This is a genomic window from Actinacidiphila yanglinensis, from assembly GCF_900107965.1.
Classification (GTDB): domain Bacteria; phylum Actinomycetota; class Actinomycetes; order Streptomycetales; family Streptomycetaceae; genus Actinacidiphila; species Actinacidiphila yanglinensis.
The window spans coordinates 57,178-101,516 of sequence record NZ_FNVU01000030.1; the positions used below are offsets into that span (position 1 = coordinate 57,178).

General features: G+C 73.5%; 32 protein-coding genes and 1 pseudogene (1 of these 33 running past the window's edge). 22 read left to right on the forward strand and 11 right to left on the reverse strand.

All coding sequences use genetic code 11. The features are described from left to right. Nucleotides 1–80 carry the 3' portion of a Fic family protein gene (locus tag C4U44_RS38640; RefSeq protein ID WP_103890829.1) on the forward strand. It extends 778 nt beyond the left edge of the window, so only the last 80 of its 858 coding nucleotides appear in the window; its start codon lies beyond the left edge, outside the window; its stop codon occupies nucleotides 78–80. Between the two features lie 366 nt (nucleotides 81–446). Here C4U44_RS38640 and C4U44_RS38645 read toward each other — a convergent pair whose 3' ends face one another. Further along, nucleotides 447–1,292 (reverse strand): HAD family hydrolase, encoded by an 846-nt coding sequence (locus tag C4U44_RS38645; protein WP_103890805.1) that lies wholly within the window; start codon nucleotides 1,290–1,292, stop codon nucleotides 447–449. A gap of 448 nt (nucleotides 1,293–1,740) precedes the next feature. Between C4U44_RS38645 and ssd the strand changes: the two genes are divergently transcribed. From ssd to C4U44_RS38680, 7 genes and pseudogenes are all read left to right on the forward strand, one after another. Further along, the gene (gene ssd, locus C4U44_RS38650) at nucleotides 1,741–2,859 is read left to right on the forward strand and encodes a septum site-determining protein Ssd (protein ID WP_103890806.1); all 1,119 of its coding nucleotides are present in this window, start codon (nucleotides 1,741–1,743) and stop codon (nucleotides 2,857–2,859) included. Then, nucleotides 2,856–4,010, forward strand: coding sequence for a TadA family conjugal transfer-associated ATPase (locus C4U44_RS38655; protein WP_103890807.1), 1,155 nt, complete (start codon nucleotides 2,856–2,858; stop codon nucleotides 4,008–4,010). Before ssd ends, C4U44_RS38655 begins: the two co-directional genes overlap by 4 nt. 446 nt (nucleotides 4,011–4,456) lie before the next feature. After that, entirely contained in the window at nucleotides 4,457–5,221 is a 765-nt protein-coding gene (locus C4U44_RS38660) for a type II secretion system F family protein (protein ID WP_407642951.1), read from the forward strand. Then, the gene (locus tag C4U44_RS38665) at nucleotides 5,218–6,018 is read left to right on the forward strand and encodes a type II secretion system F family protein (protein ID WP_103890808.1); all 801 of its coding nucleotides are present in this window, start codon (nucleotides 5,218–5,220) and stop codon (nucleotides 6,016–6,018) included. The genes C4U44_RS38660 and C4U44_RS38665 overlap by 4 nt, the downstream gene beginning before the upstream one ends. Nucleotides 6,019–6,282: 264 nt before the next feature. Further along, complete coding sequence (locus C4U44_RS38670) at nucleotides 6,283–6,504, forward strand: DUF4244 domain-containing protein (RefSeq protein WP_103890809.1); 222 nt, start codon at nucleotides 6,283–6,285, stop codon at nucleotides 6,502–6,504. Beyond that, complete coding sequence (locus tag C4U44_RS38675; RefSeq protein ID WP_103890810.1) at nucleotides 6,491–6,883, forward strand: TadE family type IV pilus minor pilin; 393 nt, start codon at nucleotides 6,491–6,493, stop codon at nucleotides 6,881–6,883. The genes C4U44_RS38670 and C4U44_RS38675 overlap by 14 nt, the downstream gene beginning before the upstream one ends. Next, a pseudogene (locus C4U44_RS38680) lies at nucleotides 6,880–7,188 on the forward strand (Rv3654c family TadE-like protein); the annotation flags it as partial. The gene C4U44_RS38675 and the pseudogene C4U44_RS38680, both read left to right, overlap by 4 nt. Before the next feature lie 81 nt (nucleotides 7,189–7,269). Here the strand turns inward: C4U44_RS38680 and C4U44_RS38685 are convergent. Further along, nucleotides 7,270–9,765: a DEAD/DEAH box helicase gene (locus C4U44_RS38685; RefSeq protein ID WP_146088453.1), complete on the reverse strand. Its 2,496-nt coding sequence runs from the start codon at nucleotides 9,763–9,765 to the stop codon at nucleotides 7,270–7,272. Nucleotides 9,766–9,956: 191 nt separating this feature from the next. Here C4U44_RS38685 and bldG point away from each other — a divergent pair, with 191 nt between their 5' ends. The 5 genes from bldG (at nucleotide 9,957) to C4U44_RS38710 (ending at nucleotide 16,081) form a co-directional block, all read left to right on the forward strand. Continuing rightward, nucleotides 9,957–10,298, forward strand: coding sequence for an anti-sigma factor antagonist BldG (gene bldG / locus C4U44_RS38690; protein ID WP_031520166.1), 342 nt, complete (start codon nucleotides 9,957–9,959; stop codon nucleotides 10,296–10,298). A gap of 80 nt (nucleotides 10,299–10,378) precedes the next feature. Continuing rightward, the gene (locus C4U44_RS38695) at nucleotides 10,379–10,798 is read left to right on the forward strand and encodes an ATP-binding protein (protein ID WP_103890812.1); all 420 of its coding nucleotides are present in this window, start codon (nucleotides 10,379–10,381) and stop codon (nucleotides 10,796–10,798) included. Between the two features lie 327 nt (nucleotides 10,799–11,125). After that, nucleotides 11,126–13,600, forward strand: coding sequence for a sodium-translocating pyrophosphatase (locus C4U44_RS38700; protein ID WP_103890813.1), 2,475 nt, complete (start codon nucleotides 11,126–11,128; stop codon nucleotides 13,598–13,600). A gap of 212 nt (nucleotides 13,601–13,812) precedes the next feature. After that, nucleotides 13,813–14,397, forward strand: coding sequence for a small secreted protein (locus C4U44_RS38705; protein WP_235032665.1), 585 nt, complete (start codon nucleotides 13,813–13,815; stop codon nucleotides 14,395–14,397). A 49-nt stretch (nucleotides 14,398–14,446) separates the two neighbouring features. Further along, nucleotides 14,447–16,081, forward strand: coding sequence for a DUF7059 domain-containing protein (locus tag C4U44_RS38710; RefSeq protein ID WP_103890814.1), 1,635 nt, complete (start codon nucleotides 14,447–14,449; stop codon nucleotides 16,079–16,081). A gap of 40 nt (nucleotides 16,082–16,121) precedes the next feature. On the opposite strand, the gene C4U44_RS38715 is transcribed toward C4U44_RS38710, so the two are convergent. The 6 genes from C4U44_RS38715 to C4U44_RS43100 form a co-directional block, all read right to left on the reverse strand. Then, nucleotides 16,122–16,535, reverse strand: a complete 414-nt coding sequence (locus C4U44_RS38715) for a DUF2752 domain-containing protein (protein WP_103890815.1) — start codon at nucleotides 16,533–16,535, stop codon at nucleotides 16,122–16,124. After that, on the reverse strand, nucleotides 16,532–17,086 hold the full coding sequence (locus C4U44_RS41790) for a hypothetical protein (protein ID WP_160145200.1): 555 nt from the start codon (nucleotides 17,084–17,086) through the stop codon (nucleotides 16,532–16,534). The genes C4U44_RS38715 and C4U44_RS41790 overlap by 4 nt, the downstream gene beginning before the upstream one ends. Before the next feature lie 132 nt (nucleotides 17,087–17,218). After that, complete coding sequence (locus C4U44_RS38720) at nucleotides 17,219–18,454, reverse strand: ABC transporter permease (RefSeq protein ID WP_103890816.1); 1,236 nt, start codon at nucleotides 18,452–18,454, stop codon at nucleotides 17,219–17,221. Next, nucleotides 18,451–19,218 carry an ABC transporter ATP-binding protein gene (locus C4U44_RS38725; protein ID WP_103890832.1) on the reverse strand — a complete coding sequence of 256 codons (768 nt, stop codon included), beginning with the start codon at nucleotides 19,216–19,218 and terminating at the stop codon, nucleotides 18,451–18,453. Before C4U44_RS38725 ends, C4U44_RS38720 begins: the two co-directional genes overlap by 4 nt. A gap of 59 nt (nucleotides 19,219–19,277) precedes the next feature. After that, a complete protein-coding gene (locus tag C4U44_RS38730; RefSeq protein ID WP_146088454.1) occupies nucleotides 19,278–20,414 on the reverse strand; it encodes a peptidoglycan-binding protein in 1,137 nt (378 codons plus the stop codon). A 2-nt stretch (nucleotides 20,415–20,416) separates the two neighbouring features. After that, a complete protein-coding gene (locus tag C4U44_RS43100; RefSeq protein WP_146088455.1) occupies nucleotides 20,417–21,040 on the reverse strand; it encodes a hypothetical protein in 624 nt (207 codons plus the stop codon). 173 nt (nucleotides 21,041–21,213) lie between these two features. Here C4U44_RS43100 and C4U44_RS38735 point away from each other — a divergent pair, with 173 nt between their 5' ends. From C4U44_RS38735 to C4U44_RS38760, 6 genes are all read left to right on the forward strand, one after another. Beyond that, nucleotides 21,214–21,951 (forward strand): response regulator transcription factor, encoded by a 738-nt coding sequence (locus C4U44_RS38735; RefSeq protein WP_103890833.1) that lies wholly within the window; start codon nucleotides 21,214–21,216, stop codon nucleotides 21,949–21,951. Next, nucleotides 21,941–24,190: a sensor histidine kinase gene (locus C4U44_RS38740; RefSeq protein ID WP_103890818.1), complete on the forward strand. Its 2,250-nt coding sequence runs from the start codon at nucleotides 21,941–21,943 to the stop codon at nucleotides 24,188–24,190. The genes C4U44_RS38735 and C4U44_RS38740 overlap by 11 nt, the downstream gene beginning before the upstream one ends. A 222-nt stretch (nucleotides 24,191–24,412) precedes the next feature. Next, nucleotides 24,413–27,286, forward strand: a complete 2,874-nt coding sequence (gene topA, locus C4U44_RS38745; RefSeq protein WP_103890819.1) for a type I DNA topoisomerase — start codon at nucleotides 24,413–24,415, stop codon at nucleotides 27,284–27,286. Nucleotides 27,287–27,476: 190 nt separating this feature from the next. After that, the gene (tmk, locus tag C4U44_RS38750; RefSeq protein ID WP_103890820.1) at nucleotides 27,477–30,704 is read left to right on the forward strand and encodes a dTMP kinase; all 3,228 of its coding nucleotides are present in this window, start codon (nucleotides 27,477–27,479) and stop codon (nucleotides 30,702–30,704) included. Nucleotides 30,705–30,792: 88 nt separating this feature from the next. Further along, nucleotides 30,793–34,143 (forward strand): BTAD domain-containing putative transcriptional regulator, encoded by a 3,351-nt coding sequence (locus tag C4U44_RS43385; RefSeq protein WP_103890834.1) that lies wholly within the window; start codon nucleotides 30,793–30,795, stop codon nucleotides 34,141–34,143. A 132-nt stretch (nucleotides 34,144–34,275) separates the two neighbouring features. Next, nucleotides 34,276–35,004 carry a DsbA family oxidoreductase gene (locus C4U44_RS38760; protein WP_235032666.1) on the forward strand — a complete coding sequence of 243 codons (729 nt, stop codon included), beginning with the start codon at nucleotides 34,276–34,278 and terminating at the stop codon, nucleotides 35,002–35,004. A gap of 63 nt (nucleotides 35,005–35,067) precedes the next feature. Here C4U44_RS38760 and C4U44_RS38765 read toward each other — a convergent pair whose 3' ends face one another. Together C4U44_RS38765 and C4U44_RS38770 are read right to left on the reverse strand one after the other, a co-directional pair. Further along, a complete protein-coding gene (locus C4U44_RS38765) occupies nucleotides 35,068–36,918 on the reverse strand; it encodes a sigma-70 family RNA polymerase sigma factor (RefSeq protein ID WP_103890836.1) in 1,851 nt (616 codons plus the stop codon). A gap of 346 nt (nucleotides 36,919–37,264) precedes the next feature. Beyond that, the gene (locus tag C4U44_RS38770) at nucleotides 37,265–38,119 is read right to left on the reverse strand and encodes a TetR/AcrR family transcriptional regulator (protein WP_103890821.1); all 855 of its coding nucleotides are present in this window, start codon (nucleotides 38,117–38,119) and stop codon (nucleotides 37,265–37,267) included. A gap of 318 nt (nucleotides 38,120–38,437) precedes the next feature. Here C4U44_RS38770 and C4U44_RS38775 point away from each other — a divergent pair, with 318 nt between their 5' ends. Next, nucleotides 38,438–39,787, forward strand: coding sequence for an NAD(P)/FAD-dependent oxidoreductase (locus C4U44_RS38775; protein ID WP_103890822.1), 1,350 nt, complete (start codon nucleotides 38,438–38,440; stop codon nucleotides 39,785–39,787). 113 nt (nucleotides 39,788–39,900) lie between these two features. Beyond that, the gene (locus tag C4U44_RS38780; protein ID WP_103890823.1) at nucleotides 39,901–41,604 is read left to right on the forward strand and encodes an ATP-binding SpoIIE family protein phosphatase; all 1,704 of its coding nucleotides are present in this window, start codon (nucleotides 39,901–39,903) and stop codon (nucleotides 41,602–41,604) included. Between the two features lie 69 nt (nucleotides 41,605–41,673). Here the strand turns inward: C4U44_RS38780 and C4U44_RS38785 are convergent, their stop codons facing one another. Further along, a complete protein-coding gene (locus tag C4U44_RS38785; protein WP_456053393.1) occupies nucleotides 41,674–42,975 on the reverse strand; it encodes an MFS transporter in 1,302 nt (433 codons plus the stop codon). Between the two features lie 213 nt (nucleotides 42,976–43,188). Here C4U44_RS38785 and C4U44_RS38790 point away from each other — a divergent pair, with 213 nt between their 5' ends. After that, nucleotides 43,189–43,749, forward strand: a complete 561-nt coding sequence (locus C4U44_RS38790) for a MarR family winged helix-turn-helix transcriptional regulator (protein WP_103890825.1) — start codon at nucleotides 43,189–43,191, stop codon at nucleotides 43,747–43,749. The last annotated feature ends 590 nt before the right edge of the window (nucleotides 43,750–44,339 follow it).

Below are 44,339 nucleotides of genomic sequence, written 5' to 3' on the forward strand. Positions count from 1 at the left end.
GCCACTGTGGGCGGGCGCTCGAGCTCGGTGTACGGGAGAGCGTCGCGGTCTGCGAGGCGCTGCAGCGCGGCGCCGCCTGAAACGAGGACGCGGCGGCACCCGAAGGTGCCGCCGCAAGCACGTCCGCCGAGTTACCAGTGCGTGCGCGAGAGTTGCCGATCAGGGCGGGGACTTTGCCCGCTCCTGGTGGGGCTGGCCCGGTTGGCGGGTCGGCTACGCGTGGGTGCCCGGTTTTCGTGCCCGGTCCGTGGGGCCAACACCGATCTGCGGTCTTCCTCTCGGAACTCCGTGGTCTCGCGGGCCGCTAACTCTTTTCTACTCCCGACCGGCAGGTAGCGGAACCCCTCGCTGCACTTTTTACTTTTTGCCGCCAACCGGGGCATTTCGGTCGTCGCTCCGACCCCGCAGGTCCCTGGGGTCCCTCCCGCATGGTCCGTCCGGGTGGTTCAGGAGACGGGCAGGGGGCGACGGCGCCGCGAGGCCAGCCACACCAGCCCCGCGGTGGCGGCCGCGGCGCCGATCGCGGCCGCGGCCAGGACCGGGCGCGGCGGCATCGGCAGCGACTGGATGCGCTGCCTCAGGCGCACCGGGCGGCTGAAGGTGAGAATCGGCCAGTCGCGGGCGACGGCCTCCTTCCGCAGCGCCCGGTCGGGGTTCACCGCGTACGGATGTCCGACGGACTCCAGCATGGGGATGTCGGTAGCCGAATCGCTGTAGGCGAAGGACCGTTGCAAGTCGTAGCCCTCCGACTCCGCCAGCCGGGTGATGGCTTCGGCTTTCTCCGGACCGTAGACGTAGTGCTCGATCTCCCCGTTGTACGCGCCGTCGGCCACGACCATCCGGGTGGCCACGACGTGGTCGGCGCCCAGCATCTCCCCGATCGGCTCCACGACTTCGGACCCGGACGCGCTGACGATCACCACGTCGCGGCCGGCGGCGTGGTGCTCCTCGATCAGCGAGGCGGCCTCGTCGTAGATGATCGGGTCGATCAGCTCGTGCAGCGTCTCCGCGACGATCTCGCGGACCTGCTGCACATTCCAGCCGCGGCACAGATCGGAGAGGTATTTGCGCATACCTTCCATCTGATCGTGATCCGCGCCGCCGAGGAGGTACACGAACTGGGCATATGCGGTACGCAATACCGCTCGCCTGTTGATGAGCCCGCCGTGGTAGAAGGACCGCCCGAAGGCGAGGGTGCTCGACTTGGCGATCACGGTCTTGTCGAGATCGAAGAACGCTGCGGTGCGCGGTGGCAGGTGGTTTTCCACGGGACGAGCATAGGCAACCACCATTCGGCGTAAGGGTTCGGCGCGTGGGTTTGCCTGAGAGGGCCGTCGGGTACACCATGGAAGTCACGGATCGTTCGCGACCGTGCTAACCCGGTCTGGCTCCTCCCCCCCGAGTCGGACCGTGGGGACGACCCCCGCTCTCCCCCCCGGCGGGGGTCGTCGCATGTCCGGATGTATGTGGGCGCTTCGGCCCGGGGTTGCTGCAACGCCCTGCATGTCCATGTCGCTCCCGCTCCTTCGCATGTGTGTACGTTTCGACGCGTACAACGCGTCACGTTCGGTAATCGACTCCCGGCTCCGTGGAACTCACCCTTCCGGGTGGTGGAGTTATCCACAATCGCCGAGTTATCCACAGATTCCGACCAAGATCATCTCAATTCCACTTCCTGTCCCAAGCTGATCGCAGGCGAAGCACGCCGTGCTCGCACGACCAGCCACAGGGGACAGGGAAATGACGCGAACCAACGCAACCGACCGAGCGCTCGCCGCTGCCGAAGGCACGCGCGGACCGCTGATTGTCACCGAGGACGAAAGCCTCCTCGATGATCTGCTCAGACTGTGCGCCGCGGCCGGCGCGGAACCGGAAGTCGTTTTCACCGCACCCCCGCGCGCGGAGAGTTGGGACAGCGCCCCACTGGTCCTGCTCGGGGCGGAGGCGTGCGAGAGGGTCCGCGGCGCCGGCCGTCGCAAGGGCGTGCTGCTGATCAGCCGCGGTAGCCCCGACTCGACGGATTCCGAGGCGTGGCGCCAGGCCGTCGCGGTCGGAGCCGACCACGTCCTCTTCCTGCCGACGGCCGAGAGCTGGCTGGTGGACCGCCTCGCCGACGTGGCCGAGGGCGGCGACGGGCCCGCACTGACCATCGGCGTGGTCGGCGGTCGCGGCGGAGCCGGCGCCAGCACCCTGGCCTGCGGTCTCGCGGTCACCGCGGCCCGAACTGGGCTGCGCGCCATGCTCGTTGACGGTGATCCGCTCGGTGGCGGCCTGGACATCCTGCTCGGTGCGGAGCGCACCGGCGGGCTGCGCTGGCCCGATCTCGCCGATTCCCGCGGCAGGGTCAACAGCGGTGTGCTGGAGGAGTCGCTGCCCCGGCTGGGCTCGCTCAGCGTGCTGAGCTGGGACCGGGGGACGTCCGTGCTCATCCCGCCCCGGGCCATGCGGTCGGTGCTGGGTGCGGCCAGGCGGCGCGGCGGCGTGGTCGTCGTCGACCTGCCGCGCCGGGTGGACGACACCGTCGCCGAGACACTCGCCCAGGTCGACGTAGGGCTGCTGGTGGTGCCCGCCGAACTCCGCGCGGTGGCCGCGGGATGCCGGGTGGCGGCGGCCTTCGACCTGGAGCTCGAGGATCTGCGGGTGGTCGCCCGCGGCCCGTTCGGCACCGGTCTGGACGGCCGCGAGATCGCCCGGCTGATCGGCCTGCCGCTTGCCGGTGAGCTGCCGCCCGAGCCCGCCCTCGCCGATCCGCTGTCCGGCGGCGCGCCACCGGGCTCGGTGGCGCGCGGCCCCCTCGCCCGATTCAGCAGCGCGTTCCTCGGACAGGCGCTGGCGGCCACCGGGTGCGTGGCGGCATGAGCGCCGAACTCCTCGACGCGGTCCGGCTTCACCTGGCCGAGCACGGCGGAGAACCCACCCCGGCCCGCGTCGCCGCCGCATTGCGCGCGCAGGGACGCCTGATCGGGGATTCCGAAGTGCTCGATGTGGTCGCCGTCTTGCGCTCCGAACTGGTCGGCGCGGGCCCCCTCGAGCCCCTGCTGGCCGACCCCGATGTCACCGACATCCTCGTCAACGCCCCTGACCAGGTCTGGGTCGACCGGGGCCGCGGACTTGAGCGCAGCCCGATCGGGTTCGCCGACACCACCGCGGTGCGCCGCCTCGCCCAGCGACTGGCCACGACCGCCGGACGCCGCCTCGACGACGCCAGGCCCTGGGTCGACGCACGGCTCCCGGACGGAACCCGGCTGCATGCGGTGCTGCCACCCGTCGTCGTCGGCTCGCCCTGCCTCTCCCTGCGCGTCGTCCGGGCCCGCGCCTTCACCCTCGCCGAGCTCGTCGCGGCCGGCACGCTGGACGAGGAGACGGCGGCGCTGCTGCGGGCGATGCTCCACGCACGGCTGTCGTTCATGATCAGCGGGGGCACCGGATCGGGGAAGACCACCTTGCTGAGCTGCCTGCTCGGCCTGGTCGATCCCGCGGCGCGCATCGTCCTCGCCGAGGACTCCGCGGAGCTGCGCCCGGACCACCCGCACGTCGTGCGATTGGAGACCCGGCCCGCCAACCAGGAGGGCGCCGGTCAGGTCACCTTGCGGGACCTGGTCCGGCAGGCGCTGCGTATGCGGCCGGACCGGCTCGTGGTCGGGGAGGTGCGCGGCGCCGAGGTGCTGGATCTGCTGGGTGCGCTCAACACCGGCCATGAGGGCGGCTGCGGGACCGTTCACGCGAATGCCGCGGCAGACGTCCCCGCTCGTCTGGAAGCGCTCGGCTCGACCGCGGGCCTGGACCGGGCGGCGCTGCACAGCCAGCTGTCGGCCGCTCTGTCGGCCGTCGTCCACCTGGTGCGGGACGTGGCCGGCCGTCGCAGGGTGGCCGAGATCCACGTGCTGAGCCGCCGCCCCGACGGCCTGGTCGGCACCGTTCCGGCGCTCCTGCGGGATGCGGAGGGCCGACTCGAACGCGGCGCGGGCTGGCAGCGCCTGATGGATCTGTGCGCGGTGGGTGCGTCATGAGCGCGACGACGTACGGGGCCCTGACGCCCGTCGCCTCGGTGTGGGCGGCTCCGGCCGTGACCCCCGCGGTTGTCCTGTGGGCCGCGCTTCTGGTGGCCTGCGTGCCCGCCTGGGCGGCTCTGCAGCGGCATGGGCGCCGCCGCCGCGTGTGCGGCCTGCTGAAGGGCTCTCACGCCCCTCCTGGCCCTGTTTCAGGCCGAGTTGAGGGGTGGAGAGCGTGGTGGGACCACATGGCGCGACGCGGGTGGAAACGCATGAGCGGTTGGTGGCCGGGCCGGTGGGGGAGATCGCGCGGGGCAGTTGCCGGTGCTCGCCACTCCCGGCGGCCGGGCGGACGGGGGCGCGAAGGCGGCGCTGCCGGGCACCGGGTAGGCGGGTGGACCGGTGTGTCGCAGGGACGGCGCGGTCCGGAGTGGTTGTGCCTTCCCGCCGGAGCAGTGCTGGCGATGGTGACGTGGTCGGCGGTGCCGTTGGTCGCGGGAGCGGCCGGAGTGCCCTTGGTGCGGGGCGCGTTGCGCACCCGAGCCGAGAGAGCGGCGGCCGAGCGGACGTCGGCCGCGGTGAGCGCGCTCTGCGGCACCGTGGCGGGCGATCTGCGGGCCGGGCGGCCGCCGCATGCGGCGCTGACGGAGGCGGTGCAGTCGGCCGGCTGGCCGGCCTCGCCCGAACTGAGCCGGATCGCGGGTCTGTTGCTGTCCGCGGCCCGGTTCGGTGGGGACGTGCCGGGAGCGCTGCGGAGCGCTGCGCGCGGCGGTCCCGGCGCTCACGGGCTCGGAGCGGTGGCTGCGTGCTGGCAGGTCGCGGTGGACGGCGGCGCCGGTCTGGCCGCGGCCCTGGACAGGGTCGCCGCCGCGCTGCGGGCCGAGGAGGACCAACGCGACGATCTCCGGGCTCAGTTGGCCGGACCGCGCTCGACGGCGGTGCTGCTGGCGCTGCTCCCGGTGTTCGGACTGGTGCTCGGCACGGCGTTGGGGGCACATCCGGCGCTGGTGCTCCTGCACACACCCGCCGGAATGGCCTGCCTGGCCTCGGGCGTGCTCCTGGAGTGGGCCGGGCTGGCATGGACGGCGCGGATCATCCGGGCGGCGGAGGGCGGTCCGCCGCCTGGCTCGGAGGGCGGTCCGGGCTGCGCGAACGGTCGGCCGGACGGGACGGCTTCGTCGTCCACCCGGTCGGTGCCGGAGCCGGTCGGGGAGGGGAGGCGGTCATGAGCGGCGCGAGTGTCCACAGCCTGGGGATGACCGCGTCCGTGCTGGCGGCCCTGTGTGCGGGAGTGATGGTGCGGAAGGAGCCGAGGGGCGGCGGCGTACGCAGGTTGCGGGGCGTGTTGGAGGGGCCGAGGCCGGCGAGGGCGAAGCGGGAGTGGCGGGGGAGAGCGCGCGGTGCCGGGCGGACCTGGCTGCCGGTGGTCGCTGCCGCGCTCGGTGCTGCCGTCCTCGTGGGTGGGCTGCCTGGCGGAGCGGTCGGGATCCTCGCGGGCGTCGGGATGCGGATGGCGCTCGCCCGTCGCCGTGCTGCCGCGGCGGGACGCGCGGTCGAGGCAGGGCCGGACCTCGGCCAACTGCCGCTGTGCGCAGACCTGATGGCCGCCTGCCTGGCGGCGGGAGCCACGCCGGGGGAAGCAGCCGGGGCGGTGGGGCGGTGCCTGGACGGGCCGTTGGGCGTCGCGCTGCTGCGGGCGGAGGCGGAGTTGCGGCTCGGCGGAGATCCCTCGGAGACCTGGGGCAGGTTCGGCCGGCTGCCGGCGGCGCGCGCGATGGGCCGCTGCCTGGCCCGAGCGTCCACGACGGGCAGCGCGCCGGTCGCGGAGATGGCCCGGCTGGCCGTGGACTACCGCGCCGCGCATGCCCGTTCGGCGCTCGCCCGGGCGCGTCGGGCGGCCGTGCTGGCCACTGCACCCCTGGGCGTGTGCTTCCTGCCCGCCTTCCTGCTGATCGGAGTCGCCCCCGTGGTGATGGGGCTGGCAGGGGCGGTCCTGGGAGGCCCGATGGGCGCAGGAGGTGGGTGAGACCGGCCGCGGGACAGCGGACGGACGCCCGCTTCGGCGGGCCGCACCGGGAGAACCACCGCGGAGGAACCGGGAGTTGGGCGGGGAGACACACCACCCCACGTACCGGCCCGCGACAGGGCAAACAGCAATGGATCTCGCAAAAGTGCATGAACGGTGAGTGCGCGAGGGCGCGGACGAGCCATGACAGATGAGCAGGACAGCAGTCGACAGCACCGACGCCGCCAGGAGCGCCGTCGGTCACGGAACCAGAAGGAGAAGGCAATGGCGAAGCAGAAGAGGGCGGTACGGGTGGCGTCGTGGTGGGCCGCGCGGGTCCGACGGTGCCGGGCGGTGGCCGACGCGGGGATGAGCACGGCGGAGTACGCGGTGGGCACGATCGCGGCCTGCGGGTTCGCGGCGGTGCTGTACAAGATCGTGACGAGCGGGCCGGTGCGGACGGCGATGACCTCGGTGATCGAGAAGGCACTCCATGCGCCGTTCTGAGCGGTCGATGCGACCCCGGCGCGCCGGACCGGTCGGCCGTGGGGACCGGGGGTACGTCACGGCGGAGGCGGCCGTGGTGATCCCGACCCTGGTGGCGTTGGCCGGGCTGCTGGTGTGGGGATTGATGGCGGCGGCCGCGCAGATCCGCTGTGTGGACGCCGCGAGGGCCGGGGCGCGCGCCGCTGCTCGGTCGGAGAGCGGGGCGGATGTCGTGCGGGTCACCCGAGCGGCGGCGCCCGAGGGAGCGGAGGTGCGGGTGACCCGGGGCGGGGGGTTGGTGCGGGTGCGGGTGACCGTTGCCCGGCCGCGGTTCCCGGTCACCTTGACGGCGGAGGCGGCCGCGCTGGACGAGGCGACGGTGGGCGGTGGTGGGCGGTGAGACGGGACCGGGGATCGGCCACTGTGTGGTCGCTGGGGCTGATGGCGGTGTTGCTGGCTGTCTTCGCGGTGGTGGCGCTGATGGGTCGGGCGGTGGTGGCGAGGCATCGTGCGGGCGGTGCCGCGGATCTGGCGGCTCTCGCTGCCGCCGACCACGCCCTTGAGGGTGAGCAGGCGGCGTGCGGGCTGGCCCGGCGGGTGGCGGCCGCGCAGGGTGCGGTGCTGCGCGCGTGCGCGGTGGCGGGTGAGGTGTCCGACGTCGTCGCCGAGGTCGGGGGAGCGCGGGTGAGGTCGCGGGCCGGGCAGGCGTCGGAGCCGGTGCCGGGTGCGCCGGGGGATGCGTTGCCGTCGCTCGGCTTGGCGGAGCGACGGCACCCGGGCAGCGGGCTACGGCTGCGGTTGCGGGTCTTCGCCGGCGGCGAGCAGGCAGTCGAGGAGGCGGACGGCGGCGGCTTTGTCGAGCGGGTCGTTGCCGTTGCCGCACTTGGGCGACTGCACGCAGGAGGGACAGCCGTGGTCGCACTCGCAGGAGGCGATGGCCTCGCGGGTGGCGGCGAGCCAGCCGCGGGCGGTGCGGAAGGCGCGTTCGGCGAAGCCCGCACCGCCGGGGTGGCCGTCGTAGACGAAGACGGTGGGCAGACCGGTGTCGGCGTGCAGCGGTATGGACACCCCGCCGATGTCCCAGCGATCGCAGGTGGCGAAGAGCGGAAGGAGACCGATGGAGGCGTGCTCGGCGGCGTGCAGGGCGCCCGGCAGTTCCTCGGGGTGGATGTCCGCGGCGTCGAGTTGGGCGTCGGTGACCGTCCACCAGACGGCGCGGGTGCGCAGGGTGCGCGGAGGGAGGTCGAGTTTGGACTCGCCGAGGATCTCGCCGGTCAGCAGCCGGCGGCGCAGGTAGGACACCACCTGGTGGGTGACCTCGACGGAGCCGAAGTGGATGCGGGCCTCGCCCCAGGGCTCCTCGATGTCCGTGGACAGCACGCGGACGTCGGTGGTGTCGCGGGCCATCGTGGCGTACGAGGGATCCGCGCGCTCGACCAGGGCGACGGAGTCGCCGAGGTCCAGGTGCCGCACCAGGTAGGTGCGGCCCTGGTGGAGGTGGACGGCGCCCTCGTGGACGGTGGTGTGGGCCGAGGAGGCGTCCACGGTGCCCAGCAGCCGCCCCGTGCCCTCCTCGACGACCTGGATCGGGGTGCCGCCCTCCCCGCGGATGTCGGTGAGGTCCGCGGCCCGCTCCCGGCGGGTCCAGTACCAGCCGGTGGCCCGGCGGCGCAGCAGCCCGCGCTTCTCCAGCTGCGGCACCAGGTCGGCGGCCTCGGGCCCGAAGAGTTCGAGGTCGGCGTCGGTGAGGGGCAGCTCGGCAGCGGCCGCGCAGAGGTGCGGTGCGAGGACGTACGGGTTGTCCGGGTCGAGGACCGTGGACTCGACGGGCCGTTCGAAGATCGCCTCGGGGTGGTGGACGAGATACGTGTCGAGCGGGTCGTCGCGGCCGACCATGATCGCGAGGGCGCCCTGGGCCGCGCGTCCGGCCCGCCCGGCCTGCTGCCACAGCGAGGCCCTGGTGCCCGGATAGCCGCCCAGCAGGACCGCGTCGAGGCCGGAGACGTCCACCCCGAGTTCGAGTGCGGAGGTGGACGCCAAGCCGAGCAGGCGGCCGGAGTGCAGGTCGCGTTCCAGGGCACGGCGCTCCTCGGGGAGGTAGCCGCCGCGGTAGGCGGCGACGCGCTGCGGGAGTGAGGCGTCGACCTCGGCGAGGCGTTCCTGGGCGATGACCGCGACGAGTTCCGCGGCGCGCCGGGAGCGGACGAACGCGACGGTCCGTACGCCTTGGAGGACCAGGTCGGTGAGGAGTTCGGCGCACTCCGCGGTGGCGGTGCGCCGGACGGGGGCGCCGCGCTCGCCGGACAGTTCGGTCAGCGGCGGCTCCCACAGCGCGAAGGCGACTTCGCCGCGGGGCGAGGTGTCCTCGGTGACCTCGGCGACGGGCAGGCCGGTCAGGCGGGTGGCCGCCTGGGAGGGCTCGGCCGCGGTCGCGGAGGCGAGCAGGAAGACCGGCTCGGCGCCGTAGCGGGCGCAGATCCGGCGCAGGCGGCGCAGCACCTGGGCGACGTGGGAGCCGAAGACGCCGCGGTAGGTGTGGCACTCGTCGATGACGACGTAGCGCAGGCCGCGCAGGAAGGAGGCCCAGCGCGCGTGTCCGGGCAGGATGCCGCGATGCAGCATGTCCGGGTTGGTCAGGACGTAGGTGCCGTGCCGGCGGACCCATTCGCGTTCCTCGAACGGGGTGTCCCCGTCGTAGACCGCCGGCCGTACCGCCGTGCCGAGCGGGGCGGCGAGCGCGCTGACCGCGCGGCGCTGGTCGGCCGCGAGGGCCTTGGTGGGGGCGAGGTAGAGCGCGGTGGGCCCCCGGGCACCGGCCGCCCCGGCCCCGGCGCGCCCGGCCGCGGCGGTCCCGCCACGCCCGGCCCCCGCGGCCGCCCGCCCGCCCTGTGCCGGTACCTGACGGCGCCCGGCGCCGGACACGCCCGGTTCACCCGGTTCGCCGCCCTGTTCCGGCAGCAGTGCGCTCAGCACCGGCGCCAGGTACGCCAGCGACTTGCCGGAGGCGGTGCCGGTGGCCACGACCACCGACTCGCCGCGCAGCGCGTGCGCCGCTGCGATCGCCTGGTGTTCCCACGGACGGTCGATTCCCGCGGCGCGAATCGCGTCGATGACCTCCGGTCGGATGCCCTCCGGCCAGGATGCATGACGTCCGACCCGCGGGGGCAGGTGCTCCGTATGGGTGATGCGTACGGCGCGGTCCGCCCCCTCGGCGAGCCGCTCCAAAGCGGTCCGTGGGGACGGGCGGCCGTGCGCCGACTGCGGAAGTTGATCCTGGGCCATCGGCACTCAGTGTGTCACCGGCATGACTGACAATCGCAGTAAGGCGTCGTGCGGGCCCACCGCGAAGTGATTGAATGCCATCGCGGCGCAACTCCTTCCCCCACCTGTCGGTGGAGGAGTCGCCCCTACCGATAACGTTTCGGTGGAGGCCCCAGGGGGGCGCCGCGTCGATGCAAGGTGCTGGAGGATCAGTGGACCTGTCCCTGTCGACCCGAACCGTCGGCGATCGCACGATCGTCGAGGTCGGCGGCGAGATTGATGTGTACACCGCCCCCAAGCTGCGTGAGCAGCTCGTGGAGCTCGTGAACGACGGGAGTTACCACCTCGTCGTGGACATGGAGGGAGTCGACTTCCTCGACTCGACCGGCCTGGGTGTGCTCGTCGGCGGGCTCAAGCGGGTACGTGCGCACGAAGGATCGTTGCGCCTGGTCTGCAACCAGGAGCGGATTCTGAAGATTTTCCGAATCACCGGTCTGACCAAGGTGTTCCCCATTCACACCTCGGTCGACGAGGCAGTCGCGGCGACCGACTGACGCTCGTCGAGAGGGGCTCCGGACGGATCACCGTCCGGGCCCCTGTGATGCCCAACCACAGGACCGGAGGGGGAAGCCCCATGCCCACCGTAGAACTGCTCTTCAGCGCCCAGCCCGAGCACGTGCGCACCGCACGTCTCGTGGCCGCACAGGTGGCGCGCCGGGCGGGGGTGGACGAGGCGTCCTTGGACGAGGTCCGGCTGGCGGTCGGCGAGGCCTGCAGCCGGGCCGTCGGACTGCACCGCAACAACGGCGTCGAAGAGCCGGTGCGCGTGCTGCTCAACGAGGACGAGAAGAAGTTCTCCATCGAGGTCGTCGACGAGGTCCCGGGCAACGCGACCGGCGGTGGCGCCACCGGCGGGCCGCCCACCGACGACGCCGCCGAGGACGAGGGCGAGATGGGCCTGGCCGTGATCAGCGGCCTGGTCGACGACGTCGAGGTGATCGACGGCGACCGCGGCGGCGTGATCCGGATGACCTGGCCGACCGTCTCCGTGTAGAGCCCCGCGGATCCCCGCGGATCCCTGCGGATCTCCGCTGATTCCGTCAGCTCCCGGCACGCTCCCGGCAGGTCCAAGCAGACCCCGGAAGATCCCTGCCGACCCCCTGCGGGTCCTTGGAGATCCATAAAGCGGCCCGCAGCCCGCCTCTTTTTTTGCCGCGCGCCATCGCGTGGCCTCCTTTAGCGTGGGAATTCCCTGCGAGCACCCTTTTGTGATCTTTCGCTGCTCCCTACAATCCGTCCATCTTGCTCAGCTCGCCTGAGCGTTGCGGCTTGATCAGCCGTAGGAGCCGCACGCCCATGCGCCAAACGTCAAGGAGGACGAATGGCGGGGCCACTCACCCCTCACGCGGGGGCGCTCAACTCTCCACACCCTCTTGCGGCGGCACCGGTCCTGACCAGCGGGAACCGTACCCTGGTCTGGATCATCGTGGTCGTCGCACTCGCTGCACTCGCGCTCGCCTGGGTGCTGGTGCGCCAAGTGCTCGTGTCGGACGAGGGGTCCGACACGATGAAAAGGATCGCCGCTGCCGTGCAGGAAGGCGCCAACGCCTACCTCGCACGGCAGTTCCGTACCCTGGGGATCTTCGCGGTCGCGGCGTTCTTCCTGCTCATGCTGCTGCCCGCCGACAATACGTCGCAGCGAATCGGCCGATCGATCTTCTTTCTGATCGGCGCGATCTTCTCCGCGACGACCGGTTATATCGGAATGTGGCTCGCGGTCCGCAGCAACGTGCGGGTGGCCGCCGCGGCGAGGTCGGCGACCCCCGAGCCGGGTGAGCCGGCCGCGGACCTGAGTACCGTCTCGCACCGGGCGATGCGGATCGCGTTCAGGACCGGCGGCGTGGTCGGCATGTTCACCGTCGGCCTGGGCCTGCTCGGCGCGTGCGCGGTGGTGCTGATCTACAAGGCCGACGCGCCCAAGGTGCTGGAGGGCTTCGGCTTCGGCGCTGCGCTGCTGGCGATGTTCATGAGGGTCGGCGGCGGCATCTTCACCAAGGCGGCCGACGTGGGCGCCGACCTGGTCGGCAAGGTCGAGCAGGGCATCCCCGAGGACGACCCGCGCAACGCCGCCACCATCGCGGACAACGTGGGCGACAACGTCGGGGACTGCGCCGGCATGGCCGCCGACCTGTTCGAGTCCTACGCCGTCACCCTGGTGGCCGCGCTCATCCTCGGCAAGGTCGCCTTCGGCGACTCCGGGCTGGCCTTCCCGCTGCTCATCCCCGCGATCGGCGTGCTCACCGCGATGGTCGGCATCTTCGCGGTCTCCCCGCGCCGCGGCGACCGCAGCGGCATGACCGCCATCACCCGCGGCTTCTTCGTCTCCGCGGCGATCTCCCTGGTCGGCGTGGCGATCGCCAGCTACGCCTACCTGCCCTCCTCCTACGCCGACCTCAAGGGCGTCGGCGCCGACATCACCGGCCACGGCGGCGACCCGCGGGTGCTCGCCCTGGTCGCGGTGGCCATCGGCATCGTGCTGGCCGCGCTGATCCAGCAGCTCACCGGCTACTTCACCGAGACCACCCGGCGCCCGGTCAGCGACGTCGGCAAGACCTCGCTGACCGGGCCGGCGACCGTGATCCTCTCCGGGATCTCGCTCGGCCTGGAGTCCGCCGTGTACTCGGCGGTGCTGATCGCGCTCGCCGTGTACGGCGCGTTCCTGCTCGGCGGCACCTCGGTGTGGCTGGCGCTGTTCGCGGTGGCACTGGCCGGCACCGGACTGCTGACCACGGTCGGCGTGATCGTCGCCATGGACACCTTCGGGCCGGTCTCGGACAACGCGCAGGGCATCGCCGAGATGTCCGGTGACGTCCACGGCGAGGGCGCCCAGGTGCTCACCGACCTCGACGCGGTCGGCAACACCACCAAGGCCATCACCAAGGGCATCGCGATCGCCACCGCGGTGCTCGCCGCGACCGCGCTGTTCGGGTCGTTCAAGGAGGCGGTCGACACCGCCGTCGGCACGGCGCACCCGCCCGCGTCCGACGCGCGCTGGCTGAGCCTGGACATCTCGCAGCCGAACAACCTGGTCGGGCTGCTGCTCGGCGCGGCCGTGGTGTTCCTCTTCTCGGGGCTGGCGATCAACGCGGTGTCCCGTTCGGCCGGTTCGGTGGTCTTCGAGGTGCGCCGGCAGTTCCGCGAGCACCCCGGCATCATGAGCGGGACCGAACTGCCCGAGTACGGGCGGGTGGTGGACATCTGCACCAAGGACGCGCTGCGCGAACTGGCCACTCCGGGCCTGCTCGCGGTCCTCGCCCCGATCGCGGTCGGCTTCTCGCTCGGCATCGGCTCGCTCGCCTCCTACCTGGCCGGCGCGATCGGCGCGGGCACCTTGATGGCCGTCTTCCTCGCCAACTCCGGCGGCGCGTGGGACAACGCCAAGAAGCTGGTCGAGGACGGCCACCACGGCGGCAAGGGCAGCGACGCCCACGAGGCCACGGTGATCGGCGACACCGTCGGCGACCCGTTCAAGGACACCGCGGGACCGGCGATCAACCCGCTGCTGAAGGTGATGAACCTGGTGGCGCTGCTCATCGCGCCCGCCGTGGTGAAGTTCAGCTACGGCGTGCACGCCAACCTCGCGGTGCGGGTACCGGTCGCGGTCGCGGCGGTGGTGATCATCGTGGTCGCGGTGTACGTGTCCAAACGGCGCGGCATCGCGGTCGGCGACGACAGCGCGGACAGCGGGGCCGGCGGCGCCGGAGGAGGCAGCGGCGGCGGCTCCGGGGACGCGGCCACGAGCGGCGGGAGCGCGCACGAGGGAGGTTCCGGCGGCGGCTCCACGGTCGCGGCCTGACGCCGTGTGAAATGTCACACCGCCGGTGAGGCGGCGGGGGCGCGGGCAGACCCGTACGTGGCCCGCGCACCCGCCGCCCACCTGCGGTTCAGCAGGTGCGACGAATGGCTCGAATAGCAGATAAAAGCGGTCAACCGAGGTCAGGTCCGCGGAGACGGTGTCGCCGGGCCGTGTATGTTCCGGGGCCGTAAGGCCACGGAAGGGATCACCCGGTGAAGGTGAAGAAGAAGCTCTTGGCCGCGCTGTCCGGCAGCGCGGCCGTTCTGCTCGCGGTGTCCGCGTGCGGCGGTGACGACACCGCGAAGAAGCAGGACGACTGGGCGAAGGGCGTCTGCGACCAGGCCGAGGTCCAGCTCAACAAGATCGACACCGCGAACGCGTCGTTCGGCAAGGTCGACAGCGGCGGCAAGCCGCAGGAGGTGAAGACCGCCGACTCGGCCGCCTTCCAGTCGATCTCCGACGCGTACAAGGCGCTGGCCGGGATCTTCAGCAAGGCCGGCGCCGCCCCCGGCGATGACGGCGCGAAGTTCCAGCAGAACGCGGTGAGCGTGTTCAACCAGCAGTCCGCGCAGTACGCGGCGCTGAAGAAGCAGGTCGACGGGCTGGACGCCAGCGACCAGGCCAAGTTCGCGACCGGCCTCGGCGGCGTCTCCACCGCGCTCACGCAGACCACCACCAACGGGCAGAAGTCGCTCGACACGCTCCGCCAGGGCGACGTGGGCAAGGCCCTCGCCCAGCAGCCCGGCTGCCACGGCGTGTCCGGCGGTTCGGCGGGTGCCACCTCGACGGCCTCGTAGCGGTACCGGGCGTTCCGCGGTACGGCGCCCCCTCGCGGATTCCGGGACAATGAGCGGCGTGAGCGATCCGAGCTACCCGCACCAGACGACCGGCGGTCCGCACGCCCCGCACTCCCCGGGCGCCTCCGGTCGCCCGCTGCCCGATCCCGGCGCCGCGCCCGCGCTGCGCGCCGACCTGCTGGCCGCCGACTTCACCGCGGACGGCTGCCTCGAACTGCTCGGAGCGGTCGCCTACGCGGCCCTGTCGCGCGCCGAGACCGTCCCCGCGCTGCGCGCCACCCGCGGCGGCAGCCCACTGGAGACCCTGGTCCGGCTCTTCCTGCTCCAGCAGCCGGTCCCGCTCGCCCGTGCCCGGGCGGCCCTCGGCAACGCAGGCACCAGCTCCGGAACCGGAACCGGCACCGGAACCGGCTCCGGTCTCGACACGTACGAGGCGGCCGGCTGGCTGCTGCGTGACGGGGACGACGTACGCGCGACCGTCGACGTACGCCCTTACGCGGGCGATGCCGGCGCCGACTGGTGGATCGTCTCGGACCTGGGCTGCGCGGTCGGTGGCGCGGGCGGCATCGGCAGCGCGCCCGGCGTGGACCGGGCCGACCTGGTGCTGGGCGTGGGCGGCGCGTCCACCACGCTCGCCGGGCTGACCGTGCGCGAGCCGGTCGGCAGGGCGCTCGACCTCGGCACGGGATCGGGCGTCCAGGCGCTGCACGCGTCCCGGCACGCCACGCAGGTGACCGCCACGGACGTCAACCCGCGCGCCCTGCACTTCGCCCGGCTCACCCTCGCGCTGTCCGGCGCCGCGGAGCCCGAACTGCGGCAGGGCAGCCTCTTCGAGCCGGTCGGGGACGCGCGGTACGACCTGATCGTCTCGAACCCGCCGTTCGTCATCTCGCCCCGCGGGCGCTTCACCTACCGCGACGGCGGCATGGCGGGGGACGACCTGTGCCGTGAACTGGTCCGGCAGTCCGCCGACCACCTCACCGAGGGCGGCTACTGCCAGCTCCTCGCCAACTGGCAGCACGCCGAGGGCCAGGACTGGCGGGAGCGCGTCACGTCCTGGCTGCCCGCCGGGTGCGACGCGTGGATCGTGCAGCGCGAGGTCCAGGACGTGGCGCAGTACGCCGAGTTGTGGCTGCGCGACGGCGGCGACCACCACGCCGACCCCGCCGCGTACGCCGCGCGCTACGACGCGTGGCTCGACGACTTCGAGCGGCACAAGGTCAGCGGGATCGGCTTCGGCTGGATCACCCTGCGCCGCTCCGGCGCCGAGCAGCCCTCGGTCACCGCGGAGGAGTGGCCGCACCCGGTGGAGCAGCCGCTCGGGCCGCACATCGCGGACTGGTTCGCCCGGCAGGACTTCCTGCGGCGGTACGACGACGCGGCGCTGCTCGCCGCCCGGTTCACCCTCGCGCCCGACGTGGTGCAGGAGCAGGTCGGGCTGCCCGGCGCGGAGGACCCCGAGCACGTCGTGCTGCGTTCGGCGCGGGGCATGCGCAGGGCGACGAAGGTCGACACCGTCGGCGCCGGGTTCGCCGGGGTCTGCGACGGCACGCTGCCGGCCGGCCGCATCATCGACGCGATCGCCCAACTGCTCAACGAGGACCCGGTGGTGCTGCGCGACCGCACTCCCGCGTCGATCCGTCTCCTGGTCGAACAGGGCTTCCTGGCACCGCATCCGGAGTAGCGGCACGTTGCACGGCCGGCGCCTGGCGGTCGCGGCAGGCTCAGTTCACGTTGCGGAAGATCGTCCATACCACCGCCACCACGAGCAACGTGTACTGCGTGCGCGGCCGGAGGATCGGCTGCCAGCGGCGGCCGCGCAGGCCCTCGACGACCCAGCGGCCGAACATCCAGGCCAGCGCGGGGGAGAGGGCCAGGACCAGGGCGTTCTCGTGGAAGGCGCGGACCGGGTCGCCGTGCAGCAGGTCGTAGGCGAGGCGGGTGGCGCCGCAGGCCGGGCAGAGCAGCCCGGTGAGCCAGTTGAAGGGGCAGCGCGGCAGGAAGTGCCCGCTCTGGTGCGGGTCGGTGCGGTAGAGGTAGGCGGCCGCCGCCACCCCGGCGGCGAGCGTGGCCAGCGGCACCACCGCCGGGTGCGGGAGCCGCCGCGCGGAGCGGGGTGCGACGGCCTGCTGGCTCACGCGCACATCGCACGCGCGTTGTTGACCAGCTGGTTGATCGCGAACACGTCGTTCGGGCTGCGGGCCGGGATCATCGTGGCGTGGTAGCGGCCGCCGCTGTGCACCGTGACCTGGATGAACCCGGTGGTCTTGTGCTCCTTGATGAGCATGAACAGCAGGCCCAGCAGGCACGCGAAGAAGAAGATCACCGCGAGCACGATCGCGTAGGCCGGGGTGCTCTCCTCGGTGCGGCTCATGTCGGAGACCGTCCACACCGCGCCGCGCAGCGGCAGGGAGCCGGCCGGGGTCACGATGCTGTCCCCCGTCACCGCGATGTCGCCGATGGTCAGCAGCGTCGCCGAACCCGCCCCGCCGTACACGGCCGGCGCGTTGTGCTGCCAGCCACTGTCGCCGCTCATCATCGTCGGCGGGTGCTGCGGGTAGCCGTAGCCCGCCGGGTCGCCGTAGCCGAGGGTCTCGCCGTACGCCGTGGGCCGTTCCGAGTACTCCGGCCGGCTCTCGTACGGGTTGTCGCCGTACGGCTTGCCCGCGTACGGATTCTGGTCGGACATGACGCGTCCCCCTGCCCTGCGTTCCCGCCGTCACGCGGATCGGTCATCCGCCCGCGCGCACCCATTTTTGCAGCACCCGACCCGCCGCGTCCCGTTCCGCCCTTGACACAAACCGGCTACAGAACCGCGCACTCAGGTCGCGGCCAGCGCCTCCGTGGGGGTGAGGCGGGCGGCGCGGACCGAGGGGTAGACGCCCGCGACCACTCCGACCAGCAGCGCCCCGCCGATGCCCTCGGCGACGGACGCGGCCGGGATGACCGGTGGCCAGCCCTGGGAGGTGGCGTACCCGAGGACGCCGAGCGCGCCGATCGCCGCGCCGACCAGACCGCCGAGGCCGGACAGCAGCACCGCCTCGGTGAGGAACTGGCCGCGGATCTGGCCCCGGGCCGCGCCGAGCGCGCGGCGCAGCCCGATCTCGCGGCGCCGCTCCAGCACCGAGATGATCATCGTGTTGGCGACCCCGATGCCGCCGACGAGCAGCGCCACTCCCGCCAGCCCCAGGAACAGCCCGGAGAAGGTCTGCTCGGAGGCGCGCTTCGCGGCCAGCGCGTCGGAGGGGCGGCTGACCTGGATCAGCCCGGGCAACTGCGGGTAGAGCGTGGCGGGCAGCACCGCGCGGACGTCCTCGAGCGCGTCCTCTCGGGCCTTGAGGTAGACCACCGTCGGATGGCCGTCGAAGTGCAGGTAGCGGGTCGCGGCGGGCCAGCCCACCATCACGGACTGCTCCAGGTCCGGGGTGAGCGGCATCGGATCGAGGATGCCGATCACGGTGAACAGGCGCTGACCGATGAGTACTTGGGGCTGTGGCTGCCCGGGCGGGAGTTGGCGGAAGCCCAGCCAGGTCGCGGCCTGGTAGCCGAGCACCACCGTCGGGAAGCGGTCGGTGGCCGGGGTGAGGAAACGGCCCGCGTGCACCGAGCCGTTGATCGCGGACAGCAGCCCGTCGCGCGCGGCCAGCACGCTGATCCCGACGCTGTCGCTGGGGTCGGAGCGGTCGGTGCGCCGCACGCGCTGATGGGTGTTGGCCACCGCGCTCGCCGTGCGGACCGGGCCGATCCTGCGGGCCATCGCGTCGGCGCTCTCCGGCAGTTGGACCGGCGGGTCCTGGTGCGGCTGCGGCTGCGCCTGGAGCATGTTGGTGCCCAGCGCGGTCAGTTGCTCCAGCAGCGACTTCTGGCTGGAGGCGGGGATGCCGGTCACCACGATCATCGTCGCGATCCCGATCGAGATGCCCAGCGCGGAAAGGGCCGCGCGCAACTTGCGGATGCGGACGCCGATCAGGCCGAGGCGCAGTACGTCACCGGGTGACAGCCGGACGGGCCGGCGGTCGTCGGGCCGCGCCCGGCGGTGCGATGAAGGGGCGCTCATCCGTCGCCCTCCCGTGCGGCCGGGCCCGGGACGCCCGCGACGACCCGGCCGTCGCGCGGTTCGGCGCCCCGGGTGTCCGCGACGATCCGGCCGTCGCGCAGCTCGATCCGGCGTGGCAGCCGTGCCGCGATGTCCCGGTCGTGGGTGATGACGGCGATGGTCGTCCCCTCCTCGTTGAGGTCGGTGAGCAGATCGAGTACGGCCTGCCCGTTGGCGCTGTCGAGGGCGCCGGTCGGCTCGTCGGCCAGCACCAGCGCGGGGGAGTTGACCAGCGCGCGGGCGATCGCCACCCGTTGCCGCTCGCCGCCGGACAACTGGTGCGGGAGGTGGCCGGCGCGGTGCGCCATGCCGACCCGGCCCAGGGCCTCGTGGGCCAGCGGCAGCCGGCGGCGCCGCGGCACGCCCGCGTAGAGCAGGCCGGTGGCGACGTTCTCGGCCGCGCTCAGGCCGTCGGTGAGGTGGAAGTGCTGGAAGACGAAGCCGAGCCAGCGTCCGCGCAGCACCGACAGGCGCCGGTCGGACAGCCCCGCCACGTCCTGCCCGGCGACCTCCACGGTGCCGCCGGTCGGCAGGTCGAGGGTGCCCATGATGTTCAGCAGCGTGGACTTGCCCGAGCCGGACGGGCCCAGGATCGCCAGCAGTTCGCCCGCCTCGACGGTCAACGAGACGTGGTCGAGCGCGACGACGCCGCCCGGGTAGGACTTGGTGGCATCGCGGACGCGGAGAACGGCGGTGCCCGGTGCGGCACTTCGCGGCGCGCCCACCCGCCCGGACCCGGTCGCGGCCTCGTCGGGCACGGTGCTCCCACCGGCCGTCCCCGCCCTCACGACGCCGTCTCCACGCGCATCCCCGCGCTGACCCCGGCGCCGCCGACCTCGACCCGCCCGTCGGCGAAGAGCCCGGTCGTCACGGCGACGAGGGTCCCGTCCGGCCGCTGGAGCGCGTAGCCGCCCTGCTTCACGGCGACGAGCGCGGTGACCGGCACGGTCAGCACGCCGTGCCGGGTGCTCGTGGTGAAGCGCACCTGGACCGGCGCCGAGGTCAGCGCGGCCACGTCGGAGGAACGCAGCGGGGTGACCGCGACATCGAGGGTCGGCGGGCTGTCCTGCCCGTCCTGGTCGCCCTCCCCGGGGGCCCCGGACTGCACGGACTGGCCGACGGACGCCACCTTCCCGGGCACGCTCCGGTCGTCGGGCAGCGTGATGGTGACCTTCGCGCCGGCCGTGATGCCGTTCGCGTCGTCCGCCTCGACCGGCACGGTGACGGTCTTGGTGGTGGAGGTGACCGACATCAGCGTCTCCTGCACCGGATCGCCCGGCCTGGCCTGCACCGTACCGACCCGCACCGGGCCGGGCAGCACCACGATCCGGCCCACCCCGAGCGTGCCGGTGGGCGTCATACCGACGTGCTGCTGCCAGCGCTTGACCGCGGCGGCCAGCGAGGAGGTGTAGGTGGCGCCGAGACCGTCGGAGTCCGGCGGGCGGTGGCCGATGTCGTACCCGAGGGCCTGGAGGTTGTCCGCGACGACCGTGACGTCCCGGCCGCGAACCGGCTTGGCCGCCGCCGACTTGGGGGCAACGAGGGTGCGGAAGAGCGGGGTGGCGCCGTAGAAGAGGACGACGGGCTGGTCGTCGACGCGGTAGAGCGTGCGGCCACGCTTGACGGTGGAGCCGGTGGCGGACAGGGCAGTGACCACGCCGGTGCCGCGGCCGGCGACCGGGGTGGGGGTGCCGTAGCCGAGGGTGCCGGGCAGGCTGCGGCTGTCGGACAGGTCCGCCCGGGTCACCGTCGCGGTGGCGACCTTCGGGGCGCTGGTGGGGACGCCCGCGGGGGCGTGGGAGTGGGCGTGGAGGGCGATGCCCCCCGCGGTGGCGGCGCCAATGACGACGAGGGCGGTCGCCAGGACGGCGAACCGCCTGCCGTACCGCCCGGCGGGGCGCTCGGCGCTGTGACCTGACACCGTCACTTCCCCTTTCCGCCGCCGAACGCCTGCTGCTCGCACTGGTCCTCCAACTGGCCCTCGTTGGCGGGGATCTCGGGGCTGCCGTCGTCGAAGGTCCAGGACAGGCCGCCCGGATCGACGCTGGTGTCCGCGACGAGGTGGACCATCACGCCGTGCTTGCGGAGGCACTTGATCTCGGCGAGCGTGTCGTCGCGGTAGTGCGCGTTGAGGGCGGGGTTCAGCTCGGGCGGCTCCAGCGGGAGCTTGTTCTCGCAGGCCGCCGCCGCCGTCTTGGGGATCGGGTCGGCCACGGTCTTGGGGGAGCCGGCGATCCCGGGCCGGGTGGTCGTCCATTTGGCGCCGTGGTCGACGAGGCACTGGTCCCAGGCGTGGATGAGGGCCTCGCGCTCCGCGGGGGTGTCGTCCAGGCGCTCCTGCGGGCGCCCTGCGGTTGAGCCGCTGCTCGGGGGGACCACGGCGCCGGAGACCGGTGTACCGGATTCCGGCGTACCGCCTCCGCCGGTGGTCCCGGCGGTTGCGGAGGAGGAAGCGGTCGACGGCAGCGAGGCCACGCCGGGGTGCGACGCGCCCCCGCCGCCCCCGCAGGCGGTCAGCGCGAGCAGGCAGGCAGCGGTGGCGGGCACGGTCGGCCACGGTGCTCGGTGCCGCCGCGGCCGTAGGAAGTTTCGAGGCATGCCCGGGACGCTAGGCAGCACTTGTCAGGAGATTGTCAGGAAGCCGTAGCCATCCGATGGTCCCGGGCGGTGAGCGCCGTCCGGCCCGGTCCGGCGGCCTCCGGCCTTCCTACACTCGCGACATGGGCGCACATGTCGTGGTGGCGGAGGACGATCCCAAGCAGGCCGAACTGGTCCGCCGTTACCTGGAGCACGAGGGGCACCGGGTGGTCGTCGTGCACGACGGGCGCGCCGCGCTGGAGGCGGTCCGCCGGCACCGGCCCGACCTGATGGTGCTGGACGTGATGATGCCCCGGGTCGACGGCCTCGACGTCTGCCGGGTGCTGCGCGCCGACCCCGCCTCCGCCGACCTGCCGGTGCTGATGCTCACTGCCCGCTCCGGGGAGGACGATCTGCTGCTCGGGCTCGACCTGGGCGCGGACGACTACATGACGAAGCCGTACAGCCCGCGGGAGTTGATGGCCCGGGTGCGTACGCTGCTGCGCCGCGCGGGCGCGACCGGGAGCGCCGGCGCCGCGGTGCCCCGGCGGCCCGATCCGGTGCTGCGGGTGGGCGCCGTCGCGGTGGACCCGGTACGGCACGAGGTGACCGTGGACGGGCGGCGGATCGAGTGCACCCCGGGTGAGTTCGACCTGCTCGCCCTGCTGGCCGCCGAACCCGGGCGGGTCTTCACCCGCGCCCAGGTCATCGAGCGTCAGCACGGCATCGACCGCTACTTCACCTCCCGCACGGTCGACGTCCACGTGATGAACCTGCGCCGCAAGATCGAGCCGGATCCGCGCCACCCGGTCCGGCTGGTCACCGTCTACGGGGTCGGCTACAAGCTCGTCGAGGGGCCGGGGGTACGCGATGCGGGGTGACGCGGGGGGCAAGGGGAGAAGGGGGGACGAACGAAGGGAAGGCGGAGCGCGTTCGCGCGGTGCGGACGGCGCCGCCGCCCGGCGGGAAGTGCCGCTGCGCCGCAGCCTGCTGCTGAAACTGCTGCTGCTGTCCGCGCTGGTCTCGGCCTGCTCCATCGCGGCCACCGCCTGGCTGACCGTGCACACCACGGCGGTCGCGATCCGGCAGGAGCAGGGACAGGCCCTCACCGACGACGCCCGTACGTACGACAAGCTGCTCGGCTACGCGGCCACGCACCACGACTGGGCGGGCGCGGCCGCGACCGTACGGGAGCTCGCCCGCAGCAGCGGACACCGGATCACCCTCACCGACGAGCAGCGGCGCCCGCTGGTCGACTCGGCCGGGCCGGGCGCGCCCCGTGCGGCGCTGCCCGCGGAGGCGTCGGCGACGGTCGACGCGCTGTCCGTGGACACCTCGCCGGCCGCCCGCACCCAGAGCGCGGGCGGCCCCCAGGCCCAGGACCCCTCGCAGGCCACCTCGCGGACCCAGCCGCAGCCCGCGCCGGAGCGGGGCACGGGCGCCGGCGGCTGCGCGCCCGGCACCCGCTGCCTGGACACCGCGGGCCCGTCCTCCGCTCCGGCAACGGGTTCCGACGGTTCCGCGCCGCTCGCGTCCGGCACCGCCGTCGGCAGCAGCTCCATCGACGCCCGCGCCGTCGGCCCGTTCCGCCTCACCGCCGGGGAGCGGACGGTCCTGGACGCCGAGGCCCAGCGCACCGCCGGCTGCCTCCACGACCGCCTGCACGCGAACGTGCAGGTCACCTCCACGCCCAGCGGCCGGCCCGTGATCACCCTCGCGCCGAGCGTGCTCTACCTGCCGACCGACTGCGATACGACGGTCGTGGGCACGCCGACCGCGACCGAGCAGCGCGCTCTCGCCCAGCTGGACTCGCTGGTCGACACCTGCCTGGACCGGCACGACGCCCCGCATGTCAAGGTCGGGTTGGACTTCGGCTGGACCGGGACCGCCGCGCGCACCGCCAAGGACGACGCGCTCACCGCGTCCTGCCTCGACACGGCCCGCCGCGAACAGCTCGCGCCCTACGTGGCGCCGCCCGCGCTGCTGTTCGTCAGCAGCCCGCAGCGCACCGCCTCCACCTTCCTCGACCTCTCCGCCGGCAACCGGGCCCGCGTCATCGAGGTCACCGGCCTGGTGCTGCTGCTCACGCTGGCGGTGACCGCCCTGGCCGGCACCCGCATGGTCCGCCCGCTGCGGGCCCTGTCCGGCGCGGCCCGGCGGGTGACCGACGGCGACCTGACCGCCAGGGTGAAGGTGTCCGCGCAGGACGAGATCGGCCGGGTGGCCGCCGCCTTCAACGAGATGTCGCACCGCCGCGAGCAGGCCGAGGGGCTGCGGAAGGCCATGGTCAGCGACGTGGCGCACGAGCTGCGCACCCCGCTGAGCAACATCCGCGGCTGGCTGGAGGCCGCAGAGGACGGCCTGGTCGTCCCCGACCGCGCGCTGCTGTCGTCGCTGCTGGACGAGGCGGTGCTGCTCCAGCACGTCATCGACGACCTGCGCGACCTGTCCGCGGCCGACGCGGGGGAGCTGCGGCTGCGGACCGAGCGGGTGGACGTCGTGGACCTCCTGGCGCAGGTGGCCACCGCCCACCGCAGCACCGCGGAATCGGCCGGGGTGGGGTTGCGGACCACCCGGGGCGTCCACGGAACCGGGAGGGCTGACGCCGCCGGGGGCCCCGACCCAACCGACCCGACCGACGCGACCGACCCCGCCGACTTCGCCGACTTCACCGACGAGAATCGGCCGTTCACCGTCGCCGACCCGGTCCGGCTCCGGCAGGCGGTCGGCAACCTGGTCTCCAACGCGATACGGCACACTCCGCGCGGCGGCACCGTCACGCTGAGCGCCGCGGTCGCGGGCGGGCGGACCGTCATCGAGGTGGCCGACACCGGCTCCGGGATCGCCGCGGCGGACCTGCCGAGGGTCTTCGACCGCTTCTGGCGGGCCGAGAAGTCGCGCAGCCGGCAGACCGGCGGCAGCGGCCTCGGCCTGGCCATCGTGCGCAAACTCGCCGAGGCGCACGGCGGCGGGGCGACCGCCGCGAGCACCCCCGGCGAGGGGTCGGTCTTCACGATCACGCTGCCGGGGGGGGCGCCTCGCGGATCGTCCCGGGGGAAGCCGGGCCGATCCCCCGACCGAGTGCAGAAGGAGCCCGGGCCGACGCCCGACCGGACGTAGGGTCGAAGGGGAGCAGGCCCGGCCCCGGGGATCGGAAAACGGGATTTCGGGCAGGATCAAGCCGGTGGACGTAGCCTGCTTGGTGACCCCCGCTGGTGTGGATAGAACGTACATCGGGTTACCGTTCGAGTGGCGTTGCGGACTTTTCCCGTTTGACACGGGCCCAGGAGGTACGGTCACACTCCGCAGCGACACCCCTTCGAACCGGAGAGAAGAGCGAAGTTGTCCCCGACCCGCGAGACCGCACAGGGCGGCCGCCGACTCGTCATCGTCGAGTCGCCTGCCAAGGCGAAGACGATCAAGGGCTATCTCGGCCCTGGATACGTCGTCGAGGCCAGCGTGGGGCACATCCGCGACCTCCCCAACGGGGCCGCCGAAGTGCCGGCGGAGTACAAGGGCCAGCCGTGGGCGCGGCTCGGCGTCAATGTGGACAGCGATTTCCAGCCGATCTATGTCGTGAACGCCGACAAGAAGGCACAGGTCAAGAAGCTCAAGGATCTCCTCAAGGACTCCGACGAACTATTCCTGGCCACTGACGAGGACCGCGAGGGCGAGGCCATCGCCTGGCATTTGCAGGAAACCCTCAAGCCCAAGGTGCCGGTGCACCGGATGGTGTTCCACGAGATCACCAAGGACGCCATCCAGGAGGCGGTGCGCAATCCGCGCGAGCTGAACCAGCTGCTGGTCGAGGCCCAGGAAACCCGCCGCATCCTCGACCGCCTCTACGGCTACGAGGTCTCCCCGGTGCTGTGGAAGAAGGTCATGCCGCGGCTGTCGGCGGGCCGGGTCCAGTCCGTGGCGACCCGCCTGGTGGTGGAGCGCGAGCGGGAGCGGATCGCCTTCCGCACCTCCGAGTACTGGGACCTGACCGGCGTCTTCGACACCGGCCGGCCCGGTGACGCCTCGGACCCCTCCACCCTCACGGCCCGGCTGATCGCGGTCGACGGCCGCAGGGTCGCCCAGGGCCGCGACTTCGACGCCTCCACCGGCGCGCTCAAGCAGAGCGCCGCGGTGCTGCACCTCGACGAGGAGAACGCCCGGGCGCTGGCCGCCGCGCTCGCCGACTCGCAGTTCTCGGTGCGCAGCGTCGAGTCCAAGCCGTACCGCCGCTCGCCGTACGCCCCGTTCCGGACCACCACCCTCCAGCAGGAGGCGTCGCGCAAGCTGGGCTTCGGCGCGAAGGCGACCATGCAGGTGGCCCAGAAGCTGTACGAGAACGGCTTCATCACCTACATGCGTACGGACTCCACCACGCTGTCGGAGACCGCCGTCAAGGCCGCCCGCGCGCAGGTCACGCAGCTCTACGGCGCCGACTACCTGCCGGACCGGCCGCGCGTCTACGCGGGCAAGGTGAAGAACGCGCAGGAGGCGCACGAGGCGATCCGCCCCTCCGGCGACCGCTTCCGCACCCCTGCCGAGACCGGCCTGACCGGCGACCAGTTCCGGCTGTACGAGCTGATCTGGATGCGCACCGTCGCCTCCCAGATGAAGGACGCGGTCGGCCAGTCCGTCACCGTCAAGGTCGGCGGCGCCGCCTCCGACGGCCGGGACGCCGAGTTCTCCGCCTCCGGCAAGATCATCACCTTCCACGGCTTCCTCAAGGCGTACGTCGAAGGCGCCGACGACCCCAACGCGGAGCTGGACGACCGCGAGCGCAGGCTGCCGCAGGTCACCGAGGGCGACCCGCTCTCGGCGAACGGGATCACCGCCGACGGCCACTCCACCAAGCCGCCCGCCCGCTACACCGAGGCGAGCCTGGTCAAGGAGCTGGAGGAGAAGGAGATCGGCCGCCCGTCGACCTACGCCACCATCCTCGGCACCATCCTCGACCGCGGCTACGTCTTCAAGAAGGGCACCGCGCTCGTCCCGTCCTTCCTGTCCTTCGCGGTGGTCAACCTGCTGGAGAAGCACTTCGGCTGGCTGGTCGACTACGACTTCACCGCGTCCATGGAGGACGACCTCGACCGGATCGCGCGCGGCGAGGCGCAGGCCGTGCCGTGGCTGCGCCGGTTCTACTTCGGTCCCGAGGGCGACGCCGGCTCCGGCCCGGCCGCTTCGGGCGCCTCCGGCACCCCCGGCACCCCCGGCACCCCCGGCACCGGCGGCGACGGCGACCACCTCGGCGGCCTCAAGGAACTCGTCGAGGACCTCGGCGCGATCGACGCCCGGGAGATCTCCTCGTTCCCGGTCGGCGAGGGCATCATGCTGCGGGTCGGCCGCTACGGGCCCTACGTGGAGAAGGGTGAGCGCGGCGAGGACGACCACCAGCGCGCCGACATCCCCGAGGACCTGCCGCCGGACGAGATGACCGTCGAGCTGGCCGAGGAGCTCTTCGCCAAGCCCAGCGGCGAGTTCGCGCTCGGCGACGACCCGCAGACCGGCCGCCCGATCGTCGCCAAGGACGGCCGCTACGGGCCGTACGTCACCGAGGTGCTGCCCGAGGACACCCCGAAGACCGGCAAGAACGCGGTGAAGCCGCGGACCGCCTCCCTCTTCAAGTCGATGTCCCTGGACACCGTCACCCTCGCCGACGCCCTGAAGCTGATGTCGCTGCCCCGCGTGGTCGGCACCGACGCCGAGGGCGTCGAGATCACCGCGCAGAACGGCCGCTACGGGCCCTACCTGAAGAAGGGCACCGACTCCCGTTCGCTCGAGAACGAGGAGCAGCTCTTCACCATCACCCTCGACGAGGCGCTGGCGATCTACGCCCAGCCCAAGGCCCGCGGTCGCGCCGCCGCCAAGCCCCCGTTGAAGGAACTGGGCACCGACCCGGTCAGCGAGCGGCCCGTCGTCGTCAAGGACGGCCGCTTCGGCCCGTACGTCACCGACGGCGAGACCAACGCGACGCTCCGCCGTGAGGACGACGTCGAGACGATCACCCCCGAGCGCGGCTACGAGCTGCTGGCCGAGAAGCGGGCGAAGGGCCCGGTGAAGAAGAAGGCCGCAGCGGCGAAGAAGGCGCCGGCGAAGAAGACCACCGCCAAGAAGACGGCCGCGAAGAAGACCGCCTCGGCCACGGCGGCGAAGAAGGCCCCGGCGAAGACCGCGGCCGCGAAGAAGACGGCGGCCAAGAAGGCCGGTTCCGCCAAGGAGTAGCGGCCCCGCCGCCCCCGCGAAGGGCGGCGCCGCGGTCCCCGCGCCCGGGGACCGCGGCGCGGGGACCGGGACGGCGATCCGGGCCGCCGGGGCGCGGTTCTCCGCGCAGCCGTCCGGGGTCCGGGGCTGCCGGGCGCAGCTTTGTTCGGGGGAGCACGTTTGGTTCGGGCGGGGCGGATAGGCTGTCAGGATGACGCGATCCGAGCAGCCAGCGCATCCCGCGAAGGACGTCACCGAGGCGTTCGCGACCGATCTCTCGGCCGACTCCCGTGAGCGGGCCGTGGGCGCGCTGCTGAAGATTCCCGCGCTGCGCCGGCTGTGGAGCGCGCACCTGACGGGCGCGGTCGCCGACCGCCTCGGCCTGCTGGTCCTGCTGCTACTCACCGTGCAGGCCACCGTCACCGCGCACGCGTTCGGCGGAGGCTACCGGGGCGTGGCCTTCGCCGTGGCCGCGGTGTTCGCGGCGCGGCTGGTGGCCGCCCTGCTCTTCGGCGGCGTGCTGTTCGGCCCGCTGACGGCCCTCACCGCGGAGAGCGGACCGCTCGACCGGCGCTGGACCATGATCGGCGCCGACGCGGTCCGGCTGGCCCTGTTCATCGTCGCGCCGCTGTGGATCACCTGGGTGCCCGGCTCGGCGCACCTGTGGCTGCTGGGCACCGCGTTCGTCGCCGGGCTCGCGGAACGCCTGTGGGTGATCGCGAAGGACGGCGCCGCCCCCGGGTTGCTGCCCGCGCCGGGCGACACCTCGGTACGGCCGGCCCCCGACCACCTGGCCACGCTGCACCGGCTGGACCTGCGCACGAGCTTCGTCGCGCTGCCGCTGGCCGCGGCCGCCCTGGTGGTGGTCACCCTCGTCAACACGCTGATCGCGGTGGGCGTCGACTGGTTCGACCTGCACCAGGCCGCCCTCTCCTCGTACGTGGCCGCGGGGCTCTTCTCGTCCTCGATGGCCGTGCTGTACCTGCTCGAACTGCCCGCGGGCAGCGTCGCGACGCCGCACTCCCCGCTCCAGGGCCTGCGGCTGCCGAAGGGCCCGGCGGGCGCCGAGCGCGGCCGCACCGGCGCGCTGCCGCTGCTGGTGCCGGCCACCGCCGCGGTGGCCGGGGCGATCGCCGTCGCCGTCGCGGTCGCCGTGCTGCACGCCCTCGCCCTCGGCTTCGGCCCGACCGGATTCGGCCTGCTGGTCCTCGCGTTGACCGCGGGCACCGTCATCGGTATCCGGGTCGGCCCGCGCACCCTGCCCGGACTGTCCCGCCGCCGCCTGCTGGCCGTAGGCACCGGCCTCACCGGCCTCGCCCTGCTGCTCACCGGCGTCGTCCCCGACCAGGCGACGGTGCTGGCGCTGTCGCTGCTGGCCGGCGTCGCTGCGGGCGTCACCGCCAACGCCGGACACACCCTGATCGAGCAGGAGGCCGAGGAGTCCCGCCGGGTGCGGACCGTCGAGCACCTGCACGCGGTGGTGCGCGCCGTCCTCGGCGCGGCCGCGATCGGCGGACCGCTCGTGGCCGCCGCGATCGGCCCGCACCGCATCCAGAACGGCCACTTCACCTTCGACCACAGCGGTGCCGCCTACACCCTGATCCTCGTCGGCGCGCTGCTGCTGCCGGTCGCCGCGCTCGTCCTGGGCAAGACCGACGACCGCACCGGGGTGCCGCTGCGCCGGGACCTGCGCGAGGCGCTGCGCGGTGCCGAGCCCGCCTCCGCACCCGCCGCGACCGGCTTCTTCGTCGCCATCGAGGGCGGCGACGGCGCCGGCAAGTCCACCCAGGTCGAGGCCATCGCCGAGTGGATCCGGGCGAAGGGCCACGAGGTGGTGGTCACCCGCGAGCCGGGCGCCACCGCCGTCGGCAAGCGCCTGCGCTCCATACTTCTCGACGTGTCCTCCGCCGGGGTCTCGCCCCGCGCCGAGGCCCTGCTCTACGCCGCGGACCGCGCCGAGCACGTCGACACCGTGGTGCGGCCCGCCCTCGAACGCGGCGCCGTCGTCATCTCCGACCGGTACATCGACTCCTCCGTCGCCTACCAGGGCGCCGGGCGCGACCTCGCGCCCACCGAGATCGCCCGGATCTCCCGCTGGGCCACCGGCGGACTCGTACCGCACCTCACGGTACTGCTCGACGTCTCGCCCGAGACCGCCCGCGAACGCTTCACCGAGGCACCCGACCGCCTCGAGTCCGAGCCCGCCGAGTTCCACCAGCGGGTGCGCTCCGGGTTCCTGACCCTCGCCGCCGCCGACCCGGCCCGCTACCTCGTGGTCGACGCGGCCCAGGACCCGGAGGCGGTCACCACCGTCGTCCGGCACCGGCTCGACCGCTTGCTGCCGCTGTCCGCGCAGGAGATCGAGGCCCGCGCCGAGGCCGAGCGCAAGGCCGCCGAGGAAGCGGCCCGGCTGGCCGCCGAGGAGGCCGCCCGCAAGGCCGAGGAGGAGCGCCAGGCCCGCGAGCGCCAGGAGCAGCTGGACCGGCTGCGCCGGGAAGAGGAGGAGCGCCGGCTCGCGGCAGAGGAGGCCGCCCGGCGCGAGATCGCCGAGCGCAAGGCCGCGCAGGAGGCCGAGGCGGCCCGGCTCGCCGCTGAGGAGGCCGCACGCCGCCAGGCCGAGGAGGACGCGCGGATCGCCGCCGAGGAGGCGGCTCGTGCCGCCGAGCAGGAGCGGCTGCGCCGGCTCGCGGAGGAGCAGGCGCGGCTGCGTGCCGAGGCGGCGGAGAAGCGGCAGGAGAAGCAGCGCAAGGCCGAGGAGGCGCTCCAGCGCGCGGAGGCGACGCGAGCGGCCGCCGCCGCTGCCGCGGCTGCCGCGGCTGCCGCGGCGTCCCCGGACTCGGAGGAGACCGCGGTGCTGCCCGCCGTCGGCGACCGGCACCCGGGCACGGACGCCCCCGCTCCGGCCGCGCCCGACGGCTCCGGCTCGGGTTCCGACACCGACTCCGGCTCCGACGAGACGACCGTGCTGCCCGCCGTCACCGACGAGCCCGACGCGGGGCAGGACGCGGCTCCCGACGCCGGCCGCGACGCGGACGAGACCGCGGTGCTGCCGCCCGTGGCGCCGCCGTCCTCCTCGGAGACCACGACCGTGATGACCCCGGTCGCGCCCGAGCCCGCGCCCGAACCGGAACCCGAAGCGGAGGACGAGCCGGAGTCCGGGGCCGGGTCCGAGCCCGGTGACAGCAACAACGACGAGACCACCGAGTTGCCGCCGCCCACCCCCGGAACCGCCCGGGCCGACGACCCCACCGACCGCGTACCGCCGTGGCTCTTCCGCCCGGAGGGCGACGAGCGCACCCGCGAACTCCCCGCCGTCGAGTCCGCCCGCCGCCCGCGTCCCCAGTGGGCCGAGGAGACCCCTCTCGACGACCTGCCGACGCTCGCGGACGAACTCCTCGGCCCGCACGACCGCGAGGACCCCCCGCCGCCGCGTTCCTGACCCGCCGACCGTCCCGCCCGCCCGCCGGCGGGCGCAGGCGGTGCGCGAACAGCGGTCCGGCCGGGCCCCGACAGGGAGAATGGACGGCGTGCGCTACTTCGTACTCGGGGTGACCGAGGCCAGGTCGGAGGACGGCGACGTCCTGCCCCTGGGCGGCGCGAAGGTCCGGGCCGTGCTGACCGTCCTGGCCGCGCGGGCGAACCGTCCGGTCGCCCCGGAGGCCCTGATCGGCGAGGTCTGGACGCGGGAGCCCCCGGCCGACGCGCCCGGAGCCCTGCAGGCGCTGGTCGCCCGGCTGCGCCGGGTACTCGGCCGGGACGCGGTGGCGTCCGAGCCGGGGGGCTACCGGCTGAACACGCCCCGCGAGAGCGTCGACCTGTTCGCGTTCGAGGCGCTGCTGCGCGCCGGCGAGGCGGATCTGCGGGAGGGCCGGGCGCGGAGCGCGGCCCGCGCCCTGGACCGCGCGCTGGGCCTGTGGCGCGGCCCCGCCTTCGCGGACCTGCCGGACCGCGAGGCCGCCGCGGCCCGCCCGGAAGCACTGCGACTCGCCGCGCTGCGGGCCAAGTTCGAGGCGGAGCTGGCCCTCGGCGACAGTGCCGCGGCGCTGCCCGCGCTGCGGGAGGCGGTGGCGGCGCACCCGCTGGACGAGCCGTTCCACGCGCAGTTGATCCGCGCGCTGCGGGCGGCCGGCCGTGCCGCCGATGCCCTGGTGGCGTACGAAGCGGCCAGGACCGTGCTCGCCGACACCCTCGGCGCCGACCCGGGCCCGGAACTGCGGGCACTGCACGCGGAACTGCTCGCGCCGCCGCCGGAGGAGCCCGCGCCGCCCCCGGCCCGTCCTCAAGCGGCGGCTCCGGCGACCGCGGACCGGCCGCCCCGCGGCAACCTGCGGGCCCGCCTGACGAGCTTCGTCGGACGGGAGAGCGACCTCGCGGCGATCCACGTCGACGTACGGGCCGCGCGGCTCGTGACGCTGACCGGGCCCGGCGGCTCCGGCAAGACCCGGCTGGCCCAGGAGGCGGCCGAGGCGGGCCAGGACCACTACCCGGACGGCGTGTGGCTGGCCGAACTCGCCCCGCTGGACGACCCGTACGCCATCCCGCACGCCGTGCTGAGCGCCCTGGGCCGGCGTGACACCCTCGTCCTCGGCCCGGCCCGCGACCCGCTGACCGGCGAGCCGCACACGGAGAACACGATGGAGCGGCTCGTCGAGTACTGCGCCGACCGCCGCCTGCTGCTGGTGCTGGACAACTGCGAGCACCTGATCGAGGCCGCCGCCTACGTGACCGCGGAACTGCTCGAGCGCTGCCCCGGCCTGACCGTTCTCGCCACCAGCCGCGAGCCGCTCGGCGTGCCCGGCGAGGTGGTCCGCCCGGTGGAGCCGCTGCCGCCGCCGACCGCGTACCGGCTGTTCGCCGAGCGCGCGGGAAGTGTCCGCCCGCCCACGGCGCCGCGCACGGCTCGGACCCCCGACGGGCGCGGGCCCGCGGACACCCCTGTCCCGCCGGCCCCGGACGACGACGCGGCGGTCCGCGTGATCTGCCGCCGGCTGGACGGCCTCCCCCTGGCGATCGAACTCGCCGCGGCCCGGCTGCGCGCGCTCACCCCGCGGCAGATCGCCGACCGGCTGGACGACCGGTTCCGGCTGCTGACCGGCGGCAGCCGCACCCTCCTGCCACGCCAGCAGACCCTGCGTGCGGTGGTCGACTGGAGCTGGGACCTGCTGGACGAGCGGGAGCGGACGACGCTGCGCGCGCTGAGCGTCTTCGCCGGTGGCTGCACGCTGGCCGCGGCCGAGGCGGTGTGCGGCCCCGACGCGCTGGACACGGTGGCCCAACTCGTCGACAAGTCCCTGGTGGTGGCCGAGCACGACCGGACCGAGGGCACCCGCTACCGGCTGCTGGAGACGATCCACGAGTACGCCGTCGAGCGGGCCCACGAGCGTCCCGCCGAACTGGTCGCCGCCGGGGAACGGCACACCGCGTACGTCCGCGACCTCGCCGCGAGGATCGACCCTGAGCTGCGCGGCTCGGACCAGTTGCACTGGTTCGAGGTGCTGGAGACCGAGCTGGACAACGTCAGGGCCGCGCTGCACCGCGCCCTGGAGGACCGGGCGGAGTCCGACGCGATCGCGATCGCGCTGGCCATGGGCTGGTTCTGGTGGCTGCGCAGCTACCGTGACGAGGCGTGCGGGTGGCTCGAGCGGGTGGCCGCGCTCGGCGGGGAGGTGCCGGGCGACCCGGACGATCCGCTGTACTGGCCGCGCAACGACCTGCGGATGCTGCTGTTCTTCGTCCAGTCCGACGCCGCCTCGGAGGATCAGTGGGCCCTGCCGGAGGCGCGGGCGACCGCGGCCCGGCTCTGCGTCGTCTACCGGCAGGCCGGCCGGCCCGCGGCGCGCTTCCCGGGGATGCTGTGGCCGTTCATGATCTACCTGTCCGGCGGCAACAACAGCCACCTCCTCGCCGAGACCGACACCGTGGTGGACAACTGCCGTGCCCACGGCGGCGACTGGGAACTGGCCGCCGCGCTGATGTTCCGGCTGCACGTCACCGTCGACTCGCCCGGCGGGCTGGAACTCACCGACCGCGACCGGGACGAGCTCAGCGCCCTCGACGAGCGGCTGGACGACCGCTGGATCAAGGCCCAGATGCACTCCGCGCGCGGCGAGGTCGAGTCGCTGCGCGGCGACCACCCGGCCGCCCGCGCCGAGTTCGAGGCGGCGTACCGGCTCGGCCGGGAACTGGGCGCGTTCGGCGAGGGTCCGTTCCTGCTGGCCCGGGTGGCCGAGCTGGCGTACCGGGACGGCGACGTCGAGGACGCGCACAGGTTGCTCGGCGAGGCCGAGGAGGAGGCCGAACGATACGCGGCGCTGGACGCCCGCACCTACATCCGCTACCTGCGGGCGCTGATCCTGCTGGACCACGGCGACCTGCGCGAGGCCAGGCGGGTGCAGGAGCTCGCGGTGGGACGGATCGGCGACGGCACCCCGCCGCCGATGTTCCACGTGATACTGCGCGGTCTGTCCGCGCGGCTGATCGCGGCCGAGGGCGATCCGGGGGCCGCGCTGCGCGAGGTGGCCGGGGCGGTGCGGATGGCAGTTGAGGCGAGCTGCACCGAGGTGGTGGTCGGCACGCAGCTCGACGCGGCCGCGGAGGTGCTGGCGGCGCTCGGCGACCTGCGGGCGGCGGTGCGGATGTCCGGCGCCGCGGACGCGGTGCGCGCGAAGCTGCCGCGGACGCTGCCGGAGCGGGCGCTGGACGACGCGGTCCGCGCGCGGGTGACGGCCGCGCTGGGCGCCGGGGAGTCGGCCCGGCTGCGGACGGCGGGGGCGGAGCTGAGCCGGGAGGCGGCGGCCGCGGAGCTGGCGGGGATGGCGGAGTTGCTGGACCTGGCGGAGGGGACGGAGGAGCCCGGGGAACGGGTGGAGCCGGGGTAGCTCGGGCCGGAGGAAACCGGGGCCGGGGGCGCGAAGGCGTGCGGCCGGGGGAATAGCCGGGCGGTGGCGTACGGTTTCGCGGAGCGAGTTATTGATATTTCAATCGGATTTCCGTGCAACGGATCACTGGGAGTGAGCAGCGTGAAGGTCGAGATCTATTCGGACATCGCCTGTCCGTGGTGCTACGTCGGAAAGTCACGCTTCGAGCGGGCGCTGGCGGCATTTCCGCAGGGCGGTGCCGTCGAAGTGGTCTACCGGCCGTTCCAGCTCGACCCGGAGGCTCCGTCGGAGCCCCGCCCGCACCGCGAGGTGCTGGCCGCGAAGTACGGTCCCCAGGCCGTCGCCATGGACGACCGGCTGGCGCGGCTCGGTGCCGCCGAGGGCCTGGCGTTCGACTTCGACTCCGTGCTGGAGAACAACTCGCTGCTCGCCCACCGCGTGCTGCGCTTCGCGCTCGACCAGTACGGCCCCGCCGTCCAGAGCCGGCTCAAGGGGCGGCTGATGACCGGGCACTTCGCGGAGGGCCTGGACATCGGCGACCCCGCCCAGCTCACGGAGGCCGCCGTCGCGGCCGGGCTGGACCGGGCGGAGGTCACCGCGTTCCTCGACGGCGACGCCCTCCTCGACGAGGTCACCGCCGACATCGAGCAGGCCCGCGACCTCGGCATCACCGCGGTACCGACCTTCGTCTTCGAGGGCAAGTGGGCGGTCCAGGGCGGCCAGGAGACCTCCACGTTCCTCCAGGTGCTGGAGCAGGTGGCGAGGGAGACGGCCGGCGAGGAGCAGCCCGGTGCCGTGAGCGCGGGCGGGGACACGGACGCGGGCGGGGCGTGCGCCGACGGCGTGTGCGAGGTGAAGTAACCCCGGCCCCGGCTCATGGGTGTCCTGGTCGGTGCCTGACGGCCGGCGGTCCTCGGCCTGCCGTCAGGCGCAGGTGATCACCGAGTCGGCCCAGTCCGCCAGGTTCGCGAACGCGAAGGAGCCGGAGCTGGGGGTGACGACGAGCTGGATCGACGTGCGTCCGGTCAGGCCGACGTGGACCGGGACGGCCGGGTCGCCCGGGTGGATGGGCCCGGAGGACCACAGGCGGGTCCCGTCGGCGTACACCGCGAAGGTGACCGCTGTGCGTACCAGCGGGCTGACCAGGTCGTCGATGCCCGCACGCGCGTCGTAGGACACGCAGGAGCGGTTGAGGGCGATGGTCACCGTGGAGGGCGCGTGGACGGTGATGCCGTGGTCGTAGGTCGTGCCGTCGACGGTCGGGTCCGACCGGTCCCACCACCAGTCGCCCAGGCCCTCGGGGGTGATGGTCGGTTCGTCCGCGCTCTGGCCGAGGAGGCCGACCGGCAGCGAGTTGACCCGGTAGGCGATCGGGGCCGGGGGAGGCGGCGTCGGGGTCGGTGTCGGCTTCACCGGCGTCGGCGTGGGGCGCGGCGGCGCAGGCTTCGGCTTCGGTGTGGGCGTGGGGGACGGCTCGGGCGGGGAGGTGGCGGCCGCGGGGGCCGGGGGCGGCGGCACCGGCTTCGGTCGCGCGGGCTTCGGCGCCGGGCTCGGCGGGGGTGGCGGCGCGACGGTGACGGGAATGGTGGCCGGCGGCTTTGCCTGCGGTTTCGCCGGGGCCTTCTCGTGCCCGCCGGTGAGGGCGAAGGCGAAGGCAACCCCGGCCGCCGCGACCACGACCGCCGCGGCGATGCCCGCCTTCGCGGGCGCGCCCAGACCCTCGCCTGCCGCAGCGCCCCCGGCCGCACCCGCGGTGCCGCCCGAACCCGAGGCCGCGGCGGCTGCGCCGCCCGCCGCCGCACCGGCGGCCGCACCTCCTGCCACCACGAGCCCGGCTGCCTTGGTGGCGTAGGCCGCGGCGAACCAGCCGATGTACGCGACCGGCAGCAGGCCCTTGAGCGCGGAGTTGAGGTCGGCGAGCTCGGCCGAGGCGGCGGTGCAGCGCGCGCAGTCCTTCAGGTGCCGGTTCAGCTCCCGGTCCGCGCGGATCCGCAGGCCGCCGCGGGCGTGGGCGCCGAGCCGGTCGGCGTAGCGGGCGCACTCGCCCTCGGCGGTCAGGGTGCTGCTGACGTGTGCCTGCAGGTAGGCCTGGCGCAGGCCCTCGCGGGCGCGGTGGGCCAGTACCGCCGCCGCGTTGGGGGTCAGGCCGAGCAGCGGGGCGACCTCGCTGGGCGACTCGTCCTCGACCGCGGTGTGCCACAGCACGGTCTGCCAGCGCTCGGGCAGGGTACGGAACGCCCGGATGGCCAGGGAGCGTTCGGCCTCGTGCATGGCGCGGACGTCGGCGCCGAGGTCCGCGCTGCGGGCGGTGGCGGTGGCACCGGCCGCGGAGACCGCGAACACCGCGAAGTCCTCGACCAGTTGCTCCCTGCGGGTGGTGTTGCCCCAGGAGGCGGCGACCCGGCGCACCGTGGTCAACAGGTAGGCGCGCACCGCGGATTCGGGGCCGCTGCCGCCACGGATGGCCTGGAGGGTGCGGGCGAAGACCTCGCCGGTCAGGTCCTCGGCGGTGTGCGCGTCACGGCAGCACGAACGGGCATAGCGGCGTACGGAGTCGGCGTGGCGCCGGTACAGCTCCTCGTACGCGCTGTCCTGCCCGGCCCGGACCTGGTCGACCAACTCGGCGTCGGAGAAGCCGGAATGGGCGGCGGAGGGAGCAGGATGCCCCGTGGCCGCCGCCTCGATCGGCACGGTGTCGTCGAGGCCGGTGCCGGTGCGGCTTTCCGTGCCAGGTGCGGGCCCGGCGCCGGTGTCAGGGCCGGCGCCGGAATCCATGCCGGGGTGGTCCGCCGCGTACAGGTCGGCGTCGGCCGGCAGTTCGGTGGGCGGCCCGGTGGGCCCTGCCGCAGGGCCGGTCGGGGGCGCCGCGGCAGGAGCCGGGATCGATGTGGATGCGGCGGCGGGTTCCGTGGCGGCGGATTCGGGTCGTGCGAACGGATCGCGCTGTCCCGGCACCCTGTTCTGCGGTGCCGCGTCCCCGGTCTCCGGGTCCGCTGGTGCGGAGCCGGACTCCCCGCTTGCCTCATCCACCGGGCAAGCGTGGCACAGGACCGGAGCGCGGTGTCAGGTGATCCGGCGGAACCACCCATCCGTGGCCACACCGTTCACACATCCTCCACGATCACTCGATCGAGTCGCTGCCCGCGTGGTGGCGCAGCCCCGCGACACGGCCGGCCGGCCGCGAACGCAGGCCCTCCAGCAGGATGTCGAGCAACCGCGCCGAGGCGGCCTCCTGTTGGCCGGCGTCGGGCAGCGATGGTGCGGACGCGGCGATCACCAGCAGCACATCGGCCACCGAGACGTCGTGCCGCAACTCGCCCGCGTCCCTCGCCCGTTCGACGAGCTGGCCGACGACGTCGAGCAGGGTGCCCACCCCGTCGTCGTCCGCCCGCTGCTCGGCGCGGCCACGGGCGTGCTGCAGGTCGCCCTGGATGCCGGTGTGCGCGGCGGTGTGGTCCGCGTCGGCGGGAATGCCGAGGTCGGACGGTCCGCCCGCACCCACCGCGAGCGGTGTGCGCTGCGGCGGCACCCGGACCGGCTCGTCGCCGCCGGGGCGGTATTCCTTGCCGGCGGATCCGCCGTCCACGCGCAGCACTTGCGGGGGCAGCAGCCGCCCGGCGCCGGACGCGGCCGAGGTGCGCAGGAAGCGGGCCAGCGCGGACCACGCCTCGTCCTCCTGCCCGAGCGCGGTACGGGCCTGCTCGGTCAGTCGTGCGGTCTCCTCCTTTGCGATCCGCCTGACCAGCACGTCCTTGCTGGGGAAGCGGCGGTAGACGGTGCCGACGCCGACCCGGGCACGCCGGGCCACGTCCTCCATCGGTGCGCCGTAGCCCAGTTCGCCGAACACCTCGCGGGCGGCCCGCAGTACGTGTTCGAGATTGCGCTGGGCGTCGACCCGCAGAGGCGCGGGGCGACCGATGCCGCCCCGCGCGTCCGAAGCGGCGGTCGACGTGCGCTGAGAGTCCTGAATGTGCATTTGTCCCATCCCCCGGTGAATCAATGTCTCCCCCCGGAGACTCCCCACCCATTGTGAAGTGCGCCGCGCCAGTGGCGCGGTACTACGAGATACGAACATAGTTGAGGCTGCGGCAAGAAAGAAGGGGGATGCTTCCGGTGCTCCGCGGGGAGCCCGAGCGGGCACCGCGCCGGCCCCCGTGGCCGTACCGCGAAGACGATCGGAACCGGCCTCGCTGACCTGGGTCGTTGCCGATCTCCCGGAATCGTCGTGTCCGCCCTGTGGACAAACGGCTCTGGTCCATTGCGTCATGGAGCAATGACGACGGAGTCGGCAGCCATGGGCAGGACAAGCACACCGCGTATTCTCGTCATCGGCGGTGGCTATGTCGGGATGTATGCCGCCCTGCGGCTCCAGCGCAAGCTGAAACGCCATGAGGCCGAGATCGTCGTCGTCGAACCGCAGCCGTACATGACGTACCAGCCCTTTCTGCCCGAGGCGGCGGCCGGCTCGATCTCGCCCCGGCATGTGGTGGTGCCGCTGCGCCGGGTGCTCGGCAAGTGCCGGATCATCGTCGGCGAGGCACGTGGCGTCGACCCCGACAAGCGCGTCGCCACCGTCGCCACCCTGGTCACGCTGGAGGAGGGCGGCAACGCCCTGGAGATCCCGTACGACCATCTGGTGATCGCCCCCGGCTCGGTCTCGCGCACCCTGCCGGTGCCCGGCCTGGCCGAGTTCGGCATCGGTTTCCGGACCGTGGAGGAGGCCATCGGGCTGCGCAACCACGTGCTCGAACAGCTCGACATCGCCTCTTCCACCCGCGACGCCGAAGTCCGCGAGGCCGCGCTGACCTTCGTCTTCGTCGGCGCCGGCTACGCGGGCGTGGAGGCCCTGGCCGAGTTGGAGAACATGGCCCGCTACGCCGTGCGGTACTACCACAACATCGCCACCGACGACCTGCGATGGGTCCTGGTCGAGGCGTCCGACCGGATCCTGCCCGAGGTCGGCGAGGCGCTCGGCCGCTACGCGATGCGCGAACTGCGCGGCCGCAACGTCGACATCCGGCTGGAGACCCGGCTCGACTCCTGCGAGCACCGGATCGCGGTGCTGTCCGACGGGGACCGGCTGCCGACCCGGACCCTGGTGTGGACCGCCGGCGTCAAGCCCGCGCCGCTGCTCGCCGACACCGGCCTGCCGCTGACGGCCCACGGCCGGCTGCGCGCCGACGCCACCTTGCGGGTGGAGGGGGCCGAGCGGGTGTGGGCGGCGGGGGACGCGGCGGCCGTCCCCGACCTGAGCGTCGAGCGGCCCGGGGCCGAGTGCGCCCCCAACGCCCAGCACGCCCTGCGCCAGGCCCGCGTGCTCGCCGACAACCTCATCGCCGAGCTGCGCGGCCGCCCGCTCACCGACTACCGGCACGCCCAGGCGGGATCGGTCGCCTCTCTCGGCCTGCACGAAGGGGTCGCCTTCGTCCGCGGCCGCGCCCTGAAGGGTTACCGCGCCTGGCTGGTGCACCGGATCTACCACCTCAGCCGGATGCCCACCTTCAACCGCAAGGCCCGCATCCTCGCCGAATGGGTGCTGTCCGGCCTGTTCAAACGGGAGGTCGTCTCGCTCGGCTCGCTGGAACACCCGCGCGCCGAGTTCGAACTCGCGGCCGGATCCGATCGCACACCCGACCCCTCCTGACCGGGCCCGGCCGCTCCACGATTCCCGCCCGCGCCCCGGTTCGGCCACACTGGGCGGGTGACCACGCGTGCAGCAGCACTGCCAAAGAGTGACAAATACGAGGAATCGGACGTTTGAACCTTACGCGCTGGAGCGCCCGGCTCCCCGGAACACAGCGACGCAGTGCCGTACCAGCAGCGCGCGGCAAGGCCGGCGACCCCATGCCCGGCGGCATCGGCACCGCTGCCGGCGACGGCGCACCCGACAGCGACGGCCACCCGCCTCCGGCGGTCCCGGCCGACGCCACCCCCGCGAGCGAGAAGTCGGTCCGCGGGGTACTCAGCCGACTCCCGGCACTCATCGCGGTCACCCGCGGCCCGGCCCATCGCGTGCGCTTCGTCAACGACGCCTACACCGAGGTCTTCGGCCCCCGCACCACCGGGACACCCGCCCGCGACGCCCTGCCCGAACTCGACGAACTCGGCCTGCTCCCGCTGATGGACCAGGTCCACCGCAGCGGCAAACCGCGCACCGTCAAAGCCCGCAAGGTCACGCAGGGCTCACCGGCCGGCCCGGGAACCCCCGCCCGCCAGGGCTACTTCACCTTCACCTGCACCCCCGTCCACCACGGCGACCCGGACCCCGAGAACCGCGGCGTCCTCGTCTTCGGCGCCGACGTCACCGACCAGGTGCAGTCCGCCGAGCGCCTCCGCGAGAGCGAGCGCCGCCTCCACGACACGGCCGTCACCCTCCAACGCAGCCTCCTCCCGCAGGAACTCGAACAACCCGACGACCTGCGCGTCGCCGCCACCTACCAGCCCGGCGGCACCGACGCCGCGGTCGGCGGCGACTGGTACGACGTCATCACCCTCGGCGCGGGCCGCACCGCCCTGGTCATCGGCGACGTCATGGGCCGCGGGGTACGCGCCGCCGCCGTGATGGGCCAGCTCCGCACCGCGGTACGCGCCTACGCCCGGCTCGACCTGCCTCCGCACGAGGTCATCCAGCTCCTCGACGAGCTCGCCGCCGAGATCGACGCGACCCAGATCGCCACCTGCGTCTACGCCGTCCACGACCCCAGCGAGGGCCGCCTGCACTACGCCAGCGCCGGCCACCTCCCCATCCTCATCCGGGACCCCGACGGCACCGTGCACTGCGTCGAGGAACCCACCGGACCACCCCTGGGCACCGGCGGCTGGATCCACACCTCCGGCACCGTCCCGCTCGGACCCGGCTGCACCGCCGTCCTCTACACCGACGGGCTCATCGAACGCCGCGACCAGGACATCGACGAAGGCGTCGCCGCCCTCACCCGCGCCCTGGCCGGCGCCACCGGCGCACCCCAGGTGATCTGCGACCGGCTGCTGCGCTCGCTCGGCGTCACCTCGGAACACGACGACGACGTGGCGGTGCTCGTCCTGCAGTACCCCGAGCACACCGGGTCCGACGCCGAACTCTTCCGCAACGCGTCCCTCGACCTCCTCGGCGGCATCGAGGCCGCACCCCGCGCCCGCGCCTTCGCCTCCGGGGTGCTCGCCTCCTGGCGCTTCCCGAACGAACTGCGCGACCTCGGGGTCCTCGCGGCCAGCGAACTGGTCGCCAACTCGCTCAAGCACGGGGTGCCGCCCATGCGGCTGCGGCTGCGCCGCACCGACCGCCGCCTGATCATCGAGGTCACCGACGGCGACGAGCACCTCCCGCGCCGCCGCCGCGCCGAACCCGGCGATGAAGCCGGCCGCGGCATCTCGATCATCGCGACCATCGCCACCGGCTGGGGCTCCCGCCGCACCCCGGGCGGCGGCAAGGCCGTCTGGTGCGAGTTCGCCCTGCCGACGTGACCGGCGCCGGGCCGGACTGAGCCCGGCCCGGAACGCCGCCTCACCGGACGGGACCGGCGCGTCCCCGGCTCAGCAGGGGACGCGCTCGGCCTCCAGCGGCTCCGGGCGGACGGACCGCGCCACGACATGGGCCACCGGCAGCGGGCGGTCCTGCGCCGGCGCGAGATGCCGCGCCATCCGCAGCGCCGTCACCGAGATCGCCAGCGAGCACACCACGAGCATCACGATGTACGCGTCATACGCCCCGGCCGCCGCGATCACACCGGCCACCGCCGGACCCAGCGCCAGCGCGAGCTGCTTCACCAGCGCGAACGCCGAGTTGTACTGCCCGACCATCCGCTCCGGCGCCAGATCGGCCACCAGCGGGTTCACGGTGGGAGCCAGCATCGCCTCGCCGAGCCCGAACAGCGCGTACGTGGAGATGATCGCCGCGACCGCCAGCGTGTGGCTGCCGTGCATCAGGCCGGACACACCGGCCGCCACCCATGCCACCGCCCACACCAGACCGACTCCGGCGATCACCCTGCTGCGCCGCCGCCGCTCCACCAGGCGCAGCACCACGAACTGCGCCAGCACCACCACCGCGGTGTTGGCCGCGAGCGCGGCACCCAGCGTGGCCGGCGAGATGTGCGTGACCTCCACCGCGAACGCCGAGAGCCCCGATTCGAACTGCCCGTAGCACGCGAAGAACATCACGAACCCGAGCACGCAGACCCTCACCATCGCCCGGTCCCGCAGCAGCGTGCGCCAACCGCTCTCGGCGCCCTCGGAGCCGTCGCCGGCCGAGGACCGCCCGGCGGCGACCACGCGCGGCGCGCCCGGCACCCGCGCCGTCGCGACCACCGCGCCGAGCACCAGGAACATCGCGGCCTCGATCGCGAACAGCCGGATGAACGACGACGGGTGCGAGGTGTCCACGATCAGCCCCCCGATCAGCCCGCCGACGCCCAGCCCCAGGTTGTTCAGGAAGAACTGCATGGCGAACGCCCGCGACCGCGTCGCCGTGGTCGAGCACCACACGATCATCGTCGCCAGCGCCGGCTGCACCACGGCTATCCCCGCGCCCAGCGCGCCGGCCGCCGCGATCACGCCCACCTCGCTGCCGGACAGGCCGAGCCCGAGCGAGCCGGACGCGGCCAGCACGGTGCCCGCGACGGCGACCGGCACCGGACCGCGCCGGTCGATCGCCCGGCCGGTGAAGGGCAGCACGAAGAGCGCGGCGACGGCGAACATCGCCAGCACCGCGCCGGCGACACCGGCACCGAGCCCGCGCACCTGCGACACGTAGACGAAGGTGAAGGGCACGGTGAATCCGTTGCCGAACGCACTCAACGCGTTCCCCAGCTGGATACGGCGCAGCGCGGCGCCCATCGCGGTGTTCACACTCACCTCACTCGATCACGGTCGCCCCCTGTCCGGGGACGACGCAGCTTCGACCACCCCTGAACGGTCCGGCCTTGAGCGGCACCGCCATCCATGCTGACGCATCAGCTTCGGAGTGAAGACTTCAGAACTAAACTTCGAATCTAAAGACTACATGGCGAAGGGCTTTAGTGCAATGTCTTTCCGTGGCATACTCAGGGCATGACCTCTGCTGCGGGCCCTGCGGGCGCCCCCCAGGAGCTGGACCTCGACGAACAGATCGCGGCGTACCAGCGCGAGTTCCCCGAGGTCGATCCCCAGGTCGAGAAGGTCGTCACCGCCCTCGGCCGGCTCAACCGCCGGATGAACGTCGCGTACGGCCGCCAGCTCGTGGACCTCGGCATCAGCAACTCCGAGTGGGAGGTCCTCAAGGCCCTGGTCGTCGTCGGCCGGCCCTACCAGCTCGGACCGGGCGACCTCGCGAAGCGGCTCGGCCTCACGCCCGCCGCCATGACCCATCGGATCGACCGCATGGTGACCGAGGGACTGGTCACCCGCGAGCGGGACGAGTCGAACCGGGTCCGCGTCATCGTGGAGCTCACCGACGAGGGCCGGGAGAAGTGGCTCCAGACCATGCGCCTCGCCGCGGCCTTCGAGGACGAGCTGCTCCAGGACCTCACCCCCGTCGAACGCGCGGCGCTCGGCGAGATCCTCACCCGCCTGCTCCGCCGGGTGGAGTCCGACCAGCCCGACGCGGGCGGCCGGCTGGAAGACCTCGACTGACGGATCGGCCCGAGGATCGCACCGCCCGCACCCCTCTTCCAGGGGTCCGGCGGACCGAGGTTGACACGGGTTGAACGGACGCGTAACGTACCGCGAGCTGTCCGACGTGAGTGCCGATCCAGGTCGGTCCCCGGGCGGCCATCCTGCAGGAACCTCTCGACTCGAAGCCGCTTCGGCGTGCTCTCGTTTCGATGTGCGCTTTTGCGGAATGCGAGTGGAGTTTCGAAGCGCCCGGCCGATTTGGTCGGACGGGACGGTTCCGCTAAAGTCTCACTCGTCGGAACGGCCGAAGGGCCGGAAAGACAAGCCCCGCTGACTGGGGGTCAGGCACTGGAAAGCGTCTGATAGAGTCGGAACACAACGAAGGGAAAGCCCGGAGGGGCCCGGAAGGGCAGCCGATGGCAGCTTCCGTTTCTTGAGAACTCAACAGCGTGCCAAAAGTCAACGCCAGATATGTTGATACCCCGTCCGGATCGGTTTTCCGATCGGGATGTGGTTCCTTTGAAAAAGTCCTTTCCTGCCCGTTGGGGTGGGGGAGGCGACACAGCGAGGACGCTGTGCACCCGGGGATTATTCCTCCTCGTGGTGCC

Excerpts from the sequence above, each read along its gene's own strand:
- C4U44_RS38645 (WP_103890805.1), bottom strand. The coding sequence starts at position 1,292 with ATGGTGGTTGCCTATGCTCGTCCCGTGGAAAACCACCTGCCACCGCGC.
- ssd (WP_103890806.1), top strand. The coding sequence starts at position 1,741 with ATGACGCGAACCAACGCAACCGACCGAGCGCTCGCCGCTGCCGAAGGC.
- C4U44_RS38655 (WP_103890807.1), top strand. The coding sequence starts at position 2,856 with ATGAGCGCCGAACTCCTCGACGCGGTCCGGCTTCACCTGGCCGAGCAC.
- C4U44_RS38660 (WP_407642951.1), top strand. The coding sequence starts at position 4,457 with ATGGTGACGTGGTCGGCGGTGCCGTTGGTCGCGGGAGCGGCCGGAGTG.
- C4U44_RS38665 (WP_103890808.1), top strand. The coding sequence starts at position 5,218 with ATGAGCGGCGCGAGTGTCCACAGCCTGGGGATGACCGCGTCCGTGCTG.
- C4U44_RS38670 (WP_103890809.1), top strand. The coding sequence starts at position 6,283 with ATGGCGAAGCAGAAGAGGGCGGTACGGGTGGCGTCGTGGTGGGCCGCG.
- C4U44_RS38675 (WP_103890810.1), top strand. The coding sequence starts at position 6,491 with ATGCGCCGTTCTGAGCGGTCGATGCGACCCCGGCGCGCCGGACCGGTC.
- C4U44_RS38685 (WP_146088453.1), bottom strand. The coding sequence starts at position 9,765 with ATGGCCCAGGATCAACTTCCGCAGTCGGCGCACGGCCGCCCGTCCCCA.
- C4U44_RS38695 (WP_103890812.1), top strand. The coding sequence starts at position 10,379 with ATGCCCACCGTAGAACTGCTCTTCAGCGCCCAGCCCGAGCACGTGCGC.
- C4U44_RS38700 (WP_103890813.1), top strand. The coding sequence starts at position 11,126 with ATGGCGGGGCCACTCACCCCTCACGCGGGGGCGCTCAACTCTCCACAC.
- C4U44_RS38710 (WP_103890814.1), top strand. The coding sequence starts at position 14,447 with ATGAGCGGCGTGAGCGATCCGAGCTACCCGCACCAGACGACCGGCGGT.
- C4U44_RS41790 (WP_160145200.1), bottom strand. The coding sequence starts at position 17,086 with ATGTCCGACCAGAATCCGTACGCGGGCAAGCCGTACGGCGACAACCCG.
- C4U44_RS38720 (WP_103890816.1), bottom strand. The coding sequence starts at position 18,454 with ATGAGCGCCCCTTCATCGCACCGCCGGGCGCGGCCCGACGACCGCCGG.
- C4U44_RS38735 (WP_103890833.1), top strand. The coding sequence starts at position 21,214 with ATGGGCGCACATGTCGTGGTGGCGGAGGACGATCCCAAGCAGGCCGAA.
- C4U44_RS38740 (WP_103890818.1), top strand. The coding sequence starts at position 21,941 with ATGCGGGGTGACGCGGGGGGCAAGGGGAGAAGGGGGGACGAACGAAGG.
- tmk (WP_103890820.1), top strand. The coding sequence starts at position 27,477 with ATGACGCGATCCGAGCAGCCAGCGCATCCCGCGAAGGACGTCACCGAG.
- C4U44_RS38765 (WP_103890836.1), bottom strand. The coding sequence starts at position 36,918 with ATGGATTCCGGCGCCGGCCCTGACACCGGCGCCGGGCCCGCACCTGGC.
- C4U44_RS38770 (WP_103890821.1), bottom strand. The coding sequence starts at position 38,119 with ATGCACATTCAGGACTCTCAGCGCACGTCGACCGCCGCTTCGGACGCG.
- C4U44_RS38775 (WP_103890822.1), top strand. The coding sequence starts at position 38,438 with ATGGGCAGGACAAGCACACCGCGTATTCTCGTCATCGGCGGTGGCTAT.
- C4U44_RS38785 (WP_456053393.1), bottom strand. The coding sequence starts at position 42,975 with ATGGGCGCCGCGCTGCGCCGTATCCAGCTGGGGAACGCGTTGAGTGCG.
- C4U44_RS38790 (WP_103890825.1), top strand. The coding sequence starts at position 43,189 with ATGACCTCTGCTGCGGGCCCTGCGGGCGCCCCCCAGGAGCTGGACCTC.